The sequence below is a fragment of the Pseudomonas sp. MWU13-2862 genome (assembly GCF_023242495.1).
In the GTDB taxonomy this organism is placed as follows: domain Bacteria; phylum Pseudomonadota; class Gammaproteobacteria; order Pseudomonadales; family Pseudomonadaceae; genus Aquipseudomonas; species Aquipseudomonas gingeri_D.
This window is the reverse complement of the sequence record NZ_JALMEZ010000015.1, coordinates 57,672-115,342: the sequence shown is the minus strand read 5'-3', so window position 1 is coordinate 115,342 and position 57,671 is coordinate 57,672. Positions and strand designations below refer to the sequence as shown.

The following is a 57,671-nucleotide window of genomic DNA, read 5'->3' as shown; positions in this document are numbered from 1 at the left end:
CCGGTGCATATACCCTAAGCGCGTATAAAAATTAAATAAACTAACTTTTGGGAATATACATAGAAGGTCAGCTTCTCAGCCTCGGCAGGGTTGGGCGAGTTTGGGGAAAACCGGGCGCGGGGCCCTGATGTAATGCCGGGCGCTGCCCACCCGGAGCCGCCGCGCCGGCGCCCAACGGGAGTTGTTGCCGACCCGGTCGATCACGCAGTAGGTGAGGTCCAGGCCACTGTCTTCACCGGCTTCCTGGATCACCGCCGGCGGCACGAAGACCCTGACCGGCTTGCCGACGTCCTCGCCGGCGAGCTTGGGCAGGTCGAGGCGCACATCGCCCCAGAGCAGGGTGATTTCGTCCTCGGCGGCCATGTTCAGATACGGCGCCAGGGTCAGCGGCACGCCTCGGCGCATCTGGCTGGGGTTGACCCCGTAGCGCTGGATCGGCGCGGGAATGATCAGCGGCGCCAAGCCCTGGTTTTCCTCACCGAAGGGCTGGCCACCCGGACAGGCAAGCTTGACCGGCACCTCGAGCCGACGCGAACAGGCGCCGGCGCTGCCCACCCGCAGTACCCGATAGTGAACCCGCGCCAGCCCGTCCAGGACGAAGCTTTCCGGCACCCGCAAACTCAGCGACTGGCCCACATCATCGGCCGACACCTGCCGCGCCGTCACATAACAATCGTCCCAGAACAACTCGATCAGGTCGCCCTCATCCATGCCGACATAGGGCCGGATGACAATCGACAACTGCGCGGCGGCCAACAGGCCAATACCACGCCCATGGGCCTGGGGGACGACAGGCGGAGCCAGCCGCAGGGTTTCCTGAAAATGAGTCATGCAAAAATCCTTTTTGTAGGGTAACGAAAAGTCCAACGTGCAGGCGCAGGCCTGGGCCGCATAAACAACCGTTGTCCTTGAACCTTAATAGGCGTCCTTACCGTCGAACATTCTGGAAGGCGCACGCGCAGTCCGGCGAACAGTTGGCCGAAAGGTGCATACAGTCCTGATAACGTCGTGCAGGTTGTGAAGTGCAGCTAAGAGTTTTGCCGGGAAGGTGTCAAGCCATTAAGCCGTCAGGGCGGGGATCGCTCGGGAATTCGGACACTTCCTACTTTCGCAGTCGTTCGTGTGAAAGAAGAAGCCGGGGAAAGGCGGTAGTAAACAATTATTGCCGGATAGGCGGGAAAGCAACTTTTCGAAACCGTCGTACTCATTCCCTGAGTACGCCTTATTCAGTCAAGAAGTGTCCTACGTATTACCGAGAAACTTGCTGAGAAACTGCCGGGTGCGTTCTTCCTTGGGATTGGCAAACAGCGCCTTGGCTTCACCCTGTTCGACGATCACGCCCTTGTCGAAAAAGATCACCCGATTGGCCACATCCCGCGCAAAGCTCATTTCGTGGGTGACGATGACCATGGTGCGTTTTTCTTCGGCCAGGCCACGAATGGTTGCCAGCACTTCACCCACCAGTTCCGGATCGAGGGCCGAAGTCGGCTCGTCGAACAGGATCACCTGCGGCTCCATCGCCAGCGCCCGGGCAATGGCCACCCGTTGTTGCTGACCACCGGAAAGCCTGCGCGGATAGGCGTCTTCCTTGCCCGCCAGACCAACCTTGGCCAGCAGCTTGCGGCCCAGGACGAGGGCCTGGTCGCGCGGCATCTTCTTGACCACCAACGGGCCTTCGATGACATTCTCCAGCGCCGTGCGGTGGGGAAACAGGTTGAAGTTCTGGAACACGAAGCCGACCTGCTGGCGCAATTTACGCACCAGGCCCAACTGCTGGTTCAACGGACGACTGCCATCGATTTCGATGTCGCCGACCTTGATCCGGCCGCTGGTGGGTTCCTCGAGGAAGTTCAGGCAACGCAGGAAGGTGGTCTTGCCGGAACCGCTGGGGCCGATGATAGCGATCACCTCACCGGCCTCGACCGTCAGGTCGATACCGTTGAGCACGGTCTGCCCCTTGAATTGCTTGGTCAGTTTTTCAACCACAATCATGCTGTCAAGACTCCTGGTCATGCCGATTGACCCGCTCTTCCAGACGGTTCTGCAAGTGCGCGAGCAGGCTGGCAAGGACCCAGTAGATCAGGGCGGCGGCAAGATACATGGTGAAAATTTCAAAGGTCCGGGCGGTAATCAGCTGGGCCTGGCGGAACAGTTCCGGCACCTGGATGGTCGCGGCCAATGCCGTGTCCTTGACCAGGGAAATGAAACTGTTGCCCAACGGCGGCAAAGCCGTGCGCGCGGCTTGCGGCAGGATCGCCCGGCGCAGGGTCTGCGCCCGCGACATGCCGATGCTCGCCGCCGCTTCCCACTGGCCGCGCTCGATGGAGCTGATGGCGGCCCGCAGGATTTCACAGGCGTAGGCCGCCATGTTCAGCGAGAAACCGATCAACGCGGCGGGCAGCGGATCCAGCTCGATGCCCATCTGCGGCAGTCCGTAATAGATCACGAACAGCTGGACCAGCAGGGGTGTGCCGCGAAAGAACGACACATAGACCCTGGCGATCCAGCTCACCGTCTTGAAGCGCGACAGGCGCATCAAGGCCAGGCCGAAACCCAGCAGCAAACCGAAGAACATTCCACCCAGGCTGAGGATGACCGTGTAGTACGCGCCCTGGAGCAGAAAGGGCGCGGAGTCCAACGCAAGCTGAAAAGCTGCTTCCATTATTGAGTGACGTCAGCGTTGAAGTATTTTTCCGACAGCTTTTTCAAGGTGCCATCAGCGCGCAGTTCGTCGATGGCCTTGTTTACCGCGGCCAGCAACTCGGGTTCGCCTTTACGCAGGGCGATACCGGCTTCCTGACGGGAGAACGGCTCACCGGAAACGGCCAGGGTGCCGTTGGTTTTATTGATCAGTTCAAAGGCTGCCAGACGGTCCACCAGAATCGCGTCGATACGGCCTACGCGCAGGTCCTGGTACTTGGTCGGATCATCGTCGTAGGTCTTGATGACGGCTTTCGGCACATTGTCCTTGAGCCACTGTTCATAGTTGGTGCCCAGGCCGACACCGACCTTGTGGCCCGCCAGATCCTGGGCGGTCTTGAACTTGTCGGCGTCCTTCTTCTGCACCAGGGCCTGGATACCGGAAACGGTATAAGGCTCGGAGAAGTCATACTTCTTCTTGCGCTCTTCGGAGATGGTCACCTGGTTGATCACCGCGTCCAGGCGCTTGGACTCCAGGGCGGCGAGAATCCCGTCCCACTTGGTCGGTTGCAGCTTGACCTTCACCCCCAGTTTTTTCGCCAGGGCTTCGGAGAACTCGACCTCGAAACCGGCCAGCTTGCCGTCGGCACCGATAAAGCTGAACGGCGGGTAGGTGCCTTCCAGGCCGACGTTGATAACGCCGTCTTTCTTGATTTTGTCCAGTTGCTCACCGGCAAAGGCCTGGCCGAGCAGTCCGGCACCGAGTACCAATCCCAGGCTGCCGACCAGCAGACGCTTGCGAAATGCGGAAATATTCATGACGAGCCCCGTGTGTTTTCTTATGGGAAGGAACGCGAAACTGACGCTCTGAAGAGCAGCGTCAATCCTGCCTTAAAGCGGCGCCGGCGTCTCGCGCCAAATCGCCTGCGCCGCGACTATAGCGAGCGCTTAATATTCTATAAAATAATAAAAAACTATTTGTATATTCTATTTTATTACCCATTGGTCCCCAATTGATGCCGGGCTGCCCGCCTCTTGTAGGAGCCTGGCTTGCCAGCGATGAGGCCGATCAGGCGATGCAAGGCTCACGGGCCTCTTCGCGGGCAAGCCCTGCTCCTACAGTCTTCTGTCGTTCACCTATTTTGTGCTCGACGCAAAGCTGTAGGAGCAGGGCTTGCCCGCGAAGCTTTTAGCGGTCTCGCGGACCTCATCGCCGGCAAGCCGGACTCCTACAGGGGCCGTACTCGCCTCACGCTCAGGATCGGGTTACAGCATAGCGTTGTAGGCGAACAATGCTGGCGCCCCGCCGGTGTGCAGGAAGATGATCGGACCGTCCTCGAAGCGCTGGCGGCCGATGCCGTCGAGCAGCCCGGCCATGGCCTTGCCGGTGTAGACCGGGTCGAGCAGGATGCCTTCCTGGCTGGCCAGCAGCTTGACCGCCGCCAGGGTCCCGGCGTTCGGCTCGCCATAACGGGGAGCGAAATACTCGTCCCACAACTCGACCTTGAAACTGGCCGGCAGCGGTACACCGAGCAACTCGGCCGTACGTTCAGCCAAGCCCTGCACCTTCGGCCGCTGCGCCTCGTCGCTACGGGACACCGTCACGCCGACCACCGGCAACCCCGGCAGCGCTTCGCTCAAGGCCAGGCCCAGGCCGCTGTGGGTCCCGGCACTGCCGGAGGCCAGCACCACCGCGGCAAATTCCAGTCCGCTGTCTTCGATCTGCGCCGCCAGCTCGAAGCCGGCCCGCACATAACCCAGCGCGCCCAATGCATTGGAGCCACCGATCGGCACCAGATACGGCTTCTTGCCGTTGCTGCGCAGGCGCTCGGCCAGGGCCTGCAACTGCTCGTCGGCATTGTCCAGGTTGTCCACCAGCTCGACCCGGGCGTCGAACAGGTCGAGCAACAGGCGGTTGCCGTTGCCCAGGTAGTTGGCGTCCCTGGTGCCGATGGGGTTTTCCAACAAGGCCACGCAGCCCAACCCGAGGCGGGCCGCCAGGGCCGCGGTCTGGCGCACATGGTTGGACTGGATGGCGCCGGCGGTGATCAGCGTGTCGGCGCCGACCGCGAGGGCATCGGCGCCCAGGTATTCCAGCTTGCGCAGCTTGTTGCCGCCCAGGGCCAGGGGCGTCAGGTCATCGCGCTTGATGTAGATATCGCGGCCCACCCACGCCGACAGGCGTTCGAGCTTTTCCAGGGGAGTGGCCTGGGCCAGAAGTTCCAGGCGGTTAAAACGGGCAAGCTGTTGTTTGATCATGGGTCCGAGCTGGCTGTAGGAGATGCCTGGACTATAGGCAGCGGCTTTTCCCCAGGCAACTGTCATTCGCTTATGTCGGAAAGTTCTGAGGAAAGCACCATTCGTTCTTAATTACCGTTTGTGTCGGTGCCGTAAAGTGGAAGTCATTCAGGCGACCCGATGGGCCGGTCGTCCCGTCGGAGATTTGATCGTGAGCGAGCGTTCCAGCCATTGGCAACTACAGACCATCGTCGGCCAGTTGCGTAGCGCCCGGGATGAGTGGCGCAGCCGTAATGGCCGGGTCAGCGATGAACAGGGCGGCCGCGAGCTGCCGTCGCGCCAGGCCATGGTCGAGATTCTCGAATCGCTCTGCGGCGCGCTGTTTCCCATGCGCCTGGGGCCGGTGGACCTGCGTGAGGAAAGCGAGGACTTCTACGTCGGCCATACCCTCGATGCCGCCCTCAATGCCTTGCTGGCCCAGGCCCGCCTGGAGTTGCGTTACGTGGCGCGACATGGCGGCGAGTCGGACGCCGAGGTCCAGAGCAAAGCCGTACAACTGATCCAGGACTTCGCCATGGCCCTGCCGGAGCTGCGCCGGTTGCTCGACACCGATGTCCTCGCGGCCTACCACGGCGACCCGGCGGCGCGCAGCGTCGACGAAGTGTTGCTGTGCTACCCGGGGATTCTCGCGGTGATCCACCATCGCCTGGCCCATCACCTGTACCGCGCCGGGTTGCCGTTGCTGGCGCGAATCAGTTCGGAAATCGCCCACTCGGCCACCGGCATCGACATTCATCCCGGGGCGCAGATCGGCGGCAGTTTCTTTATCGACCATGGGACGGGCGTGGTGATCGGCGAAACCGCGATCATCGGCGAACGGGTGCGCATCTACCAGGCGGTGACCCTGGGCGCCAAGCGCTTCCCGGCGGACGAGGACGGGCAGTTGCAGAAGGGCCATCCGCGTCACCCGATTGTCGAGGACGACGTGGTGATCTATGCCGGGGCGACCATCCTCGGGCGGATCACCATCGGCCGCGGCGCCACCATCGGCGGCAATGTCTGGCTGACCCGCAGCGTGCCGGCGGGCTGCAACCTGACCCAGGCCAACCTGCAGCAGCATGAGGAAGGGACGCAGCGCTGAGATCAGGAATAATTTTGTCGTCTGTTCGGGCCTCTTCGCGGGCAAGCTCCGCTCCCACAATGTCCGCGTCGTACACAAAGGCTGTGAACGAACTGAATCCTGTGGGAGCGGAGCTTGCCCGCGAAGAGGCCCGAACGATTTCCTCATAACAAGCGTCATACATCCCGCCTAAAGCCCACGTAAGAAAAGCACCACCGAGCCCTGCGATTAGTCCTCAAAGCCCTATCCGTGTTTAACTTGACCGTTCGTTCAAGTTAAACCGGCGGTTCGCTGCCCGCTCACAACAGGAGGCTTGCCTTTGCTGAGTCCGAGATGTCCAGCCACGTTTCATATCATTGAGGTGCCCGTTTCATGAGCACTTCCCCACTCCCCACCAGCGGCCTGATCCGCATGAACCCGCCGGTGTTCTACTTCGCCGCGAGCTTTATCCTGCTGTTCGGCCTGGTGGTCATGGCCCTGCCCGAAGCGGCCGGCCAATGGCTGCTGGCGGCGCAGAACTGGGCGGCCAATACGGTCGGCTGGTACTACATGCTGGCGATGACCCTGTACCTGGTCTTCGTGGTGGTCACCGCCTTGTCCGGCTACGGCAAGATCAAGCTCGGTGCCGATCACGACGAACCCGAGTTCAGTTACCTGTCCTGGGCCGGCATGCTATTCGCCGCCGGGATCAGCATCACGCTGTTCTTCTTCTGCGTCTCCGAACCCCTGACCCACCTGCTGCAACCGCCCCAGGGCGAGGCCGGGACCCAGGCCGCCGCGCGCCAGGCCATGCAGATCCTGTTTCTGCACTGGGGCTTGCACGGCTGGGGCGTGTTCGCCTTCGTCGGCATGGCCCTGGCCTATTTCGCCTACCGGCATAACCTGCCGCTGGCCCTGCGCTCGGCGCTCTACCCGCTGATCGGCAAACGCATCAACGGGCCCATCGGTTATGCCGTGGATGGCTTCGGCATTATCGCCACGGTGTTCGGCCTCGGCGCCGACATGGGCTTTGGCGTGTTGCACCTGAACTCGGGCCTGGACTACCTGTTCCACGTGCCCCATACCCAGTGGATCCAGGTCGGGCTGATCACCCTGATGATGGGCGCGGCCATCGCCGTCGCGGTCGCCGGTGTCGACAAGGGCGTGCGGGTGATGTCCGACATCAACATGCTGCTGGCCTGCGCGCTGCTGCTGTTCGTGCTGTTCGCCGGGCCCACCCAGCACCTGCTCAACACCCTGATCCAGAACGTCGGCGACTACCTCGGGGCCCTGCCGACCAAGAGTTTCGATCTCTACGCCTATGACAAACCGAGTGACTGGCTGGGTGGCTGGACGGTGTTCTACTGGGCCTGGTGGATTGCCTGGTCGCCGTTCGTGGGCCTGTTTATCGCGCGGATTTCCCGCGGCCGGACCATTCGCGAGTTCGTCTTCGGCGTGCTGCTGATTCCGCTGGGTTTCACCCTGGCGTGGATGTCGATCTTCGGCAACAGCGCCATCGACCAGGTGCTCAACCACGGCATGAGCGCCCTCGGCCAGTCGGCCATCGACGACCCGTCGCGGACCCTGTACCTGCTGCTGGAAACCTATCCCTGGAGCAGGACCGTGATTGCGATCACGGTGTTTATCAGTTTCGTGTTCTTCGTCACCTCGGCCGACTCCGGCACCGTAGTGCTCTCGACCTTGTCCGCCCGTGGCGGCAGCGCCGACGAAGACGGGCCGAAATGGCTGCGGGTGTTCTGGGGCGCGATGACCGCGCTGATCACCAGTGCGCTGCTGTTCTCCGGCAGCATCGATGCGCTGAAGTCGGCGGTGGTGCTGACCTCGCTGCCGTTCTCGTTGATCCTGCTGTTGATGATGTGGGGATTGCACAAGGCGTTCTACCTGGAGTCGCAGAAGCAGATCGCCCAATTGCACTCCCTCGCGCCGCTGTCCAGCTCACGACGCAGCGGCTGGCGCCAACGCCTGAGCCAGGCGGTGCACTTTCCGTCGCGGGACGAGGTGTATCGCTTCCTCGACCAGACGGTGCGTCCGGCCATCGAGGAAGTCAGTGCGGTTTTTGTCGAGAAGGGCCTGAACGTGGTCACGCAGCCGGACCCGGCGAATGACAGCGTCAGCCTGGAAATCGGCCATGACGACCAGCATCCGTTCATCTACCAGGTGCAGATGCGCGGCTACTTCACGCCGTCCTTCGCCCGTGGCGGCATGGGCCCCAAGGAACTGCGCAACCGCCGCTACTACCGCGCCGAAGTGCACCTGCGCGAAGGCAGCCAGGACTATGACCTGATGGGCTACAGCAAGGAGCAGATCATCAACGACATCCTCGACCAGTACGAACGGCATATGCAGTTCCTGCATCTGGTCCGTTGAAGCCTGGGATCAGGTCTGGTCCAGCACCATGAACAAGGCCATGGCGATGGCCGGCAGGCCGAACACCGCCAGCCCGATCATCAACTCCGAAAGGAGGCTCTGGTGGGCGGTGATCACGCCGATGGCGCCGTTGACGATGGTCGCCAGCAGCCACATACCGAGAAAGCCGGCGCCGAGGATCTGCCGGCTGATGCCCAGGCGCTGACCGAAGAACAGCGTGCAGCCGAGCAGGATCAGGCCGATGGCGAGGATGATGGCGGTGTGCATGGGTTGGCCTCCGGGAGCTGTGTTGCCTGTGATTCCGCCTTCGCGGCGGTGCGGCGTCCCGACAAGCTCCGCTCCCACAGGTCCCCTGTCGTGCGCCAAGTTTGGACACGACTCGGAACCCGTGGGAGCGGAGCTTGCCCGCGAAAGCCATTTTGAACGCCACACATGACTTAATTCAGACGCTCATCCCTTACTAAACACTGTAGATCGAAACCCGCCCTCTCACTGACCACTGACCCATAACAAATCCCCTACCCCGATCGGCCATGGCATTGACCACCTCGGCGACATCCGCATCCGCCGGCTCCAGCACCACAAGGCCTTGCAGTGCCTGATGCACCACTCCTACGTAGGGCCCCTCGGTGTATTCAAGCGCACGCGCCTGACCGCCCGCGAACCGGGTGATCATTCAGAAGGTGATGTGCTGATCAGACCAGGCCACCATTGGCCCGCAGGATCTGGCCGTTGACCCAGCCAGCAGCCGGGCTGACCAGGAAGGACACCACGCTGGCGATATCTTCCGGCTGACCGAGACGCTCCAGCGGTGGCATCTTGGCGAAGGTCTGGATCTGCTCTTCGCTCTTGCCGTGGAGGAACAGTTCAGTCGCCACCGGACCCGGGGCCACCGCGTTGACGGTGATCTGGCGGCCGCGCAGCTCCTTGGAGAAAACGTGGGTCAAGGACTCCACCGCCGCCTTGCTGGCGATATACACCGCGTAACCCGGCAGGTTCAGGCCCACGGTGCTGCTGGAGAAGTTGACGATACGACCGCCGTCATTCATCCGCGTCGCGGCCTCGCGCAGGGTGTTGAAGGTGCCACGGGTGTTGATGGCGAAGGTCTGCTCGAACAGCTCGTCGCTGTGCTGGGCCAACGGCAAGACCTTGAGAATCCCGGCGTTGTTGACCAGCACATCGACCTTGCCCAGTTGCTGCTCGGTCTCATCGAACAGGCGGGCAACGTCGGCGGAGCTGGCGACATCGGCCTTGATCGCGATGGCCTGGTGGCCGGCCTGGCGCAGTTCCACCACCAGTGCCGAAGCCTCGTTGGCGCTATTGGCGTAGTTGATGGCGACGGCAAAACCTTCCGACGCGAGCTGACGGGCGATAACCGCGCCGATGCCGCGTGAAGCGCCGGTAACGATGGCCACTTTCCGAGTCTGGGTAGTCATGTCGAATCTCCTGGGGCGTGGGTTGGGTGTGGCGCCAATTTCACATGTTTACCCAGGGTGATAAATACTCGATAGTTGGCTTTACTATTCAATAATCGCCAACAATCAATCGCAACGGAGCGCCCATGGACCAGGTCAAGGCCATGAAGGCTTTTGTACGGATCTACGAGCGCAGCAGCTTCACCCTGGCCGCCGAAGACCTGAACCTGCCCCGCGCGACCCTGACCCACACCCTGAATCAGTTCGAGGCCTGGCTCGGCACCCGGCTGTTGGAGCGTAGTACCCGACGCGTGCGCCCGACCCTGGATGGCGAGGCTTATTACCGCCGTTGCGTGCAGTTGCTGGCGGAGCTGGAAGAAGCCGAACTGGCCTTCCGTTCAGTGGCGCCCAAGGGGCGTTTGCGGGTGGATTTGCAGGGGACGCTGGCCAGGTACTTCGTGGTCCCGGCGCTGCCGGCGTTTCTCGAGCGCTACCCGGATATCGAGATCTCGATGAGCGAGGCCAGCCACTTTATCGACCTGATCGCCGAGGGCGTGGACTGCGTGCTGCGTTCGGGCAATCTCGGCGACTCCTCGCTGGTCGGCCGGCGCGTTGCCAACCTGCGCCAGGTGACCTGCGCCAGCCCAGCCTACCTGCGCAAATACGGTGAACCGCAAAGTCTCTCGGACCTGAGCCAACACCAGGGCGTGAACTATGTTTCCAGGGTCACCGGCAAACTCTTCCCGTTCGAGTTCACCGAAGCCGGCGAGCTACGGGAAGTGCCCCTGGCGGGCCGGGTGTCGGTGTTCGGCGCCGAGATCTATGCCGCTTCGGCCGTCTCTGGACTGGGCCTGATCCAGGTGCCGCATTACCGGGTGGCGGAGCAGATCGGCCAGGGCTTGCTCAAGGAAGTCCTGCCGAACCATCCGCCGCCGCCCATGCCGGTGTCGGTGCTCTACCCGCAGAACCGGCATATGTCGCCACGGGTGCGGGTATTCGTCGACTGGATCAGCGAGGTTTTCGCCAAGGCCGTTTGAAGTCAGGCACTTTCCCGCTCGATCAACTGGCAGGTCAGCAGGTTCAAGCGTTGCACCTCGTCCACCGGCAACACCCCGAGGCTCTCCAACACTCGGGTCGCCGCCAGCACGCCAATCTCCGGGGCCGGCGGTTTGATGGTGCTCAGGCTCGGCAGGAGCATTTCGGCAAACGGATAGTCGCCGAAGCCCAGTACCGCGCAGTCCTCGGGGATCTTCAACCCCGCCCGCTGCCCGGCCAGCAGGCCACCGGCGGCCAGGTTGTCATTGGCGAAGATGATCGCATCCGGTTTCGACGCGCCACTCATCAGCGCCTGCATCGCCTGCTTGCCGGCCTCGAACGGTGCGAGGTCAGCATCCGGGGCAAACACCCAGGGCTCCAGCCCCAGCTCCCGAACGGTCGCTGCATAACCGTCTCGACGCTCCAGGGCGCTGAAGTCCCCCGGGGCGCTGTTCTGCACAAAGGCGATCCGTCGATAACCCTTGCCATGCAGGTAACGCGCAGCGGTCACGCCGACCTCATGGTGGGAAAAACCGATCTGCATCGGTTCGCGCTGCGGCTGGTAATCCCAGGTCTCGATCACCGGGATATCCGCCTCGGCGAGCATTTTTTCCGTGCCCGCACTATGGAAATGACTGGTCAGCACCAGGGCCGCCGGTGACCAGCCGAGAAAGGCGCGGACCGCACTCTCCTCCTGCTCCGCCGAGAAGTAGCTCGACGCCAGCAGCAACTGATAGCCATGCCGACTGAGGGTGTCGCTGAAACCCTGAATGGTATTGGCGAAAATCGGCCCGGAGATATTCGGGATCACCATCGCCACGATCCGCCCCCGCGCCGAGGCCAGGCCGCCGGCCACCAGATTCGGTACATAACCGAGGGCCGCGACCACCGCCGCGATCCGCTCACGACGCTCGGGCGAGACCTGCTCCGGGTTGTTGAAATACCGCGACACGGTGATCGCCGAGACCCCGGCCTCCTGGGCCACCGTGCTCAGGGTGACGCGTCCGGCGCCCCGACGTTTGCGGCCTGGCGATTTTTCAGCAGTCAAAGTGCGGCCCGTCTAAAAAACCAAAAGGAATATAAAAGTAATTTTTCAGTATTGGACGGTCTATGTCGACCTTTCCGATACTGGCGATGTTAGCGCTAACAAAGTGCTTTGTCTGCTACTCGCTCGAGCGAATGCCCCAAGACAAATTTCAGGCGCCGTCGACGCAGAGCGACAGCAGTTCAGGGCCATTTTTCGAGCGGGCAACACATGCACAACACACTTGGGGTTCAACGCACACTGGCGCAGTCGATTCGCGCCACCACACCACGTCGTCCACACCTGGGCTGGCTGCTCGCCGGGCTCGCCGCCCTGCCGTCATCCGCGGTGTTTGCCGCCGACACCGGCAGCGACCAGGAGCCGACACTGAAGCCCGTCACCGTCACCGCCACGCGGCGCGAGGAATCGTTGCAGAAAGTCCCGGTGGCGGTCTCGGTGGTTGAGGGCGAACAGCTGGAGCGCGACAGTCGCAACGGCGTCGCCAGCATCGTCCAGCAAGTGCCGACGCTGAACTTCCGCACCGGCGCCTCGAACAAGGACACCTCGCTGTTCATCCGTGGCGTGGGCACCATTTCCACCTCGCCGGGGGTCGAGCCCACCGTGGCCACAGTGATCGACGGCGTGGTCTACAGCCGTCCAGGCCAAGCCACCCTCGACCTGCTCGACCTCGACCGCATCGAAGTGCTGCGCGGCCCGCAAGGCACGCTGTTCGGCAAGAATGCCTCGGCCGGCGTGCTGAACATCGTCACCAAGGCCCCGACCGCCGAGACCCACGGCTATATCGACCAGTCGTACTACAGCGGCAACGAAAGCCGCACCCGTTTCGGCATCGGCGGCAGCCTGATCCCCGAGACCCTGAAAGGCTCGCTGACCACCCTGTTCGGCAGCTATGACGGCAACGTCGAGAACAAGGCCAACGGCCAGGAAGTCAACGGCTACAACCACAAGGGCGTACGCGGCAAGCTGGAGTTCACCCCCAACGAGGACGTGAAATTCACCTTCGCCGCCGACTACATGGAGTCCCACGACAACGCGCCCAACGGCGTGGTCAGCAAGTCCCTGACCCCGGCCTTCGCCAATGCGTTGAACCCGGTCCGGGCCTCCAGCGACAACCGCGATATCAACACCGATACCCGCACCGAGGTCGACGATATCAACAAGGGCCTGTCCGGCCAGCTGGACTGGAACCTGGGCGACTACACCCTGACCTCGATCACCGCCTGGCGCGGCTGGAGCAACCACCAGAACCAGGACGCCGATCGCCTGAGCACCATCACGGCCGCCTTCCCCGGCATCGCCGACCAGGGCGCGCTGGACTTCAACCAGTACTCCCAGGAACTGCGCCTGGCCTCGCCCAAGGGCCAATTCCTGGAATACGTCGGCGGCCTGTTCTACCTGCATGGCAAGGACGAAGAAACCTATCAACGCACCCTGACCGCGCCCGGCAGCGTCAATCGCGGCGTCGCCCACTACGGCACCACCAGCGACAGCTACTCGGCGTTCGGCGAAACTACCCTCAACTTCACTTCGGCATTTCGCGGCATCGCCGGCCTGCGCTGGACCCACGACGACCTGTCCTACGACCATCGTCGGGTCTCCACCTCCGCCACCACCGTCAGCGGCATCCAGCCCGCCACCAGCAGCAGCGGTTCGGTGGCCGAAGACGGTTGGTCCGGGCGTCTCGGCGTGCAGTACGACCTGAGCGATGCGGTGACCACCTACCTGACCTATTCGCGCGGCTACAAAGGCCCGGCCTACAACGTGTTCTTCAATATGCAGCCACGGGACACCGACGCGCTGAAACCGGAAACCTCCAACACCTGGGAAGCCGGGATCAAGGCCACCAGCTGGAACAATCGCCTGACCACCAACCTGGCGGTGTTCCACAGCGACTACAGCAACTACCAGGCGAACTTCTTCGACACCGTCGCCGGGCAAGTGGTGACGCGCCTGATCAACGCCGGCAGCGTCAGCACCGAAGGCGTGGAAGCCGATTACGCCTTGCAGGCCACCCGTAACCTCAAGTTCTCCGGTGCACTGGCCTACACCAAGGCGCGGATCGACGAATTCTCCTGCCCGCCGGGGGCGGCGGCCAGCTGCAACGTCAACGGCAAGCCGCTGCCGTTCAGCCCGGACTGGAAGAGCTACGTGCGCGCCGACTACAGCATCCCCCTGGACAACGGCCTGGATGTCGAACTGGGTACCGACTTCAGTTGGCAGAGCCAGGTGCAGTACGACATCAGCCAGAACCCCGACACCGTGCAAGGCGCCTATGGGATCTGGAACGCGAGCATTGCCCTGGCCGATTACAGCCAGGGCTGGCGGGTCGCTCTGCTGGGGAAAAACCTCGCCGACAAATCCTATTCACCCTTGCTGGCCAGCGGCGGCAACTACATCTACCGCGCCGTGCCACGGGATGACCAGCGCTACTTCGGCATCCAGTTGCGCAAGGATTTTTGAGCCGTTGCGTGCACCAACCCTCAATAGATCGCCAAGGACTCTGTCATGACCCACACCCCGCGCCAGCTGAAACTCGGCGCCTTCCTGATGGCCACCGGGCACCACGTCGCAGCCTGGCGCCACCCGGATGTGCCGGCCAATGCCGGGCTGGATTTCGCCCACTACAAACACCTGGCCCGCGTCGCCGAGGCAGCGAAATTCGATGCCCTGTTCGTCGCTGACAGCGTCGCCGCGCCCAGCGCTGAAATCGCCAGCCGCATGGCCCGCTCGGAACACTTCGAACCGCTGACCTTGCTGTCGGCGTTAAGCGCGGTGACCGATCACATAGGCCTGATCGCCACCGCCACCACCAGCTACAACGAGCCGTACCATGTGGCCCGCAAGTTCGCTTCGCTGGATCATCTGTCCGGCGGGCGCGCCGGCTGGAACCTGGTGACCTCGGACAACGCCGCCGAGGCCCTGAACTTCGGGCGCGCCGAACATATCGGCCACGCCGAACGCTACAGCCGGGCGCGGGAATTTCACCAGGTGGTCACAGGGCTGTGGGACAGCTGGGAAGACGACGCCTTTACCCGCGACAAATCCAGCGGCCAGTACTACGACCCGGCCCGGTTGCATGTGTTGAATCACAGCGGCGAACACTTCAAGGTCAAGGGCCCGCTGAACGTCGCCCGCTCGCCCCAGGGCCAGCCGGTGATCGTCCAGGCCGGCGCCTCGGAGCTCGGCCGTGATCTGGCGGCGCAAACCGCCGAAGTGGTGTTCACCGCGCAGACGTCGTTGAGCAAGGCCCAGGCGTTTTATGCCGATCTCAAAGGCCGCCTGGCAAAGTTCGGACGTTCGACCGACTCACTGAAAATCATGCCGGGGGTCTTTGTCGTGGTCGGCCAGAGCGAGGCCGAGGCCCAGGAAAAATATGAATCGTTTCAGCAATGGGTCGAACCCGAAGTTGGCGTCGCGCTACTTGGGCGTATGCTGGGCAACTTCGATCTGTCTGGATACCCGCTGGACGGGCCACTGCCGGAGCTGCCGTTGACCGACAGCGGCCAGCAAAGCCGTCAGCAACTGTTGACCGAACTGGCCGGCGCGGAAAACCTGACGCTGGCGCAACTGGGACGGCGCATCGCTGGCGGACGTGGGCACTACAGCCTGATCGGCACGCCGACGCAGATTGCCGACGAGCTGCAGGCCTGGTTCGAACACGGGGCGGCGGACGGCTTCAACGTGCTGGTGCCGCATCTGCCGGGCGGGCTGGAAGACTTTGCCGCTGGCGTCGTTCCGGAACTGCAACGCCGCGGGCTGTTCAGAACAGAGTACCAAGGCAAGACGCTGCGCGAGCACCTGGGGCTGGCGCGGCCGGCCAACCGATTTTTATAGCGACAACTTGTATTGACTGCCAAACGAGAGAGGATTCGATGACTTACCAAGCTGCCAAAAACCGCTACGACTCCATTCCCTACCGCCGCGTCGGACGCAGCGGGCTGGTGCTGCCGGCGCTGTCCCTGGGACTGTGGCACAACTTCGGCGACAGCACGCCGATCGACACCCAGCGCGCCCTGTTGCGCACCGCCTTCGACCTGGGCATCAACCACTTCGACCTGGCGAACAACTACGGCCCGCCCTACGGCAGCGCCGAGATCAACTTCGGCCGCCTGCTGCGCGAAGACTTCAAGCAGTACCGCGACGAGCTGATCATCTCCAGCAAAGCCGGCTGGGACATGTGGCCCGGCCCTTACGGCCAGGGTGGCGGCTCGCGCAAATACGTACTCGCCAGCCTCGACCAGAGCCTGCAACGCCTGGGCCTGGACTATGTGGATATCTTCTATTCGCACCGCTTCGACCCGGACACCCCGCTGGAAGAAACCGCCAGCGCACTGGCTACCGCCGTGCAGCAGGGCAAGGCGCTGTATATCGGCATCTCGTCGTATTCCGGGGTGAAAACCCGCGAGATCGCCGCGCTGCTGAAAGAATGGAAAGTCCCGCTGCTGATTCACCAACCGGCCTATAACCTGCTCAATCGCTGGGTGGAAAAGGACCTGCTGGACACCGTCGACGAGCTGGGTACAGGGGTGATTGCTTTTACCCCATTGGCGCAAGGTCTGCTGACCGATAAATACCTCAATGGCGTGCCGAAGGATGCGCGGGTCAACCGTCCGGGCGGTGGTTCGTTGCAGGCCTCGCACTTGTCCGAGGCGAATATCGCCCACGTGCGGGCGTTGAACGAGATCGCCCAGCGTCGTGGCCAGAGCCTGGCGCAATTGGCCTTGGCCTGGACCTTGCGCGATCCACGGGTGACCTCGGCCCTGATCGGCGCCAGCCGGCCGGAGCAGATCATCGAGAACGTCGGTGCGCTGAAGAACCTGAGTTTCACCCAGGAAGAACTGGCGGAGATCGATCGCTTTGCCCAGGAAGGCGGGATCAATTTGTGGGAGAAGCCGTCGACGGCGGAGTGATCACTGGCCCCTTCGCGGGCAAGCTCCGCTCCCACAATGTTCGAGTCGTACTCAAATCTTGAGTACGGCGCAAAACCTGTGGGAGCCGGCTTGCTGGCGATGGCGTCCGGTCAGGCGATGCAAGGCTCACTGGCCTTATCGCCAGCAAGCCGGCTCCTACAGGGATATCGGGACATACCCGAAAAAACGTTTCTACCGGACCTCCTGCTCCGGCTCCCGAATCCTGTACCACGCCACATACAGCGCCGGCAGGAACATCAGCGTCAGCACCGTCGCCACCACGATCCCACCGATCATCGCGTAGGCCATCGGGCCCCAGAATACTTCCCGGGCAATCGGGATCATCCCCAGGCTCGCCGCCGCCGCCGTCAGCAAAATCGGTCGACGTCGATGCTCCGTCGCCTCCACCACCGCATCCCACGGCGCATAACCATTGCTCTCGTACTCGTTGATCTGGGTCACCAGGATCACCGAGTTGCGGATGATGATGCCGATCAGCGCGAGGATCCCGAGGATCGCCACAAAGCCCATCGGCGTGCCCGTCGGCACCAGCGCCAGGACCACGCCGATCAGGCCCAGCGGTGCGACACTGGCCACCAGGAACATCTTCTGCACACTGTGCAGCTGGATCATCAGGAAGGTCGCCATCAGGAACAGCATCAGTGGTACCACCTTGGCAATCGGCCCCTGGGCCTTGCCGCTCTCCTCCACCGTACCGCCGGTGACCACCTTGTAACCCGGTGGCAAGCCGGCGGCGAACTGGTCGATATCGGGCTTCAACTGCTTGACCAGATCGGTCGGCTGCAAGTTGCCACGCACCCCGGCCTTGAGGGTGATGGTCGGCAAGCGATCACGGCGCCAGACCAGCGGCTGCTCCAGTTCATAACGCACCGTGGCGAACGCCAGCAACGGAATCGACACCCCGTTGGGCGTGACGATCTGCAGGTTCTGCAAGGTTTCCGGCGTGCCCCGCTCACTGTCCACCGCCCGCCCGACCACGTTGATCAGGTAGATATCGTCCTTGACCTGGGTCACCGGCGAACCGCTGACAATGCTGTTCATCAGCCTCGCCACATCCTCGGATGACAAACCGAACTGCCGCGCCTTGTCCTGGGCGATATCGATGCGCAGCACCTTGCCCGGCTCGTTCCAGTCGTAGATGGTTTCGCCGACATTGGGGTTCTTGTCGAGGATGGTTGCCAGCTCGATAGCATGCTTGCGCACCTGGTCGATGTCCTTGCCACTGACCCGGTACTGCAACGGCCGCCCCACCGGCGGGCCCATTTCCAGGGTCTGGACAAAGCTGCCGATGCCGACGAAATCCTCCCGCAGGCGCTTGTTCAGCCGCTCGATCAACGCGGCGCGCTGCTCCAGGCCTTTGCTGACGATGATCAACTGCGCGTAGTAGGGGTTCTGCAATTGCTGATCGAGGGGCAAGTAGAAACGGACCGCGCCCTCGCCGATATAGCTGCTCCAGCGCAGGATATCCGGGTCGTCCTTGAGGCTCGCCTCAAGCCGGTCCACCGCCTTGCGCGTTTCGTTGATCGAGGCGTTTTGCGGCAGGTTGAGGTCAACGAGGACTTCCGGGCGGTCCGAGGACGGAAAGAACTGGTTCTGCACAAAACGCATGCAGAACACCGACAAGGCAAACACCAGCACCGTCAGGCCGATGGCCCACCAGCGATTGCGCATCGACCAGAGCAAACCGGCGTTGAACACCCGGGCAACACGTCCCGGTTCGCCACCATGGACCTTCACGTTCTCACTGAGGATATGCACGGCGATCACCGGCGCGAACAGCACCGCGACCACCCACGACACCAGCATCGCCACGGCAATCACCGCGAACAGGGTGAAGGTGTATTCCCCGGCGGAACTGGCATTGAGGCCGATGGGCACGAAGCCCGCCACGGTCACCAGGGTACCGGTCAGCATCGGAAAGGCCGTCGAGGTGTAGGCGAACGTCGCCGCCTGTTCCTTGCTGTCGCCCTTCTCCAGCCGCGTAACCATCATCTCCACGGTGATCATCGCATCGTCCACCAGCAGGCCGAGGGCGATGATCAAGGCGCCGAGGGAGATCCGCTGCATGGTGATGCCGCTGTATTCCATAAATACGAAGACCATCGCCAGCACCAGCGGGATCGAGCAGGCCACCACCAGCCCGGCACGCATGCCGAGGGCGATAAAGCTCACCACCAGCACGATGATCACCGCTTCGAACAAGGCGCTGGTGAAACCGCCGACGGCCTTCTCCACCACCTCGGCCTGGTCAGAGACCTTGTGCACGCCGACGCCCACCGGCAGTTCGGCGGTCAGGCTGTCCATGCGCGCATGCAGGCTCTTGCCGAAGTCCTGGATATTGCCGCCCTTCTTCATGGCGATGGCCAGGCCGATGGCGGCCTGGCCGTTGTAGCGAAACAGCGGGGTCGGCGGGTCGACATAACCGCGGCTGATCTCGGCGATATCGGCCAGACGGTAGAAACGGTCATTGAGCTTGAGGTTGACCGCCTCCAGGTCTTTCTCCGAGGCGTATTGCCCGGAAGCCCGCACCGAGATCCGCTCCGGCCCGGCCTCGATCACCCCGGCCGGGGTCACCGCGTTCTGCGATTGCAGGCTCTGCACCACCTGGCGCTGGTCGATGCCCAGGGCGGCCAGCTTGCGGGTGGAGAAGTTCAGGTAGAGGACTTCGTCCTGCGCGCCGATCATCTGGATCTTGCCCAGGCCCGGCACATCGCGAATCTGCGCCCGCACCTGTTCCACGTAGTCGCGCAGTTGACGCATGCTCAGGCCGTCGCTGGTAAAGGCGTAGACCGAACCGAATACATCGCCGAACTCGTCGTTGAACCCCGGTCCCTGGATACCCTGGGGGAAGTCACCGCGGATATCGTCGATCTTCTTGCGTACCTGGTACCAGATCTCCGGGATGTCCTTGCCGCTGGTGGTGTCACGCAGAAACACGAACACCGTCGACTCGCCCGGCCGGGTGTAACTCTTCACATAGTCCAGGGAGTCGAGTTCTTCGAGTTTTTTCTCGATGCGGTCGGTGACCTGTTCCAGGGTGTCATCCACCGTGGCGCCGGGCCATTTGGTCTGGATGATCATGGTCTTGATGGTGAAGGACGGATCTTCCTCGCGCCCCAGGTTTATGTAGGAAAACACCCCCATCAACAGCGCGACGAACATCAGGTACCAGACGAACGACTGGTGTTTGAGGGCCCACTCGGACAGGTTGAAGGACCCTTTCATTGGGCTTTTTCCTCAGCGACTTTGACTTTCTGCCCCGGTTTCAGGCTGTTCACTCCGGCACTCACCACCCGTTCGCCGGGTTTGACGCCGGAAGCCAGCAGCACGCCGTCGGCATCGCGACTGAGCACCCGGACCTCACGCAATGCGACTGTCTGGCTCTGCGGGTCGATGATCCAGACCCGGGTCTGGCCCTCGCTTTCCAGCAGGGCCGAAAGGGGCAGGCGGGTCCGTGGCGCAATGGCCGAGCTGAGGGTGACGCTGATGGAGCTGCCCAGGCGAAATGCCGCCGGGGTCTCGGCCAGGGTCAGCCGGGCACGTTGGGTGCGGGTGGCGCTGTCGGCCTGGGGCTCGATTTCTCGCAGTCGGGCGGTGGTGTTGACGGAAGGATCAAGTTGGCTGGCGACAAGGAACTCGACGCCCTCGCTCAGCTGATCAGCCAAGGCGGCCGGCAGATCGATGACCGCTTCCTTGATATCGGGACGCGCCAGGGTCACCACCTGCTGGCCGGCGCTGACCACCTGGCCGGCCTCGGCTTTCCAGGCGGTGACCACCGCCGCGTGGTCGCTGTGCAGTTCGCTGTAGCCGAGCTGGTCGCGGGCCTGGCTGACCGAGGCCTTGGCCTGCTCCAGGGAAGCTCCGGTGGTTTTCAGGTCAGTCTGGGCAACGTCCAGTTGCGCCTGGGCGCCGACGCCACGGTCGAACAGCTCCTGCTGGCGTCGGGCATTGGCCTGGGCGTTGATCCACTGCGCCTGGACCCGCGCCAGATCGCCTTCGGCGGCGCGCAACTGGTTCTGTTGATCGGTGGGATCGAGGCTGGCGAGCAAGGCGCCCTGCGCCACCTCGCTGCCGACATCCACATAACGCCGGGCAATGCGTCCCGAGACGCGAAAACCCAGGGTGCTTTCATAACGTGCCTGGATGCTCCCGGCGAAACGCCCGAGGCTCTGTTCCAGGGCCGGCGTGACCTCGACGAACAGCACCGGGCGTACCGGTTCGGGGGCAGGCTCCTGTTTCGAGCAGGCGCCCAGCAAGGCACCACTCAGCAACACCAGCGACAGGCGCTTCATGGCTGGGCTCCCTTGGCCGGTTGCGCGGCGATCTCCACCAGCATGTCCGGATGGAGCAACTGCCCACCGGCGATCACCACCTTTTCACCGCCCTGGAGGCCGTCGCTGATGATCACGTGGCCGGTCAGGTAGCGTCCGACCTTGACCCGGTGCAGGCTGACCTTCCCACTATCGTCCACCAGCCACACGGCCGGCTCGCTGATGTCCTTGGTCAGGGCCGACCAGGGCAGCTCGATACTGGCTTTGCCGGGAGCGGTGACGGTGGCGCTGACCACCGAGCCCAGGTCCATGCCGGCCGGCAGCGCGCCGAGGGCGACCTTGACCTGCACGGTACCGCTCTGGGCCGAGACCGCCGGGGTCACTTCACGGACCTTGCCGGTGGCCTGGATAGCCGGGTTGTCGAGCAGGGTCACGGTAATGCTCTGGTCGCCGGGCGGCTCCACCAGCAGCGACTCGTAGACGTTGAACACCGCGTCGCGCGCGCCGTCACGGGCCAGGCTGAAGATCGGCATGGTCGCCTGCACCACCTGCCCGACCTCGGCCTGGCGGGCGGTGATCACCCCGGGCGCCTCGGCGATCAGCGAGGTGTAACTCAGCTGTTCACGGGCATTGGCCAACTGTGCCTGGGCCGCCGTGAGCGCGCTCTTGCTGCTCAGCAAGGCGGCCTGGGCCGAGTCGTATTCGCTGCGACTGGTATACCCCTTGGGCAGGAGCTTCTGCTGGCGGACGAAAGCCGCGCTGGTCTGTTGCACCCGCGCCTGCTGGGCATTGACCTCGGCCTGGGCGGTGTCGACATGGGTTTGCAGGTCCTTGGGGTCGAGCTTGGCGAGCACCTGTTTGGCGGAGATCCGCGCGCCGACGTCGACAGAGCGCTGGATGATCTTGCCACCGACACGGAACGACAGGTCGGTCTGGACCCGGGCCTGGACATCGCCGGTCAGGGTCACGGCGGCGCCGAAATCCTTGCGTTGCACCTGCTCGACGAAGACCCGCGGCCGCTCGGGCTGCGGCGGTTTGTCATGACCGCATCCACTCAAGAGCGCTGCCAGGCCGAGGGCGACCATCCACTGTGTTCGATGCCCCTTCATGCACGCTCCTTTGCGTAATACAGTTTCGCCAGTGCGGTTACGACTGTTAGCGTAGAACAGGGTTCCCTCACTGCACACCAACAACTCAACTCACCCCGCAGGACGCTTTTCATGCTCAAGACCCTGGCGGTCGCCAACTACCGCTCGATCAACCAACTGGTGGTGCCGCTGGGTCGACTGAACCTGATCACCGGGCCCAATGGCAGCGGCAAATCCAACCTCTATCGCGCCCTGCGCCTGCTGGCGGAAACCGCCCAGGGCGGGGTGGTCAACGCACTGGCGCGTGAAGGCGGGCTGGATTCGACCTTCTGGGCGGGGCCGGAGACCATCAGCCGGCGCATGCGCAACGGTGAAGTGGCCGTTGAAGGCCAGGTCCGCAAGGGGGCGAAGCGCCTGCGCCTGGGGTTTGCCGGTGAGGACTTCAGCTACGCCATTTCCCTCGGCTTGCCGGAGCCGAGCAGTTCGTATTTTTCCCTGGACCCGGAGATCAAGCGCGAATGCATCTGGGCCGGTGCCCTGTATCGCCCGGCCAGCCTGCTGGTGGGACGTTCCGGGCCCATGGTCAAGGCCCGCGAAGGGCGTGGCTGGGAGGTGCTGGCGCAACATACGCCAAGCTTCGACAGCCTGTTCGATCAGGTCGGCAATCTGCGCGGTTCGCCGGAAGTACTGTTACTGCGTGAGAGCATTCGCGGCTGGCGTTTTTACGATCACTTTCGCAGCGATGCCGACGCGCCTGTACGCCAGCCCCAGTTGGGTACACGCACGCCGGTGCTGCATCACGACGGTCGCGACCTGGCGGCGGCGTTGCGGACCATTATCGAAGTCGGCGACGCCGAAGCCCTGCACGCGGCCATCAGCGATGCCTTTCCTGGCTCACGACTGGAGATCGCGCCGTTGCAGGGTGCGCGCTTTGCCATCGAGTTCTATCAGGAAGGGTTGCTGCGACCGCTGTCGGCTGCCGAGCTGTCGGACGGGACCTTGCGTTATCTGCTGCTGGTGGCGGCGTTGCTGACGCCCCGGCCACCGACCCTGATGGTGCTGAACGAACCGGAAACCAGCCTGCACCCGGACCTGCTGCCGGCCTTGGCGCGCCTGATCGTACAGGCTTCGGAGCACTGTCAGGTGTGGGTGGTCTCCCATGCCAGCCGCCTGATAGCGGCGTTGCAGCAGGACCCGGCGTGCAACGCCATCGTCCTGGAAAAAATCCTCGGACAGACCGGGGTTGTCGGCCAGGACAGGCTCGATGAGCCGGCCTGGAACTGGCCGGACTGACCCTGGGTTAAAACCCGCCCGACGGATTTGCCGGATAGTCAGCGGGCGGCTACTTTCCTTTGCACCGCAATACGGATCTTTTTACCCAATGGGCGCTCCAAGCACGGACGAACATGGCCCGCTCAATGGCCAGCCCATAACAAGGAAGACTATATGGTTCAGGCAAAAGCGCCGGAAAAGCTCGATCCACAAGACATCGTGAAGCTGTTGATGGCATTGCGCCGAGCAGTGAGAAAACAACCGAGCGGGCAATAAAAAACGCCGACGCTGGTTGCTCGTCGGCGTTCAAACCTTGGAAGGGGTTCTTCGCGAATCAGAACGCCGGCAATACCGCGCCTTTGTACTTCTCGGCGATGAAGGCTTTCACTTCCGGGCTGGTCAGGGCCTTGGCCAGTTTCTGGATCGCGTCGCTGTCCTTGTTGTCCGGACGAGCTACCAGGAAATTCACGTAAGGCGAATCGGCACCTTCGATCACCAGTGCGTCTTTGGCCGGGTTCAAGCCCGCTTCCAGCGCGTAGTTGGTGTTGATCATGTCCAGGTCGACCTGGTCCAGAACCCGTGGCAGCAGGGCCGATTCCAGTTCCTTGAACTTCAGGTGCTTGTCGTTCTTGACGATGTCTTTGGGCGTCGACAGGGCGTTGGTCGGGTCTTTCAGGGTGATCAGGCCGGATTTCTGCAGGAGCAGCAGGGCACGGCCGCTGTTGCTGCCTTCGTTCGGAATGGCCACGGTGGCGCCGTCTTTCAGCTCAGCCAGGCTTTTGACTTTCTTCGAGTAACCACCGAAAGGCTCGACGTGCACGCCGATCACGGTGACCAGGTTGGTGCCCTTGCCTTTATTGAAGCCATCCAGGTACGGCTTGGTCTGGAAGTAGTTGGCGTCCAGGTGTTTCTCGGCCACCTGGGTGTTCGGTTGTACGTAGTCGGTGAAGACCTTGATTTCCAGGTCCACGCCTTCTTTGGCCAGGGTCGGCTTGATCAGCTCGAGGATCTCGGCATGGGGGATCGGCGTTGCCGCCACGACCAGTTTCTCGCCGGCCTGGGCCAGACCTGCCGCCAGAGCGGCCGCCAATGCGGTAAACAACAGAACCTTTTTCATGCAGTGTCCTTATCGAAGATCACGGTCGTCATCGACGACAGCCTTGAGAGAGAGGTGCCAGTAAAGTGATATCGCTGGCGTGGGGCAGAAGATACCGATATTTTTTATTCCAGAACAATATCTTTTATTCATCTTCATATTCCATTTTGTTCATACAGCACTATCCAGCAGGCGCTTGAGTGCCGCCAGTTCCTCAGGGGAACTGCTACCGATAAATTGCTCGATCAAGGTCAGGGGTGCCGGCAGGTTCAAGTGCTCCGGCAGAATCTCGTCGCCACTGCTGACCAGCAAGGCAAAGTGAATGACATTCTCCAGCTCGCGGGTATTGCCCGGCCAGCTGTGACGCTCCAGAGCACGCTGGGCACTTTCGCTGACCAGTGGCACCGGCAGGCTCAGGCGCTGACTGTAGATACCGAGAAAATACTCGGCCAGGGGCAGGATATCGCCGACCCGCTCGCGCAATGCCGGCAACTCCAGCCGGCCTTCGCTGAGGTAGTGATACAGGCGCTCATGGAATTTACCGACCGCCACCGCCTGGGCCAGGTCGATGCTGGTGGCCGCCACCAGGCGTACATCCACCGGACTCGGCTGCGGCGCGCCGACCCGGGTGACTTCATGATTTTCCAGGGCGGCGAGCAACTTCACCTGGATCGGCAACGGCAGGTCGCCAATCTCGTCCAGGTACAAGGTGCCGCCATTGGCCGAGCCGAACCAGCCGGCGCGACTGCTGGCCGAACCGCTGTAGGCCCCCGCCGCATAACCGAACAGTTCGGCATCGGCGTAGGTCGGGCTGATGGCGCCGCAGTTCACCGAAACAAACAACCCGGGGCGGTCGCTGGCGCGGTGGATATGCCGGGCGAGCAACTCCTTGCCGGTCCCGGTCTCGCCACGGATCAATACCGGCACCGACTTGGGCGCCAGGGTTTCGAGTTCTTCACGCAGTTGCCGCGAACGCGGGTCGACGAACACCAGCGCCTTGGCGCGAATGCTCAGTGGGCTTTTTTCCGAATCGGGAAAGGTCAGCAGCGGCTGACCGAAGGTTTCATGCAGGCTCATGGCAGGCTCCCGCCCCAAACCACCAATGGCAGTGGGCGTTCAAGCAAAAGAAAGAATTCAGGCGCGACGCAGGGAATGCTGTTCCATTCGGGTCTGCAGGCGGTACAGGTAGGCAAAACCCTGTTCCCAACGCTGGTGACCGGACTTCACATTGATATGCCCGGCACCGCTGAGGATGCTCGCTTGCGCGCCCCAGTCGCGGGCCAGTTCCAGGGTCCGCGGGGCGCTGACGGCGGCGTCGTTGTCGGAGGCGACGATCTGGCTCGGAAACGGCAGCAGGTCGCTCGGAATCGGCGCAAAGTTACGCAAGGCCGGGGCGCAGGCGGGACGCTCGACATCGGCCGGGGCCACCAGCAATGCACCACGGACCTGGCGCAGCAGGTGCAACGGCGCTGTTTGCGCCCAGTGGGCAACGGTGATGCAACCCAGGCTGTGGGCAATCAAGATCACCGGCGTATCGTCCGCGGCAATGGCTTCGGCCAGGGCCGCGACCCAGTCTTCGCGGCGCGGCGTCAGCCAGTCGGCCTGCTCCACCCGCGCACTGTTGGGCAGGCTGTTCTGCCAGTGGGTTTGCCAATGATCTTCTGGCGATCCTTGCCAGCCCGGCACGATCAGATAACGAATCGACTCGTTGCGCATGGGGTACACCTCCTCCAGCGTTTGCGTTCCCGATCGAGTATAGGGAGGAGAGTTATATTCGTTAAGGAATAAGAAGCTATTTATTAAGACCATAAAGAAATATAAGGACCTGCGAATCACTCCTTGTCGACGCGAATCCTTTGTAGGAGCAGGCTTGCCGGCGATGAGGCCCGTAAGTCCTGCATCGACTATCCAGCCGCCATCGCCGGCAAGCCGGCTCACAGGTTCTGCATTTGCCAGTTGCTCCGTGGAAATAAAAAAGGGCCGCACCCTGCCAAGGAGACGGCCCAAGAAACTCGAGGATCTGTTGCGTTCAGCGCGCGGTAATCACCGAAAGTTTGGTGATCCCGGCCCGCTCGATGGAGGCCATGGCCCGCGCCACTTCGCCGTAGTTCACGCCGTTGTCGGCCTGCAATTGCACCCGCAGGTCCGGATCCTTGGCCTTGGCCGCCTGGAGGTTGAACTCCAGCAGCTCGGGCTTGATTTCATCCTTGTTGAGGAACAGCTTGCCGCTGCCATCAATGCTCACCACCAGCGGGTCCTTCTGCTCCACCGGCGCCACGGCTTCGGTCTTCGGCAAGTTGATCGGAATCGCATTGGTCAGCAGCGGCGCGGTGACGATAAACACCACCAGCAGCACCAGCATCACGTCCACCAGCGGCGTGACGTTGATCTCGCTCAATACCTCATCGCTGTCCTGGGTCGAGAAGGCCATATCAGGACGCCTCCTTCACTTTCTGCGCACCGCCCTGGGCGGCGGTTTTGTTCGCCGTCGGGTGGATCAGCACGCGGAACGAACTCTTCTGCGCCAGGCTGTAGAAGTCATGGGCGAAGTCATCGAGGTCGGCGGCGGTGAGCTTCAGACGACGCAGGAAATAGTTGTAAACCAGCACCGCCGGCACCGCGACGGCGATCCCGACACCGGTGGCCACCAGCGCGGCACCGATCGGACCGGCAACGGTTTCCAGGCTCGCGGACCCGGCGGCGCTGATGCCTTTCAAGGCTTCCATGATCCCCCACACGGTGCCGAACAGACCAATGAACGGCGAGGTGCTGCCGATACTGGCGACTACCGCCAGGCCGGTTTCCAGGGAGCGTCGTTCCCGCACGATCTGTTGGCGCAGGGCACGTTCGAGACGGTCCTGATGATTGATCGCCTGGCTCAGATCCGCCGCGTGGGGCGCATCGCCGACCTGGATCGCGGCATAACCGGCCTGGGCCACGCGAGCGGCTGCGCCCGGTTGGGTTTCGCTGAGCTCGGCGGCCGAGTCGAGGCTGGAAGCGGCCCAGAACTGTTTGTGGAACTTGCGATCCTGGGCCTTGAGGCGGCCGAACTGCACGCCCTTGAGCAGGGCCAGGCCCCAGGTGGCGACGGAGAAAACCACCAGCAGCCAGATCACCGCGCTTTCGATGGATTGGAGTGGAGATGCCAGTAACGTCATGATGTGTTCCCTCTGTGGAAGCGTTTAGCGCGTTGGGTGCCGATCAGTGGATCTTGAAGTCGATGGGTACGCTGACCCAGCCGACCTGGGCGACATCGCCCTGCTTGGCCGGGACAAAGCTCCAACGCTTGACCGCTGCCAGCGCGGCGTCGTCGAGTTGCTGGCGACCACTGGTTTTCTGAATCTGGATCTCGCCCGGTTTGCCGCTGGCCAGGACCTGCACCCGCAACAAGACCGTGCCTTCCCAACCGCGACGCTGAGCCAGCTGCGGATATTCCGGCGCCGGGTTCTTCAGGTACGCGGCGCTGGCCGAAGCCGGGGTCACCGGTGCCGGCGTCGGCGGTGCCGGTGGCGCTACCGGAGCCGCTGGCTTTGGCGGCGCGGGCGGTTGCTCGACCGGCTTGGGCAGGGGCTTCGGCTCAGGCTTGGGCACCGGCTTGACCTTGGGTTTGGGCACCGGCTTGGGCGGCGGCGGTTTGACCGCCAGCTCATCGACCACTGGCGGCGGCGGCTCGACCACCGGTGGGGGCGGCGGAGGCGGAGGGGGTGGAGGCGGCGGTTCAACCACGGGCGGAGCCGGTTGGGAGAACTCGATGGTCATCGGTGGGATTTCCGGCGGCACCACCGGCAGCACCGGGGTTTCCTTCTGGCTCAGCCAGTAGATCACCGCGCCATGCAGCACCAGCGCGAACACACCGAGCAAGATCGCCTCGCGTCGGCTGAGGATGCCCTTGGGCACTTTCTGCAGACGCAACTGCCCCAGCGGCGCGCGATGGGGCCGGCCGAGGTCAACCAACTCGCCACCCGGTGCCGGGTGCCTGCGCACCTCATGTGCACTGGCAGCGGTCTGGACATTGCCCATTGAATAACTCCTGCGGTCTTCAGCAAAAAATCGTCGAAACGCGCTTGGCGACGTCGAGGTGCCGATGATCCACGGAGGCTGCTTAGGCCTTAAAGTAATCTTTAAAGTTATACATAGAACAAAAATGAATATCGATTTCCGCTGATCCGCTCAAGACCGCGTGTTTCAAGGGCTGCAGCCCATCGTTCGAAAAGCCATGCCTTTCAGGCATCGAAAATATTCGCTCAGGGCATGCCTTCAAGGCCCGAAACCGCCACTTGCCTGTCGAATTTCAAACACGCAGCGGCGATCAGCGCACTGATAACTGCGCAGATGACCCGGCAACAAGAAGAAGGATTTGACCGTAAGAAAGAGGGAAGTTTAAACAATAAAAGTGCGTATTTGATCATTAACAAACACGACAAAACATACCGCCAGTACTTCGAGCGGATGAGCAGTTTCAGCCACTCACCCGTTCGTTGGCCTGGCAGTATATTGTGTTGCCTTTATTACTGTTTGACGAACTCGCCACCCAGACCGACCACTTGGCCGTCAAAGGTGCTGCGTGAGCCGCTCGCTCTCAGTCGCCCGTAATTGTGGTCGGGCGAGAAGGCGGCGAAGGTGACATAGCCGTGACCATCATTGTAGCCAGTGAAGGCAATGATCGTGGGCTGGCCGGTGCTGTTCTGGAAGTGGTAGTGGCCGGTCACGTTGTAGTTCACACCGGCCTGGGTGATCTGCCCGCTGAAGGAACCGTTCGAGTCGTTACCGTCGGTCACGACCAGTCTGGCGTCAGAGTTGGCGTTTACATAAGTTCCATTGATGCTCGACATGATGCGTTCTCCTTATGTCGTTAATACACTCTTCCACTGAAAGTGAGGTTCTCCTGAAACTCACGACACCCAGCATGGTTGGACTTGTAACGCCTGTCCAATTGCACCACCGGTTATTTCTCAATTGATTGGCTATATGAACCATGAGCATTGTGAATAACTTACTCTTTTGACCCTGCCCTTATAACCCGCTCTTTTGGGTATGTAACCAACTCGCCTAGGTTCGAGACAGGCTAAGGCTCACACCGTTGAGAATAGAGCGGCGCATAACAACGCTCTATGAATATTCTAAATAGATCTAAGAAACACAATAACTATCCATTGACGGAATAACAGTCGCCATTTAAAACCTCAAGCCCCACTCGTCGCCAATGCCTACGGGTCATTTTCCGGATGCAGGGAAAGCTTATGGATCTTCGCCAGCTGCGCTACTTCATCGCCCTCAACGAACACCGCAGTTTTGTTCGAGCGGCGGACGCCATGGGCATCACCCAACCAGCCTTCAGCCGCAGTATCCAGGGCTTGGAGCAGGAGTTCGGTTGTGTGCTGGTGGAGCGTGGCCACAAGGACCTGCGCCCGACGCCCGAAGGCCAGGTGGTGCTGCAACATGCCCTGACCCTGGTGCAGGGCGCCGCCCTGTTGAGTGCCGAAGTGATCCAGATGACCAAGCTCGATGCCGGCGAGCTGCGCTTCGGTTGCGACACCGCCTCGGCGGTGAAACTGGTCCCCGAAGCCACGGCCCGATTTATCGATGCCTATCCGAAAGTGCGTACCGGTTTCCAAGTGGAGAATTGGGAAAAACTCAGCCGTAGCCTGGGTCGCGAGGAGATCGAGTTCTTTATCGCCGATATCCGCCATTTCGAGGCCGATCCGGATTTCCAGACCCGGGCGCTGACACCCCGTCGTGGGGTGTTTTTCTGCCGCCCTGGGCATCCATTGCTGGCCAAGGAAAGCCTGTCGACCAACGACCTGTTCGATTACCCGCTGGCAAGTGCCCTGATAGCCCCCGGCGTACGTAAATTGCTGGCGAACCTGAGCGGTCGCAAGGACTTCTCATCGAGTATCGAGACCGAACATTACCCGGCGCTGGTGAAGATCGTCCGCCAGTCCGATGCCATTGGCATGGGCACCGAAGAGGCCTTTATCGAGGACATGGAACAGGGCTCGCTGGTACGGCTGCACTGGCGCAACCTGCCCCATAACATCGAAAGCCTGCATAGCCGTTGCGGCATCGTCAGCCGCACCGGGTTTCGCCTGTCACCGGCGGCGCGGGCGATGATCGAGACCCTGGTCGCGGTCGATACACAAAAGATCTGAGCCGCCGCGAGCCTTCTTACCCCCGCGCCGGTTGCACCGCCTGCACGCCCGCACGCTCCGGCCGGACAAACCGGTTGGCCCGCCCGAAGGTGCCGAAATCATTGAAGCGCACGCCCATCTCGGCCATCACCTCGTGCGCCACCGACGCGGTCATCTGGCGGATATAGAACGGTTCCTTGACCACGAAATGATGAATCCCGTGGGTACTGCCGAAGTTGAAACAGAACGCCTGCAACGGCCACAGCCACCAGGGATTGAGCACCTGGGTCTGCTGGATCACATTGCCCGCCTCGAGATCCCCGTAGTAGTGCATGTTCGAACTGACGAAATGCAGGCAGAAGGTCCGCAGTACATTCGGCCCGATGATCACCACCACCGCGATATCGATCACCTGCATCACCGCCAGGGTATGGGCCGACCAGTCGATGGAGCTGCCCAGCAGACCGGCGATCCCGTTGGCCGCGTGGAACCCGAGAAACACGTACCACGCGCCCCAGTGCAGCAACGCCAGTGGCGCATAGACCCTCAGTGTGCGCTTGAGGATGCTGAAACTGTGGGTCCAGGTCTTGGCCCGCAGCATGCGGATCAGCGAAGACATGACGTTGTCGCCGACCATCAGCAGGCGGGCAATCCCCCACGGCTCGCCATTGGTGATGGCGCGCTCTTCCATGTCCGCCTCGGTACCGGAAACCTTGTGATGATTGAGGTGCAGATGGCGCCGAATCCAGGGGTTGATGGTGCTCGGCCGGGCCAGCCAGACCAGCGCCAGCATCAGGTTGTGCGGCACCCGCTGCTTGCGGAAATACATGCTGTGGATCAGGTCGTGTTCCAGCTCGTGGGTCAGCGAGGCAAAAAAAGCATTCAGTAACAAACACGCCCATCCGGCCAGATAACCGTCCACATAAAGCACCGCCGAACCAATCATGCCGGCCAGGGCAAACGCCAGAATGCCCGTGCCCAGGGCGTCCTGATGGTTCAACAGCGGGTAACGCCGGCGCAACTCGACGCCGCGGGCCATGACCTTTTCACGAATATAGGCGGATCGTTGTTGTGCATTCATGCGTTCGGGACTTGCGCAAACACCATCCATGATTCCATCCTCTGGTTATTGATGTTCGTATCCTGCGCCGTTGCAGCATCAGAGGTCGTAGCCGCGAACGCCAACCCGTTGACCGGATACGCCAACATGCCTGAACCGACCTCGCTCTCCAGCTGGACCCGCGCCCTGCGCAAGCAGCTCGACGCCCTGGGCCTCGACAGCGCCGCCCTGTGCCACCAAGCCGGGCTCGACCCGCAATTGATGGATGACCCCAACGCCCGCTACCCACTGTCGGCCACCACCCGCCTGTGGGAGTTGGCCGTGGCCAGCAGCGGCGACCCGGCCATCGGCTTGCGGGTCTCGCGTTTTGTCAGTCCGACCACCTTCCACGCCCTCGGCTACGCACTGGTGGCCAGCGGCAGCCTGCGCGAGGTGTTCGAACGGATCGTGCGGTATCACCAAGTGGTCAGCGATGCCCTGGGATTGGAGCTCAGCCGCGAGGGCGAACGTTATCGTTTTCGCCTGCAAGTGCCGAAGGACAGCCCGGCACCGGCACCCGAAGCCATTGATGCCTTTGTTTCGATCTATGTGCGCACCTGCCGCAACCGCCTGGGCCGCGACTACGCACCGTTGGCGGTGTATCTGCGACGCCCGGAACCGGCCGATCCGACGCCCTGGCACACGGTATTCCGCGCGCCAGTGTTCTTCGCCGCCGAGGAGGACCGGTTGGAGTTCGCCTGCAGCGATTTCGACAGTCACCTGGACGACGCCAACCCGGAACTGGCCGAGCACAACGAGACGGTGCTCAACCGGACCCTGGCGCAATTGAAGCCGTTGACCTGGGAACGCCGCGTGCGTGAAGCCATCGAGGCCCAGTTGCCGGAAGGCGAACCGTCGGCGGAACGCATCGCCCAGACGCTGCACCTGAGCCTGCGCAGCCTGCAACGGCACCTGGCCGATGAAGGCGCACGCTACGACACCCTGCTCAACGAATGTCGGGAGAACCTCGCGCTGCTGCACCTGCGTGATCCGCAGTGTTCGCTGAGTGAGGTCAGCTATCTGCTGGGTTTTGCCGACACCAGCAGCTTCAGCCGGGCGTTCAAGCGCTGGACCGGGATCACCCCGGGGCAGTTTCGCGACGGGCTGCGCTGAGCCCCCTCGATGCTAGATCACCACAGGAATCTCGCTCAGCCTGGACTAACGGGGCCGTTCAGGCGCTGGCCGTAGCCCGCAGCCCTTCCAGATCGAGGATCTCGATCCCGCCATAGCTGGTGCGCAGAATCCCCTGCTGCTGGAAATCCTGGAGGATCTGGTTGGTGGTCTGGCGCGACAGCGACAACATCGCCGCCAACTGCTCCTGGGACACCTCGAGCAATTGCCGTGAACGGTTCAATTCCCCATAGCCTTCGGCAATCAATAACAGCCGATGCGCCAGGCGCGCCGGTGCCGGCATCAGGCTCAACTGTTCCAGGCCGATAAAGGTCAGGCGCAGTTTCTGACTCATCAGCAGGGCGAACTGCCGCCAGTATTCCGGGTGTTCGTCGAGCAACTTGAGCAACACGTCCTGGGGCACCTGCAACAGGATGGTATGTCCAACGGCATAAGCGTCGTGGGTCCGCGGCAGGCCATCGAACAGGGAAATCTCGCCGAACCAGTAAGGCAGCTCCATCACCCCGAGCAAGGCTTCCTTGCCCTTCTCGCTGACGGCACCGACCCTGACCGACCCCTCCAGCACCGCGTACAGCCCGCACGGCGGATCGCCGCGCTGGAACAGGCGCTGGCCAGGCGTCAGGCGTCGGCCCTTGGCGGCGGCGAGCAGGCTATCCTGCAAGTGAGCGGGCAGATGGTTGAACCAGTGTCCGGTCAGCAGGCGCGAGCGCCAGGCAGATACATCCATGAGAACTCCGAGACAATTGTCGTGTAGCTGACAGAGTAAAAATTTCACGCAGGGCATGATCCCATCACCCTACAGGAGGAATAACAATGAAAAACCTCGTCGAGCATCTCAGTCAATACGCGGACTATCACCGTGACCCGCGCAATATCGCCAGCCACTTCATCGGCATTCCCCTGATCGTGGTCGCCGTGGCGGTGTTGCTGTCACGGCCGCAATGGCCGGTGGCCGGGCTCGGGATCAGTCCCGCGGTGCTTCTGGCGGTGGTCTCGGCGGTGTTTTATCTGCGCCTGGAACTGGCCCTCGGACTGCTGATGACGGTGCTGCTCAGCCTATCCGTTTGGGTGGGCCAAATCCTTGCGGCGCAGGGCACGCTGGCGTGGTTGGCGAGCGGAATCGGCCTGTTCGTGATCGGCTGGGCGATCCAGTTTGTCGGGCATTACTACGAAGGGCGCAAGCCGGCGTTTGTCGACGATCTCAGCGGGCTGATCGTCGGGCCGTTGTTCGTGGTGGCGGAGCTGTTGTTTTTGCTCGGGCTGCGGCAAGGCCTCAAGCATGAGATCGAGGCGCGGGTGGGGGCGGTGCGGTTGCGGGAGAAGCGGACGGCCGTTTGAAATAGCCGGCGCCTGTAAAGGCCTCTTCGCGGGCAAGCCCTGCTCCTACAGTCTTCTGTCGTTCACTCATTTTGTGTACGACACGACACTGTAGGAGCAGGGCTTGCCCGCGAAAGGGCCCTCAAGACCACCAAAAGCTGCGCTGGTAAGCCAGGCGCCTACGGGGTCCGTCGTGCCCTTAGAGACTCGCCTGCTTCTGCCAGACCTTGGGCTTGAAGAACAAGGTCTCCCCCCTCGCCAGGCCGATCAGGCTGTCGTGGTCCTTCACCACTTCGGCTTCGATCAGTTCGCTCTGGCCTTCAACCTTCAAGGTCACCCGGGTCGTCGCGCCCAGCGGACGGATATCACGTACCTCGGCCGCATGGTGGTCTTCCAGTTCATGGCGCGACAGCGACACTTCATGGGGCCGGAACAGCACATGCTGGTCGTCCCCCAGGTGCAGGCGGTTGGAATCACCGAGGAAGTGATAAACGAAATCGCTGGCCGGATTCTCATACACCTCGCCCGGAGAGCCGATCTGCTCGATCACACCCTTGTTCATCACCACGATACGGTCGGCGACTTCCATCGCTTCTTCCTGGTCGTGGGTCACGAACACCGAGGTCAGGTTGATGTCTTCGTGCAGCCGCGCCAACCAGCGCCGCAGCTCCTTGCGGACCTTGGCATCCAGCGCGCCGAAAGGCTCATCCAGCAGCAGCACCTTGGGCTCCACCGCCAAGGCCCGAGCCAGGGCGATCCGCTGGCGCTGGCCACCGGACAACTGCTCCGGGTAACGGTCGGACAGCCAGTCGAGCTGCACCATATTCAGCAGTTCATGGACCTTGACCGCGATCTGGCTTTCATTCGGACGCTGGTTCTTCGGCTTCATACGCAGGCCGAAGGCGACGTTGTCGAACACCGTCATATGACGGAACAGCGCGTAGTGCTGGAACACGAAACCGACGTTGCGATCCCGCACATCATGGCCGGAGACGTCTTCGCCATGGAACACGATGCTGCCTTCGTCCGGGGTTTCCAGCCCGGCGATGATCCGCAACAGGGTGGTCTTGCCGCAACCGGACGGGCCGAGCAGCGCCACCAGCTCACCGCTGTGGATATCCAGGTTGATGCGGTCCAGGGCCTTGAAGGCGTTGAAGTTCTTGCTGACATTACGGACTTCGATCGACATGACTTATTCCTCCGCCGCAGCGGCGCGCAGGCGGTTGATTCGGTTTTCGCTCCACTGCTTGAGCAGCAGGATGAAGAGCGCCAGGATCAGCAACAGGCTCGCCACGGCGAACGCGGCCACGTGGTTGTATTCGTTGTAGAGGATCTCGACGTGCAGCGGCAGGGTATTGGTCACCCCGCGAATGTGCCCGGAGACCACCGACACCGCACCGAACTCGCCCATGGCCCGGGCGGTACAGAGCACCACGCCGTAGATCAGGCCCCACTTGATGTTCGGCACGGTGACATGCCAGAACATCTGCCAGCCGTTGGCGCCCAGCAGGCGCGCGGCCTCTTCTTCCTGGGTGCCCTGCTCCTGCATCAGCGGGATCAGCTCACGGGCGACGAACGGCACGGTGACGAAGATGGTCGCCAGGACGATGCCCGGAAGAGCAAAGACAATCTGGATATCGTGATCCGCCAGCCATGGGCCAAAGAAGCCCTGGGCGCCGAACATCAATACATAGACCAGACCGGCGATCACCGGCGAGACCGAGAACGGCAGGTCGATCAGCGTCACCAGGATGCTTTTGCCGCGGAACGAGTACTTGCTCACGCACCAGGCGGCGCTGACCCCGAACACCACGTTGAGCGGCACCGAAATCACCACGGCGATCACCGTGAGCTTCAACGCCGACAACGCATCGGGCTCAAGGATCGCGCTGAAGAACGCGCCGAGGCCATTCTTCAAGCCCTGGGACACCACGATAAACAGCGGCAGCAGCAGAAACAGGAAGAACACCAGCCAGCCAAGGCTGATCAGGATACGTCGCGACACGGCGCTGCCACGACGGGCGGCGTTGGCCGAGGACGCGGCGGAAATAGACGATTGGGACATGTTCCGCGCCTCCTTATGGGTGTTCGATGCGCCGCTGCAGCAAGTTGATCAGCAGCAGCAGGACAAAGGAAACCACCAGCATCATCACGCCGATGGCGGTGGCGCCGGTGTAGTCGTACTGGTCGAGCTTGACCATGATCAGCAGCGGCAGGATCTCGGTCTTCATCGGCATGTTGCCGGCGATGAAAATCACCGAGCCGTACTCACCGACACCCCGGGCAAAGGCCAGGGCAAAACCGGTCAGCCAGGCGGGCAGCAGCGCCGGCACCAGGATGTAGCGGAACACTTGCAAGGGCTTGGCCCCCAGGCAGGCAGCGGCTTCTTCGATTTCCCGGGGGATATCGGCCAGCACCGGCTGCACGGTACGCACCACGAACGGCAGCGTGACGAAGGTCAGCGCCAGGGTGATGCCCAAAGGGGTGTAGGCGATCTTGAAACCGAGGTCGGCGGCGAACTGCCCCACCAGGCCTGTCGGCGTGTATAGCGCGGTCAGCGCGATACCGGCCACGGCGGTGGGCAGGGCAAACGGCAGGTCGATCATCGCATCGATGATCTTGCGGCCGGGGAAGGTATAGCGCACCAGCACCCAGGCCAGCAGCGTACCGATGATGCCGTTGATGATCGCGGCGTACAGCGCGGTACCGAAACTCAGCTTCAGCGCTGCAACAACCCGTGGTGCCGAGATGATCGCCCAGAACTGATCCCAGGTGAGTTGGGCGGCATGCACGAACATCGCCGCCAGGGGGATGAGCACAATCAGGCTGAGGTACACCAAGGTGTAGCCCAGCGTCAGCCCGAAGCCGGGTATGACGGGGGAGATACGACGTGACATAAAAGTCCTTGGTTAACGGAACTGACACGCAAAGCCCGCAGGTGAATGCGGGCTTTGTGCTGGCTGCTTAATTCACGGTTTATTGCGCCGTGTAGATCTGGTCGAACACGCCACCGTCATTGAAGAACTTCGGTTGGGCAGTTTTCCAGCCGCCGAAGTCTTTGTCGATAGTCACCAGGTCCAGTTTCGGGAACTGCTGTGCGTATTTGGCGGCGATCTTCTCGTCACGTGGACGATAGAAGTTCTTCGCCGCGATCTCCTGGCCAGCCGGGCTGTACAGGTGCTTGAGGTAGGCGGTGGCTATCTCGGTGTTGCCCTTTTTCTCGGCGTTCTTGTCGACCACGGCCACGGGTGGCTCGGCGAGGATCGACAGGGACGGCACGACGATATCGAACTTGTCGGCGCCGCCGTCTTCCTTCAGGGCCAGGAAGGCTTCGTTTTCCCAGGCCAGCAGCACGTCACCCTGACCGTTGTTGACAAAGGTGATGGTCGAGCCGCGAGCGCCTGTGTCGAGGACTGGCACGTGCTTGAACAGCTCTTTCACGTATTCCTGGGCCTTGGCTTCGCTGCCGCCGGCTTTCAGGCCGTAGGCCCAGGCGGCGAGGAAGTTCCAGCGCGCACCGCCGCTGGTTTTCGGGTTCGGGGTGATCACCGAGACGTCTTTCTTGACCAGGTCGCCCCAGTCCTTGATGCCTTTGGGATTGCCCTTGCGCACCAGGAAGACGATGGTCGAGGTGTAGGGGGTGCTGGCGTCCGGCAGGCGTTTTTGCCAGTCCGCGGGCAGGGTCTTGCCGAGCTTGGCGATTTCGTCGATGTCGCCGGCCAGGGCCAGGGTCACCACGTCGGCGCGCAGGCCGTCGATCACGGCACGGCCTTGCTTGCCCGAACCGCCATGGGATTGCTGGATCTTCACGTTGTCGCCGGGGTGGGCCTGCTTCCAGAAGCTGGTGAATTCGGCGTTGTAGTCCTGGTACAGCTCACGGGTCGGGTCGTAGGACACGTTGAGCAGCTCGTAATCCTTGGCAACGGCGGAACCGGCAAACACGGCACTGGCGAGCGCAGCCAGGGCGTAACGGCGAATCGACGACATGGTGAAGCTCCCGAAAATTTTGGTGTATTGGCTTTTTCTTATGGCGCTTGCGGCCCGCATTCGGGCTCGAACGCTCTGGTTTTGACTGGGGGTCATGAATGAGATGACGCCCGCAGGTGAACAGTCGGGCCTCTGAACGATCAGAGGAAGACGCGGGGGTCAGCTGGGTTTGGTGCCCGGATTTTGCAGACGGAATTTTTCCTTGCGTTCGATCTGGACCACTTGCGCGTTGTGGACCGTGATCTCGACGGCACCGAAACGCAGATCGCGCAAGGCGCTCTGGATCTCACGCAGAATGGTTGCTTCGTCCTGGCCGTCAACGCTACGCAGAGATGCGCTCATGGTCGTGCTCCTGAAATGAGAGTTGCCCCGGCAGTGGGGCACTGCTTGTGGCGTGAGGGCAATCTTAGACAGGCGAAGTTATTCTTAAAAATACTATTTAAGAATTTTAATATAACCAAATGCCATTATCAGGAGTGGCGCGGGCTGTAGCGGGTGTACGCCTTGGCGCAGACGCGAGATGAACCTCTTGTGGCAAGCCCGCTCGCCACAAGACTGCGTTCGACCTGAAGCCCGAGTGCGTCAGGGGATGGCAGGCGCACGCTGCCAATCGAGCTGATCCGCCGGCATCGGCCGTCCGAACCAGTAGCCCTGCCCCAGGTCGCAGGACTGATCGAGCAGGAAACGTGCCTGATCGGCCTGCTCGATGCCCTCGGCCTGGACCTGCATGCCCATGCTCTGCGCCAGGGCGATGACCACCCGGACAATCGCCGCATCGTCTTCGTCCCACGGCAAACCGGCGACAAAACCCTGGTCGATCTTGAGTTTCTGCACCGGCAGCCGCTTGAGCCGCAGCAGCGAGGAATACCCGGTGCCGAAATCATCGATCGCCAGGCTCACGCCCAACTCGCGCAAACGATGCAGTTGTTCCAACGCCACCTCGGGGTCGTCCATCACCGCGCTTTCGGTCACTTCCAGTTCCAGCAGCGCCGGGTCCAGCCCGGTGTCATCCAGCACCTTCGCCACCTGCTGGTACAACTCGCGACGGGCAAACAGACGACTGGAGACGTTCACCGCGATAAACGACAGCTCCACACCCTCCTGCAACCACTGGCACATCTGCCGACAGGACTGCTCCATGACCCAGGCATCGATCTCGGCGATCAGCCCGGTGCGCTCGGCAATCGGAATGAATTCGCCAGGCGACACCAGCCCACGCTGCGGATGCTCCCAGCGCACCAGGGCCTCGACCCCGATCAGCCGGCTGTTGCTCAGGTCATGCACCGGCTGGTAATAGACCCGCAACTCGTCCTGCTCCAGCGCCCGGCGCAACTCACCGGCCATTTCCACCCGATGCTGGGCGTGGGCGGTCAGTTCTTCGGTATACAAAGCATAACCTTCGCGCCCCGCGCTCTTGGCCTTGAACAAGGCCGAGTCGGCATTGCGCAGCAATTGCTCGGCATTCAGCGAATCGCTGGGGAACAGGCTGATACCGATACTGGCGCTGATGAACAATTGATGCCCGTCGAGCTGGAACGGCTCCTTCAAACCCTCGATCACCCGCTGCGCCAGGGCCGCCGCCTGCACCACCTGCGGGCAGTTCTCCGCCAGCACGGCGAACTCGTCACCGCCCAGGCGGGCCAGGCTGATCCCGCTGCCAAAGAGGTGCTGCAGGCGCTCGCCGACCGCCTTGAGCAACTGGTCGCCAACATTGTGGCCGAGGCTGTCGTTGATGATCTTGAAGTGATCCAGGTCGATCAGCAGCAAGGCACAACCGCGCTTGTGCACCTGCGCCGAGGCCAGTGCCTGGGAGGCGCGGTCGGTGAACAGCAGGCGATTGGGCAGGCCGGTCAGGGGGTCGTAGTTGGCCAGTTGCGCCAACTCGTGCTGCGAGTCCTTGATCGCACTGATATCGGAAAACACCGCGACATACTGGCTGAGCTGGCCAAAATCGTCGCGAATCGCGCGGATCGTCTGCCATTGCGGGTAGATTTCGCCGCTCTTGCGCCGGTTCCAGATCTCGCCGCTCCACTCGCCGGTGGCGTCCAGCGTCTGATAGACCTTCTGGTAAAACTCCGCCGAATGCCGACCGGACTTGAACAGGTTCGGCCGCTCTCCCAGCACCTCGGCTTCCTGATAACCGGTAATGGCGACAAAGGCGCGGTTGACGTGGACGATCAAGCCGTCCTTGTCGGTGACCAGCACGCCCTCGCGGGTGCAATCGAACACCGCGGCCGCCTGTCGCAAGCGCTCGCGATCCTCGGACCCGGGCTTCAAGTCCGGGACGGCCTGGCCGAAACGCTGGTAACGGGCATGAATCAGGAAAATCAGCACGGCGCTGACACTCACCCACAGGTAACCGCGAACGATCTGCCACTGCACCAACTGTTCAGGGTCATCGAAAAAGCTGCTCAACAGGCGTTGGCTGAGCTGGATCCAGAGGACCGACAGCAACAGGTACAACAGGCCTGACCTCAGAGCATTACGAGTTGAAATCGACATAAACAGTGCTAAATCCCTCTAGAAACGCCAAATTGCCCTACAAACTGGCCGGAATTATAGAGTAAGAAACATCCCGCCACTCTTATCTGAAACAGCGACTGGTTTTCTCTGTGGGCTCGGTGATAATGCACGGGCTGTTCTTTACTTTTTCGAGGGCCATACAGCCTATGTGGTACAACGGTTTTCTTGACCTGTCAGCCTGGCAAACAGTGGCGGTCACCCTGTTGATGACCCACGTGACCATTGTCGGCGTCACGGTCTATCTGCACCGCTATTCGGCCCACCGCTCCCTGGAGCTCAATGCTGGCCTGAAACACTTCTTCCGTTTCTGGCTGTGGCTGACCACGGCACAGAATACTCGCGAGTGGACGGCTATCCACCGTAAACATCACGCAAAATGTGAAACCGTCGACGATCCCCACAGTCCGGTGATCCTCGGCCTGTCCACGGTCCTGCGTACCGGTGCCGAACTGTACCGGGCCGAGGCCAGCAATCCCGAGACTTTGCGCATCTACGGCAAGAACTGCCCGGACGACTGGCTCGAGAACAACCTCTACTCGCGCTACAAGCTGCTCGGCATCGCCATCATGGCGGTGATCGACCTGCTGCTGTTCGGCGCCATCGGCATCACCGTCTGGGCCATCCAGATGATGTGGATTCCGTTCTGGGCCGCCGGCGTGATCAACGGCCTGGGCCATGCGATCGGCTACCGCAACTTCGAATGCCGTGATGCCGCCACCAACCTGGTGCCCTGGGGCATCCTGATCGGCGGCGAAGAGCTGCATAATAACCACCATACCTATCCCAACTCGGCCAAGCTGTCGGTCAAGAAGTGGGAATTCGACCTGGGCTGGGCCTGGATCAAGGTCTTCAGCTTCCTGGGCCTGGCCAAGGTACAGCGGGTCGCCCCCATCGCCCACCGGGTCGAAGGCAAGGGTCACCTGGACATGGACACCGCCATGGCGATCCTCAACAACCGCTTCCAGATCATGGCCCAGTACCGCAAGCTGGTGATCGCACCGCTGGTGCAGCAGGAGCTGGCCAAGGTCGATCATTCGGTCCGCCACCAGTTCCACCGCGCCAAGCGCTTGCTGTCGCGGGAAACCAGCCTGCTCAGCGAAAATCACCAGGTGCGCATCGAAACCATGCTCGCCCACAGCCAGGCACTCAAGGTAATTTACGAGAAACGCCTGGCCCTGCAACAGATCTGGGTCAAGACCAGCTCAAATGGCCATGACATGCTCGCCGCGATCAAGGATTGGGTCCACGAAGCCGAAGCCAGCGGCATCCAGTCGTTGCGTGACTTTGCCGACCAGTTGAAAACCTACTCGCTACGTCCCTCGGTCGCCTGACACCGTTGATCGGCGCGCCCTCCCGCCAGGGCGCGCCGAACGGAACTTAGCGGCCCTGGCCCTATCTCAAAAGCACGTCGCCATCCCGGCGGGCCGTAGCGTGGCCGTGCCGCCATAACGGTCGGCACGCCCTGTGAGATGAGTGCCGATGGTCAACAAGAACTCAAAACCGCCTTCCCTCCCACAGTGGCCAAAAGCCGCTGAAACCCTGTTGGCCCTGATGCACGCCCAGGCCGAAGTCGCACGCCTGGGCGAACGCGAACAACTCTTCAGCTCGCTGCTGGTCAGCGTCAATGCGGTGCTCTGGGCCCTGGACTGGAACAGCCAGCAGATGCTCTACGTCAGTCCCGCCTACGAGCGGATCTTTGGCCGCTCGGCCGGCCTGCTGCTGGCCGACTACAGCGAATGGCGCAACAGCATCTACCCCGACGATCTCGACTACGCCGAACGCAGCCTGGCCCAAGTGCTGGAAAAGGGTTCGGTGGAAGACCGCGAGTACCGCATCATCAGCGCTGACGGACAGATCCGCTGGCTCAGCGACAAATGCTTTATCAGTCGCCACGCCGAGCCGGGCCAGCGGGTGATCGTGGTCGGTATCGCCGAGGACATCACCGAGAAGAAAGCCCTGGAAGACGAGTTGCAGCGCCTGGCCACCACCGATGTGCTGACCGGCAGTAGCAACCGCCGGCACTTCTTCGACAGTGCCCATCGCGCCTTCGAAGAAGCCCGCTTGCAGGACTCGCCCCTGGCGTTCCTGCTGCTGGACATCGATGACTTCAAGCAGATCAACGACACCTACGGTCATCCCGAAGGCGACGTGGTGTTGCAACGGATCGCCGAGACCGGGCGCGGGGCCTTGCGGATGGGCGATCTGTTCGGACGCATTGGCGGTGAGGAGTTCGCCGCACTGCTGCCCGGTTGCGCACCGGAGATGGCCCTGCAGATCGCCGAGCGCTTGCAACGGGAGATCCAGCGCCTGAGCTTCAACCACGACGGCAAGGGCTTCGGCGTCACCGTCAGCCAGGGCCTGACCAACCTGACGCCGCAGGACGAAACCCTCGACCCGCTGTTCGCCCGGGCGGACAGCGCCATGTACCAGGCCAAGCGCCAGGGCAAGAACCAGATCGTATTGGCGTAGAGACGATCAGTTCTTGCGCAAACGCATCAGCTCCGGCAAGCCGACCTTGAGCAAACGCGCCGTGCGGCTCTTGGCGATTTCTTCGACGCCCTCGTGGGGCGTCAGCCGTGCCATCTGCGCCGCCAGGCTCATCACCAGGGCCTCGCGCGAGTAAACCCCGCCACCGAGCTGGTAGACCGCCGCAATCAGCTCCCGCAGCTCCAGCGGCAGGCGCCAGCGCGTGCGCAGCGCCGAACCGAAGGCAGCCCCAAAGGCATAGAGCGATTCACCGATCAGTTCATCATCCAGCTCACCACCGGCGCTCAACCATTCCTGCAGACAACGCAGCAAAGCCAGGTCACCCAGGCGATGCAACAGGCCCGCGCAGTAACAACGCTCGTGATCCAGATCGAGCAAGCGCGCCAGGGAGTGGCCGTATTCGGCCGTGTGCAGCGACAGATTCCAGTAGCGTTCGGCGTAGTCGCCCAGGGCCGCATCACTGAGCCGGGCGCTGCGCTTGAGGGTCAGGCCGAGGATCAGGTTCATGCTCTGCGCCGCGCCAAGCCGCTGCAATGCCTGGGCCAGGGTCTGCACCCCGCTGCCGTGATGCTGGGCCGCACTGTTGGCGGCGGCGATCAGCACAGCCGTGATTTGTGGGTCGGTGCGAATTTCCTGCTCCAACACCTTCAAGTCGAGGCCACCGGGATTGAGGCTGCGATTGACCGCCACCTGCACGTCGGCCATCAACGGCGCGCCGTCCGACTCCTCGCGGCGTCGTTCGAGAAACTTCGCCACGGTCATGCCCGGCGCCAGGGCCGGAATTTCGCACGAGACCGCCTGCCCGGCGTCCAGCAGCAGATCCTGCAGGCGCTGGGTCAGGCTTTCCATATTCAGGGGTTTGGTCAGGTAGGCCGTCGGTTGCAGCGGAAGGATTTCCCGCACGCTGGCCACGTCATTGCGCGAGCCCACCAGAATGAACGGCAGTAGTGGCGTGCGCTTTTTCTGGCGCAGACCGCGCAGCAGGCTCAGGCCATCGACACCCGGCAACTCCCAGTCGGCGATCACCAGGTCGAACGCCCGTTCGCTGAGCAACTCGAGCGCGTGGTGACCGTCGGCACAAATTTCCAGTCGAGCATCACAACGCACGTTCAACAGCACCTGCTTGAGCAGGTCCCGTGACCAAGGCTCCGCCTCGGCAATCAACACACGGGGTACAGCGGGTAGATCCACAGCGGTCATCAAGCACTCTCCGAGAGCAATCCTGACACATTAGTCAATACGCACAGGCAGATACAGCCAAAAGCCACTCTTGCGATCTCATAAAACAAAAAAACCCGCCGGAGCGGGTCTTTTTGTCTATCGCGTCACAACTCAGGCGAGTTCGGCGAAGCACTCTTCGATGATTGCCAGGCCTTTGTCCAACTGCTCGTCCGGCGAGGTCAGTGGAACCAGTACGCGCAATACGTTGCCGTAGGTACCGCAGGACAGCAGGATCAGACCCTTGTCACGGGCCTTGGCCACGACCTGGGCCACAGCCGCTGCGTTCGGCTTGTGGCTGTCGCCGCCTTCGAACAGCTCGACCGCGATCATCGCGCCCAGGGCACGCACTTCACCGATCACCGGGTACTTGGCCTGAATCGCTTTCAGACCGGTCACCAGGCGCTCGCCGACCGCTTTGCAGCGATCCAGCAGGTGCTCTTCCTCGAACACTTCCATCACGGCCAGGGCCGCGGCGCAAGCAATCGGGCTACCGGCGTAGGTGCCGCCCAGGCCGCCGGGAGCGATGGCGTCCATGTATTCGGCCTTGCCGCAGACACCGGCCAGCGGGAAGCCGCCAGCGATGGATTTGGCGAAGGTGGTCAGGTCGGCGGCAACGCCCATCTGTTCCATGGCGAAGAAGGTACCGGTACGACCGGCGCCGGTTTGCACTTCGTCGGCGATCAGCAGGATGCCGTGCTGGTCGCACAGGGCACGCAGGCGCTTCATGAATTCTTTTGGCGCGACGTAGAAACCGCCTTCGCCCTGGACCGGCTCGATGATGATTGCAGCGATATCACGGGGCTCGGCATCGTTCTTGAAGATGCGTTCGATGCTGGCGATGGAGTCGTCGATGCTCACGCCATGCAGTTCGTTCGGGTACAGCGCGCGGAAGATGCCACCAGGCATCAGGCCCATGCCGGCCGAGTAAGGCACGACTTTACCGGTCAGGCCCAGGGTCATCATGGTGCGACCGTGGTAGGCACCGGTAAAGGCGATCACGCCGGCGCGGCCAGTGGCGGCACGGGCGATTTTCACGGCGTTTTCCACGGCTTCGGAACCGGTGGTGACCAGCAGGGTTTTCTTGGCGAAATCACCCGGGACCTTGGCGTTGATTTTTTCGCACAGCTCTACGTAGGGTTCGTAGGCCAGGACCTGGAAGCAGGTGTGAGTCAGCTTGTTCAACTGCTCGGTCACGGCGGCGATGATTTTCGGGTGCAGGTGACCGGTGTTCAGCACGGCGATACCGCCGGCGAAGTCGATGAACTCACGACCTTCAACGTCGGTCACGGTGGCGTTCTTCGCGTGGTCGGCGAAGATCGGATGGATCTGGCCGACGCCGCGGGGTACAGCGGCTTCGCGGCGTTTCATCAGGGATGCGTTGGTCTTGCTCATGGTGTCCTCATTCACCGCTCATCGGGCGGCGTGGTTCAAGGATGACGCGGCAGGGAGGCACTGCACCAGCATACGATGATCGACTGGTACAGCGTTCCGGCCACACTGAAGTGTCGTTTGAAACGCGACAGGAGCAGCGCTCTCGTGCCCCTCTCGCTGAACCACCTGACCGGGTTAGATGCCCAGGCAGAGATATTTGATTTCCAGGTAGTCTTCGATGCCGTACTTGGAGCCTTCACGGCCCAGGCCCGAGGCCTTGATACCGCCGAACGGCGCGACTTCGTTGGAGATCAGCCCGGTGTTGACACCGACCATGCCGTATTCCAGGGCCTCGGCCACACGGAACACACGGCCCAGGTCACGGGCGTAGAAGTAGGAAGCCAGGCCGAACTCGGTGTCGTTGGACATCGCGATCACTTCGGCTTCGTCCTTGAAGCGGAACAGCGGCGCCAATGGACCGAAGGTTTCTTCCTTGGCCACGGCGGCGTCCTTGGAGACGTTGACCAGGATGGTCGGCTCGAAGAAGTTGCCTTCGATGGACTTGCCGCCGGCCAGCAGGGTCGCGCCTTTGCTCAGGGCGTCGGCGATGTGTTCCTGGACCTTGGCCACCGCCTTCTCGTCGATCAGCGGGCCGGTGGTGGTGCCTTCGTCCAGACCGTTGCCGATCTTGAGTTTGGCGACCGCCACTTTCAGCTTCTCGGCGAACGCGTCGTAGACCGAATCCTGGATGTACAAGCGGTTGGCGCAGACGCAGGTCTGGCCGTTGTTGCGGTACTTGGAAATGATCGCGCCTTCGACGGCCTTATCCAGGTCCGCGTCGTCGAACACGATAAATGGCGCGTTGCCGCCCAGTTCCAGGGAAACCTTCTTGATGTCCTTGGCGCATTCGGCCATCAGTTGGCGACCGATCTCGGTCGAGCCGGTGAAGGACAGTTTGCGCACGATCGGGTTGCTGGTCAGCTCGCTGCCGATATCGCCGGCACTGCCGGACACCACGCTGAACACGCCTTTCGGGATACCGGCACGCTGGGCCAGTTCGGCCAGGGCGAAGGCCGAGAACGGGGTTTGCGAAGCGGGCTTGAGCACCATGGTGCAACCGGCGGCCAGGGCCGGGCCGGCTTTACGGGTGATCATCGCGGCCGGGAAGTTCCACGGGGTGATGGCGGCGGTGACACCGATCGGCTGCTTGATCACGATCAGGCGCTTGTCCGGCTGGTGGCCGGGAATCACATCACCGTAGATGCGCTTGGCTTCTTCGGCGAACCATTCGATGAAGGAAGCGGCGTAGACGATTTCGCCCTTGGCTTCGGCCAATGGCTTGCCTTGTTCGAGGGTCATCAGGCGGGCCAGGTCGTCCTGGTTCTCGATGATCAGCTCGTACCAGCGACGCAGTTTGTTCGCACGCTCTTTGGCGGTCAGGGCACGCCAGGCCGGCAGGGCCTTGTCAGCGGCTTCGATGGCGCGACGGGTTTCGGCGGCGCCCATCTTCGGCACGGTCCCCAGGATTTCGCCCGTAGCCGGGTTGTTGACCTTGATCGTCTGACCATTGTCCGCATCGACCCAAGCCCCATCGATATAGGCTTGCTGGCGGAACAACTGGGTGTCTTTGAGCTGCATGTAGGCTTTCCTTAACAGCACCGCGCTGATGCGCAGCGAATTATTGATTGTAGAAAGGCGCCTTGGAGGCTGCCGTCAGGAAATTCATTCACCGGGCCGAAGCACATAAATAGCGCACATGAGATTGCCGTGCGGTTCAGCACCCAGACAAGAGCGTTTGAAATCTCAAACGAATCCTAGGATCAATGGGGGTAAAGGACAATAGTCTGTTCGAAAAAAAGAACGAAAATGGCGCTTTTGCCGGGTTTTTCTGATCAACGTGAAGTCAGGGCCTTCGCGATGTCCCTGGAAATCGCGAAGGCGGCGATTACCAGGCGGACGGCTCGAACCGAGGCGGGCCGGGGCCATGAGCACGGAAAACCGAAGAAGAGAATTTCCCGACAAAACCTGAATGGACGCCCCGAGCCGACATGGGTATGATGTCGCCCGCATAAGCACCAGTAGCTCAGCTGGATAGAGTACTGCCCTCCGAAGGCAGGGGTCGTGGGTTCGAATCCCGCCTGGTGCACCATCTGCAAACAAAAATGCCTCGAATCGTTGATTCGGGGCATTTTTGTTTGCAGGTCCGGTTCTGACCGAGGCAGCCACTAAATCAGGCCCTCCGATATCGCACCGAAGCACAGTCGGAAATCAAACCTTACTGATAGTCCGCCGCAGGCCCGCTCCCTCGGGCTGTTCGTCTAAAGACATACCTTCCGGTCAAATGAGCGCTTTTTCCCAGCTCCCTGAATCTACTGGGTTTTAAGGCTTTCCTCGGTGACTCTGGGCACTTCAGTCAAATGGCCGTCAAATGACTTCCCAAGCTTGTCCCACCTCGAACTTAACCTGGAGGGTATGGGGGTCGACCACTACTGGCAGCGGCATGCCGGTAAGCAGAAAAATCCAGGCAATAAAAAACCCCTGAGCAGTCTCAGCACCAAAGCGCATCAACCGAGAGGGGCCGTGTTAAGGACGATTATAAAGGCTAAAGCCCTCCCGGCAACAACCATGGCCGCAGCCCTCTGACCCCCTAGACCACCCGAGTAAAATACACCGTGACCTGCCCGGTATCCCCCGAGCGCTGCAGCCCCGCGATCAGCTTCACCAGGCGCCCCTGCTCCATGGCCTCCTTGACCGGCTTGAGCAGCGCGCGCTGACCCAGCGGCCTCAAATCGAAATGTCGGTTGAACCAGCCATCCGTCAACTGTCGGGGGCCCCCTTGGTAGCGGGTCATGGGTATCGAACGCTTGTCGGTCCATTTGAGCATGATGTAGTAGAGATGCTCCGAGTTCGGGTGAGTACAGAACAGGTTGACCGTATTGAAGGACTGGGATTTCGGGACCTCGGTCACGACAAAGCCATGACGATGCAAGATGTCGATCACGGCGTTCTCGCTGTTCGAGGCCAACTCGGCAATACGGGCCGCCCCCCTGGCGTCGAAAAGCCGGGGATTAACGGCCTGGGGCGGATCGAAGTCCAACCGGGAAAAGCCCCCTGTATCGGCCGCACCACCGATGCGCAGGTAAGTCTGTCCCAGGGGCCGGGCATCGAGTTCGCGCAGCAGCACATCCATGCGCACGCCCCGCGAGCTCCAGGCTTCCTGCGTGCGTTTGAGCGCGACCATCCGGGTCGCCGTGGCCGACGAATACTCCATATCGGTTCGCTCGATCAACCGACGGGCCGTCTTGCGCAGGCTCACCGGCGTCATGCCCGCCAGGGGTTGCGCCAGGGACTGCTCCAGAGGCTCGTTGAACAAGGCGGAACGTACTGTCCAGCTCTGGCTGCGCGGATCAAAAGTAGCCGGCACCGGCTGTTCGTCCAGGCGCGTCCACCAAAGGTTGAAGTCGGCCTCGGCATGGGCAGACAACGGAACGGGACGTTTCAGAAAAACGATATCGGGGTGAACCCCGGAACCATCGGGAAGCAGTTCGAAATAACGATCATCGATCTTCAGCAGTCGAACGTGTTCAGCCCCCCGCCGTGCATACAGCCCCCGGCTCGCCGACAACTCCACGACCTGGTCGCTTTCCAGGACCAATCCCCGAGTCCTCCAATCCGCGGGCAACACGGCCGGCCGGCGGGTCATCCATTCCAGTTGCAGCACGGGCGCACCGGCGGACTCCGGCAACGCAGGCCGCGTCCAGGGTTGCCACATCGCGCGACTGGGACCCGGCTGCGGCTCGGGCGCATCGGCGCGCAACAGGTGTTCGCCCGGCTCGCGGATATACAGAATCAGCTCATTGTCCTGTACGGTGGTTTTCTTCAAGCGCAAGGCACTCTCGCCCTTCGGCCGGTAGACCTCGTAGCTGGTGCTACCGTCGGTGATGAACTGCACGCCGTTTTTCGCGTAGCTGCCGGCATTGGCCGGACCGTGCAGGGCCACCGCATCGTCGGGGGTCATCTTCGCGTCATAGCCGGGGAGCAGGGGTTTGGGTTTTGGGGCAACCTTCGTTTTCAGGGCTATCGCGCCTTTGTGAAACAGGCTCTGCCGACGATCAAGGGTCCGTAAGGCCGCACGCGACCAGCCCCCATGACCGACCCGTAACGGCCGGGAAGCCACGCCGGCGCCCTTGCTCAACGGGTAGAAGGTCAGCACGGCGTCGACCAACGTCATATGGGCCGCCTTGAAAAGCTCGAGGGCATCGCGCGGATCACCGCTGCGGTGAAATCGACGCAACGCCACGGCCGTCTCCCGGACATTGACCCCAATACTGACGACGGGCACCACCGACAACACCCTGAGCCAGTAGGCCGAGCGCTGTTCGCGTTCATGCAACTCGCGCAGCTGGGATAATTGTCGAGCCGAGTTCGAGACTGTCCGGGCCCGTTGCTGCGCCCGCAGGACAAAGGAATGCGCCAGCACCAACGACAGGTCCCAGCGTTGGCTTTTCCTGAGCCGCAACCAGCGTCCGGGATTTTCGGCGATTTCGCGCCTGACCTCCTTTTCCAACGCCGCGGAATCCGGCACGGGTTGCTCCGGCTCGCTCGTCCACCAGCTCTTGATGGCCTTGAACAGCAAAGTGGGTTTGACCATGGCAATCGGACCTGCCCCCAAAGGCGTCAGGCCGATTGGCCGCCGATCATCGCGCGCAGGCGCCAGGAGCCTTGAGCGCAGCGCCTCCGGGTCTTGCTCGGTGGGATAAACCTCGATGACTTCTGCCTCCCAACCGGCCGCCAGCCTTTGCACAATATCCGCCACCCGCTGCGGCGCCCGCTCGATATTGACCAGTGCCCGTTGCGCCGTCGCCAGGTCGGTGTGCTCGGTCAGTACCTGCTCATGGGGAGCGCCCGGCAAATAGATGAGCGTTCTTGCAGAAACCTTGTCGTGGATGGCCACGGCATTGCCCACATGCCGAGCCCAGGCAAAACCCCGGCCGGCGAAGGTGACAAAGTACAATTCGAGTTCAAGGCGCTCGGTGCGCAGGTCGGCGGCAGACTCCGCATTCAGGGCCCTCTCGAAAGTCTCGGCGGCCCAGTCGCTGAGCCCCTGTTGCCGAGCGCTGAACAATTCCATTCGGGCCCGCTGCCTGACCAGCCGATACAACAGCACCTGATCGAACGCCCGTAGCGGCTCGAGCCTAGGATCATCGACGCCGTAAAAAGCCCGTTGGATCAGGCCGTCGTAGTGGCCGCCAAGATCGAGTGCCGAAATCGTCGCCATCAGATAATCCGGCGTCAGTCGCTGTTGCCAAGTGCGATCCAGTATTCGTCCATGCTGCAACCGACGTTTGGTCGCGGGCGCTTGCGGATCGAGGTTTTCCAGGGCCAGGCGCAAGAAGCTGTAGGTCGTGCGCCCCTCGCTGACCACCGTCTTCGGGCCCGCCTCGCCCACCGTGCGTTCAGGATGCCCGGCCCACACCCGCTCGACGCTGTCGGGAAGGTCGAACAGCGGCTTGTCGATATCCAGTTCCGGGTAAAAACCATCGCGCTTGAGCTGCTCGATAATGCTCTCCCGGGCAAAGTCGTCCAGGTCCGGTAGCTGGCGTTTCAGCTTGAGCTCCAGGGCATGCATATTTCTCTGATAGCGGGCCAACAGTCGCGCGTACTGCTGGCGGACCGGGCGGGCTGCCGTCGGCAGCCAGTCGGGAAGACCCTGTGCCTGCACCGCACCGAGCCGTAGCAGCGCAATATTGTCCAGCGCGCGCTCGCGGGCATCGTGATCCGGAACGCCCAGGTTCTCCTCCAATTCATGGGCCAGCAGTTGCAGGGAACTGTGGGCGTCGCCAATTTCAGAGAACGGCCGCAAACCGCTCTCGACCAACCGGCAGACCCGCAGGTGATCCTGGATCTGTTGCTGGAGTCCCTGTTGCAGGGCATCCCCTTCAATCGCTTGATAGTGGATGGGAATCCGCTCACCGCCGGGCCTCCCTCGCACCCAGCGACGTGCCTCGCCACGCCGGTCCCGGGCAATCAACGGCCAGAGACTTTCGCACTCCGGACTGCGCAAGCTGACGTCCAACTGTTGCGAAAGACTGTCGAGGGTCAGGAAGCGTTGCAGTCCGCCCAGCCGCCCCGGCACAAACAGCAGTGCCGATACGCTCGAGCGCGGATCGGCCAGCGCAGCTCGGGTACCGATGACGCAAGCGCCCGTCAGCGACCACCCTGAGTCAAGCGGCCCCAGGCTGATCGCGACGACTTCTGTCTCATTGCCCATACGCACGTCCGCCAACGCCTGTGGCAGCACATCAAGCACCCGCGCCAGTTCCTCCTGATCAATCATCCCGAGCTGATGCTGCATCTTCGCCTCGTGCAACAGTCCCTGCCAGCGCCCCTTGAGCAACTTGTCTGGAAGATCGTCCCCCGCCCGATCCCGGGTGTTCCAGAATTCGGACTGGCCGTATCGGTCCCTGCCCTGAAGCAGGCCCTGGACATAAACCAGCTGTTGTCGCCAAAGGGCGTGGCGTGTCAACAACTCGCTATAGGCCAGCGTGTCGCGTCCGGGGTCCTGTTCATCGAGCAGCTTGAGGAGACCAAGCTCCTGCTGCCGAACCTTGCCCTGGCGCAGGCGCACGGGAAGATCAGCGTCCAGGCTGCCGAAGCTGATTTCCAGCCTCCGACGACGCTCATCATGTCGAAGCCTTTGTGCAAGCATCGTCCTCAGGGGCGGCAAGCCAGTCAGCGCCGTGCGCGACTCCTGCATGGCGTCCACCGCCTGCAGCGGCGTCAGGCGCCCGACATCGACCACCCCATCGGGCAGCATATACGCCCTGTTGAGCAACAACGCGGCGGCCCACTCGTTGGCCAACTGGGTATCCAGCCGGCTCAGGGCGCTGTGGGCCAGGGCATCGCCGCCGAGCTCGGTTCCCCCCTGGAAACGGTAGGCCAGGGCTGGGCCATCCGGTTGGGAGAACAGTTGATGGCGCTCCTGCAACGCGAGCAACTGCCAAGGCCGATAATTGCCCGGCGCGTTGAACAGCTCCTCAAGCCCGCGCTGCATCTCAGCGTGGCTGTCAAACTCGAAAAACTCCTCAGCCCCCCCAGGCACGAAGATCACCTGCCGCCCCCGCTCGGCACTACCGGAACCCCGCAGGTGCAAAGCACCGCTCAAGGCCACCGTCGCCGAATCCTTGCCGGGCCAGACCAGCTCCGACACCCTGAGTCGCCCCCAGCGGCCGCCGGCAAGCGCCCGCGCTTGCGGGGTCGGCGCATCCAGCAGGCCCATCAGCATGCTGAACCCAGCGGCGGACAAGGCATCGGTGCCATAGGCCAACAGGGCCTTGTCGTGAAACAGCAGCTTGTGCAGCTCGACCAGGCGCTCGCGCCGTGAGAGAGGGCTATCACAAGCCGGTTCATGCCAATAACCACGCAGGGCCGTGTCGAACCTGGACGACAGCCCCAAGCGCTTCAGACGTGCCAACACCTGCTCCGGGTCCAGCGCCAAAAGCCGCTCCGGCTCGCCGGCCAGACTCAGGCGCACGGCATGACCCGGCACCAGGGAGAGGAACGGATTGCGCAACAGCGACATCGCCACCTGCGCAAGGGTCTGAGCCGTTTGCCCGTCGCCGGAACGCAATGGCGGGGTGAACAACAGCTGGTGCGGATCGTGCCCAAAGACTTCGGTCAGAATCTGCTTGAGCAGCACACTGATACACGGCGCTTGCGCGAAGAGCTTCCTGAGTTGGTGCTGGCTATCGAGCCCACGCACCAGCGCCGCCTGGAACCGGTTGAGCAACAGGCTGGGGCGCTCCGCGGCCGCAATACGTTCGCCGAGTTTCTCAGCGAGACGCTCCAGGGCGGCGCCACGGGGATCGGGTAAAACCGCTGCCGATTCGACGGCCTCCCCGGGAGGGTCCGCTACGGAGGTTTTCATGGGATTTCCCTTGTTCCATGGAAAAAGGGAAAAGCGTAGAACGCGGCACCGCGTGCTCGTGCACTAGATAGTTAAGGCACGGACCGGCGCTACAGCGCCGGGCGGTTGCCGTCATCCTCCGACGGCAGCTGGATGACCTGGGGCGCGGACAGCGGCGGCTCCTGCGGTTCAACGCGATACAGCGGCGTAATCACTTCAAGCACCCCGCCATGCTCATCGTGGTGCACGATCATCGTCGCCGACTGGCGCATCCGCGCGAAGTTGTCCTCGCTGAGCTTGAAACTGCGGCTCAAGCCCTCATCCCCGACCACCGGCGCGGGCAAACGGCGCCGACTGAAACCACGGCTCTTGCGCTGCTGATAACGCGCCCAGGCAATCAATACCGCCGCATTCAACAGGCCGACCCACAGATAAACCTCCAGGGTATTGAGGGCGTCGAAGAACGAGATATCGATCCGCGGCCCCGTATGCCCGTCGAACAATGGCAGCAACCCCTGGATAAGCAGATACCACAAACCGATCCAGGCCAGTATGGTCAGGACCACATCGACTACCCGCATGAGCGGCCGCTGACGGGTTCTGATGATTTTCATGAGCGCACCTTCTGCTTGTCGTCATTGACGGGCTTGATCCCCCGATCCGGACTGACCCAACGCGCCCGCTTGCGACTCTGGCCGAACAGCACCCGGGGAAAGCTGACCAGGGTGGTGACGAAGCTCATCAGCCAGAACGCCAGCGGGTACCAGACCACCCAGAACATGATTTTCCAGAGGTCTTTTTCGTAGCGACGGTCGATCAGTACGCTGACCGCGAACTGCCCCAGGCAGACCATCGCCAGCAGCAACCCGGTAAAGGCTGGCGGCACGATGCGGTGCACGGCAATCGAAGGCGGCAACTCGACGAACAGGCCCACGCCGTAGAAGAGAATCGACAACAGGAAAGTGAACGCCCAGCCGGTCGACAGGCAGTACTCGAACAACAACGGCCACAGGTAACGATGGTTCCACTGCCAGATGCCGCGGATGTTCTTGAACAACACTTCGGCGCCGCCCTGGGCCCAGCGCAACCGCTGTTTCCACAGCCCACGCAGGGTCTCCGGCATCAGTATCCAACAGAGTGCCCGTGGCTCGTAGAAAATGCTCCAGTGATCCAGTTGCAGCTTCCAGCTGATATCGATGTCTTCGGTGATCATGTCCGGGCTCCAGTAGCCCACCCGGTCCAGCGCCGTACGGCGGAAGGCGCAGATCACCCCGGAGATGGTGAAAATCCGCCCGAAGACCCGCTGCGTGCGCTTGATCAAACCGATGATCGAAGAAAATTCACCGACCTGGACCCGCCCGACCAGGGTCGAGCGGGTGCGGATCCGCGGGTTGCCGGTCACGGCACCCAGGCGGGCGTTCTCCAGCATCGGCGCCACCAGGTAGGCCGCCGTGTGCGGTGCCAGCAAGGCGTCGCCATCAATGCACACCAGATACTCGCTGCGGGCCGCCACGGCGCCCATGCGCAGGGCCACCGCCTTGCCCTGGTTCTGTGCCAGGTGAATCACCCGCAAGCGCGGGTCGAGCAGCGCCAGGCCATCGAGCAACTGACCGGTGTTGTCCTTGGAGCCGTCATTGATGGCGATCACTTCGATGTTCGGGTAATGCTGGGCCAATGCAGCCTCGATGGTTTCGCCGACATTCGCCCCTTCGTTGAAGCAAGGGATCAGGATCGAGATCAGCGGCTCACCCGCCAGTGCCGGCGGCAGGGTATCGGCTTCCCAGGGCCAGCGACGTTCCCAGTGCAACCAGAAGTACAGGCCGCCGGCCATCCACAACCCCGACATGAACAACGGGTAGAAAAACACGAAGTCCATCAGGAATTGCCCGGTCACCAGGAAAATCACGCCGAGGGGAACCCCCAGGACGAGCGCCAGGACGATCAGTGCCAGGATTCGATCCATCATGATCTAAGGATTCCACTTGTTGGAAAGTGCCGGGCGCACGGCCTGCACAGCCGGGCGGCCATCCAGGAAGTTGTCCGGGTAATAACCAAAACTGCTGGCGCCCTGGCGCTTGAGTCGTCCCATCCAGTCAGCCAGCAGTTCACCGTCGAGGTCCGTCGCCGGCTTCTGCCGCCAGTCCCGGGCCTGCAACTCGAACACCGTGCGATCCAGCGCGCCCGGGCGTTGCTTGACCTTGCCGACCAGGCCCTCCAGCCAGTCGCCCGCCTGTTTCTCGCTCTGCCCTTCCATCAGCGGCATGGCCATGGGCACGGTCCAGTCGTAGCTGGCGAGGAAGTCGTCGAGGTTCTGGGCGAACCAGGTTTCACTCTGAGGATCGATCACCGGCTCTGTGAACAGGTTGCGCGCTGTCTGTACCTGCGGGCCGCGAATGGCGCGGACCCTCGCGGTGAGTTCGGCGGTGAAATCGATCAGGTAGCGGCTCTTGAACCGCGTCCAGCGTTGCAGTGTCGCCGGATCACCGCGCAGGGCACCGAGGGTGCCCGGCAGGCCATTGGCGGCGTAGGTCCGTAGTGCCTGCGGGCTGGCATCCTCGAAGTCGGACAGCACGGCATCGTCGTGGTAGAGAATGCCGTCGACCGAGGTCAGCCGGGCCACGTCTTCGTAGATCTCACCAATGATCCGCCGTACGTTCGGGTCGAACGGCGACAGGCGCTTGTATTGTTTCGGGTCCACCGAGGCCTGCCCGCTGGCCGGGTCCCAACGCGTCACCCGGGGCAGTTTTTCATCCAGGGCAAAACTCAGCACCGGCATCCAGGCGAAGACCTTGACGTGGGCCCGGGTGTGCAGTTGCCAGGCAACGCGATTGAACAGGTCGGCGCGCATCGGCAGATGGCGGTTGGGGAAGTACAGCGAACGCGCCAGGCCGTCCCCCGCCGGATCGGCGAACGCTTGCAGGAACACGGTATTGGCGCCCATATCCGCCACGTGCTGGACCAGCATGCCGAGGTTGGCTTCCTGCTGGGCCGGGTTCGGGTCGTAGACATTATCCAGGTCGACATGCACCACGCGCATTGGCAAACGGTTCTGCACCGCGACAACAGCGCTGGCGTAGTGCGCCCCATCCGGATCCGCCGCCACCAGCAGGCGCGGGCTGTTCATCAGTTGGTCGAGGCTGTCGATACCGTCGTCCAGGGTCAGCGCGATCTGGTAGCCCTGCTCCTTGATGACTTTCAACGCAGTGCCATCGGCGGTGCCGTAAGGCCAGATCCAGACCCGCGGCGAATAACCGGTGGCCGCACGAATCTTCGCCGAGATGGCCAGCACATCCGCGCGCGTGCGAGCCTCGAAATCGGCCTCGCTTTCATAACGACCGGTCGCCGTATCGTAACGCCGGGTCGCCGCCGCCGGTTGCAGGTTGCCCTGGGGATTGGCGAGCATGCCGTGGTGGTTGGCGTTGGTGTGCGCAACGATTTCCACCAGTCCCGAGGATGCTACTTCCTTGATCTGCGCCCAGTTCAGAAACATGGTGCGCGGGCGCATGTCACCGGCAAAATCCACCGGTTTATCCGCCGGGGTATCCATCCAGACGCCGACCGGGGCCAGCAAGGCCGGCCATTGATAGCTCCTGAGCAGCGGCATCACGCGGGTGTAGAAACTCGCGTAACCGTCATCGAAGGTCAGCAGAATCGCCCTTGGCGGTAACTCGGGCCCACCCTTGCGCGCCGCCAGGATCTGGTCCACGGTCACCGGCCGATAGCCATTCTCCCTGAGCCACGCCAGTTGCTCGAGCAAGCGTTCGGTGCGCACGGCAACCACCGCCTGGTCCGGGTCGCGGTCCTCAATGTCATGGTAGGTCAGGCTGAGAAAATGATTTTTCGGCCAGGGCGCTTCATTGATCGGCACGCTACGCTGCGCGGGCGCGACAAATTCGACCGGCTTCTGGGCACAGGCACCGATCAGCAAGGCTCCCAGCAACAGGATGCAACGCGTGATCCAAGGCATCATCATCCCCTTCTAG

At 62.3% G+C, this 57,671-nt stretch carries 46 protein-coding genes and 1 tRNA gene (1 of these 47 only partly in view); 13 read left to right on the top strand and 34 right to left on the bottom strand.

What is annotated here, in order from left to right:
• Positions 1–75: 75 nt before the first annotated feature.
• From M5C56_RS25060 to M5C56_RS25040, 5 genes are all read right to left on the bottom strand, one after another.
• The gene (locus M5C56_RS25060) at positions 76–831 is read right to left on the bottom strand and encodes a hypothetical protein (RefSeq protein ID WP_103498506.1); all 756 of its coding nucleotides are present in this window, start codon (positions 829–831) and stop codon (positions 76–78) included.
• 411 nt (positions 832–1,242) lie between these two features.
• Complete coding sequence (gene tcyN / locus M5C56_RS25055) at positions 1,243–1,992, bottom strand: L-cystine ABC transporter ATP-binding protein TcyN (protein WP_103498505.1); 750 nt, start codon at positions 1,990–1,992, stop codon at positions 1,243–1,245.
• 4 nt (positions 1,993–1,996) lie between these two features.
• Entirely contained in the window at positions 1,997–2,662 is a 666-nt protein-coding gene (gene tcyL / locus M5C56_RS25050; RefSeq protein ID WP_103498504.1) for a cystine ABC transporter permease, read from the bottom strand.
• Positions 2,662–3,459 (bottom strand): cystine ABC transporter substrate-binding protein, encoded by a 798-nt coding sequence (gene tcyJ, locus M5C56_RS25045; protein ID WP_103498503.1) that lies wholly within the window; start codon positions 3,457–3,459, stop codon positions 2,662–2,664. Before tcyJ ends, tcyL begins: the two co-directional genes overlap by 1 nt.
• 447 nt (positions 3,460–3,906) lie before the next feature.
• Positions 3,907–4,899: a D-cysteine desulfhydrase gene (locus M5C56_RS25040; RefSeq protein ID WP_103499055.1), complete on the bottom strand. Its 993-nt coding sequence runs from the start codon at positions 4,897–4,899 to the stop codon at positions 3,907–3,909.
• A 190-nt stretch (positions 4,900–5,089) separates the two neighbouring features.
• On the opposite strand from M5C56_RS25040, the gene epsC reads away from it, so the two are divergent.
• Complete coding sequence (gene epsC / locus M5C56_RS25035) at positions 5,090–6,019, top strand: serine O-acetyltransferase EpsC (RefSeq protein ID WP_103499054.1); 930 nt, start codon at positions 5,090–5,092, stop codon at positions 6,017–6,019.
• A gap of 390 nt (positions 6,020–6,409) precedes the next feature.
• Positions 6,410–8,365: a choline transporter BetT gene (gene betT, locus M5C56_RS25030; RefSeq protein WP_178129987.1), complete on the top strand. Its 1,956-nt coding sequence runs from the start codon at positions 6,410–6,412 to the stop codon at positions 8,363–8,365.
• A 9-nt stretch (positions 8,366–8,374) separates the two neighbouring features.
• Here the strand turns inward: betT and M5C56_RS25025 are convergent, their stop codons facing one another.
• Both M5C56_RS25025 and M5C56_RS25020 read right to left on the bottom strand, forming a co-directional pair.
• Positions 8,375–8,632: a hypothetical protein gene (locus tag M5C56_RS25025; protein WP_103499052.1), complete on the bottom strand. Its 258-nt coding sequence runs from the start codon at positions 8,630–8,632 to the stop codon at positions 8,375–8,377.
• A gap of 428 nt (positions 8,633–9,060) precedes the next feature.
• Positions 9,061–9,801, bottom strand: coding sequence for an SDR family oxidoreductase (locus tag M5C56_RS25020; protein ID WP_103499051.1), 741 nt, complete (start codon positions 9,799–9,801; stop codon positions 9,061–9,063).
• Between the two features lie 125 nt (positions 9,802–9,926).
• Here M5C56_RS25020 and M5C56_RS25015 point away from each other — a divergent pair, with 125 nt between their 5' ends.
• The gene (locus M5C56_RS25015) at positions 9,927–10,817 is read left to right on the top strand and encodes a LysR family transcriptional regulator (protein ID WP_103499050.1); all 891 of its coding nucleotides are present in this window, start codon (positions 9,927–9,929) and stop codon (positions 10,815–10,817) included.
• A 2-nt stretch (positions 10,818–10,819) separates the two neighbouring features.
• On the opposite strand, the gene M5C56_RS25010 is transcribed toward M5C56_RS25015, so the two are convergent.
• Positions 10,820–11,863, bottom strand: a complete 1,044-nt coding sequence (locus M5C56_RS25010) for a LacI family DNA-binding transcriptional regulator (RefSeq protein WP_103499049.1) — start codon at positions 11,861–11,863, stop codon at positions 10,820–10,822.
• Positions 11,864–12,070: 207 nt separating this feature from the next.
• Here M5C56_RS25010 and M5C56_RS25005 point away from each other — a divergent pair, with 207 nt between their 5' ends.
• Genes M5C56_RS25005 through mgrA form a run of 3 tightly spaced genes read left to right on the top strand, consistent with a single transcriptional unit; the run spans position 12,071 to position 16,770 of the window.
• Positions 12,071–14,320: a TonB-dependent receptor gene (locus M5C56_RS25005; RefSeq protein ID WP_103499048.1), complete on the top strand. Its 2,250-nt coding sequence runs from the start codon at positions 12,071–12,073 to the stop codon at positions 14,318–14,320.
• Between the two features lie 45 nt (positions 14,321–14,365).
• Positions 14,366–15,694 carry an LLM class flavin-dependent oxidoreductase gene (locus M5C56_RS25000; RefSeq protein ID WP_103499047.1) on the top strand — a complete coding sequence of 443 codons (1,329 nt, stop codon included), beginning with the start codon at positions 14,366–14,368 and terminating at the stop codon, positions 15,692–15,694.
• A 38-nt stretch (positions 15,695–15,732) separates the two neighbouring features.
• Positions 15,733–16,770 carry an L-glyceraldehyde 3-phosphate reductase gene (gene mgrA, locus M5C56_RS24995; RefSeq protein WP_103499046.1) on the top strand — a complete coding sequence of 346 codons (1,038 nt, stop codon included), beginning with the start codon at positions 15,733–15,735 and terminating at the stop codon, positions 16,768–16,770.
• Positions 16,771–16,962: 192 nt separating this feature from the next.
• On the opposite strand, the gene M5C56_RS24990 is transcribed toward mgrA, so the two are convergent.
• The 3 genes from M5C56_RS24990 to M5C56_RS24980 are packed head-to-tail and all read right to left on the bottom strand — an operon-like array spanning position 16,963 to position 22,171.
• A complete protein-coding gene (locus M5C56_RS24990; protein WP_103499045.1) occupies positions 16,963–20,016 on the bottom strand; it encodes an efflux RND transporter permease subunit in 3,054 nt (1,017 codons plus the stop codon).
• A complete protein-coding gene (locus M5C56_RS24985; protein ID WP_103499044.1) occupies positions 20,013–21,083 on the bottom strand; it encodes an efflux RND transporter periplasmic adaptor subunit in 1,071 nt (356 codons plus the stop codon). The genes M5C56_RS24990 and M5C56_RS24985 overlap by 4 nt, the downstream gene beginning before the upstream one ends.
• Positions 21,080–22,171, bottom strand: a complete 1,092-nt coding sequence (locus tag M5C56_RS24980) for an efflux RND transporter periplasmic adaptor subunit (protein WP_103499043.1) — start codon at positions 22,169–22,171, stop codon at positions 21,080–21,082. Before M5C56_RS24980 ends, M5C56_RS24985 begins: the two co-directional genes overlap by 4 nt.
• 111 nt (positions 22,172–22,282) lie before the next feature.
• On the opposite strand from M5C56_RS24980, the gene M5C56_RS24975 reads away from it, so the two are divergent.
• Positions 22,283–23,443, top strand: coding sequence for an AAA family ATPase (locus M5C56_RS24975; protein ID WP_103499042.1), 1,161 nt, complete (start codon positions 22,283–22,285; stop codon positions 23,441–23,443).
• A gap of 313 nt (positions 23,444–23,756) precedes the next feature.
• Here the strand turns inward: M5C56_RS24975 and M5C56_RS24970 are convergent, their stop codons facing one another.
• The 7 genes from M5C56_RS24970 to M5C56_RS24940 form a co-directional block, all read right to left on the bottom strand.
• Positions 23,757–24,539, bottom strand: coding sequence for a MetQ/NlpA family ABC transporter substrate-binding protein (locus M5C56_RS24970; RefSeq protein ID WP_103499041.1), 783 nt, complete (start codon positions 24,537–24,539; stop codon positions 23,757–23,759).
• A gap of 150 nt (positions 24,540–24,689) precedes the next feature.
• Positions 24,690–25,595: a sigma-54 dependent transcriptional regulator gene (locus tag M5C56_RS24965; RefSeq protein WP_103499040.1), complete on the bottom strand. Its 906-nt coding sequence runs from the start codon at positions 25,593–25,595 to the stop codon at positions 24,690–24,692.
• Between the two features lie 57 nt (positions 25,596–25,652).
• The gene (locus M5C56_RS24960) at positions 25,653–26,234 is read right to left on the bottom strand and encodes an alpha/beta hydrolase (RefSeq protein WP_103499039.1); all 582 of its coding nucleotides are present in this window, start codon (positions 26,232–26,234) and stop codon (positions 25,653–25,655) included.
• 313 nt (positions 26,235–26,547) lie between these two features.
• Positions 26,548–26,949, bottom strand: coding sequence for a biopolymer transporter ExbD (locus M5C56_RS24955; protein ID WP_100942624.1), 402 nt, complete (start codon positions 26,947–26,949; stop codon positions 26,548–26,550).
• 1 nt (position 26,950) lies between these two features.
• Complete coding sequence (locus M5C56_RS24950) at positions 26,951–27,676, bottom strand: MotA/TolQ/ExbB proton channel family protein (protein WP_103499038.1); 726 nt, start codon at positions 27,674–27,676, stop codon at positions 26,951–26,953.
• A gap of 43 nt (positions 27,677–27,719) precedes the next feature.
• Entirely contained in the window at positions 27,720–28,538 is an 819-nt protein-coding gene (locus M5C56_RS24945; protein WP_103499037.1) for an energy transducer TonB, read from the bottom strand.
• A gap of 488 nt (positions 28,539–29,026) precedes the next feature.
• On the bottom strand, positions 29,027–29,350 hold the full coding sequence (locus M5C56_RS24940; RefSeq protein WP_103499036.1) for a hypothetical protein: 324 nt from the start codon (positions 29,348–29,350) through the stop codon (positions 29,027–29,029).
• 408 nt (positions 29,351–29,758) lie between these two features.
• Here M5C56_RS24940 and M5C56_RS24935 point away from each other — a divergent pair, with 408 nt between their 5' ends.
• Positions 29,759–30,667, top strand: a complete 909-nt coding sequence (locus M5C56_RS24935) for a LysR family transcriptional regulator (protein WP_103499035.1) — start codon at positions 29,759–29,761, stop codon at positions 30,665–30,667.
• Between the two features lie 16 nt (positions 30,668–30,683).
• Here the strand turns inward: M5C56_RS24935 and M5C56_RS24930 are convergent, their stop codons facing one another.
• On the bottom strand, positions 30,684–31,757 hold the full coding sequence (locus tag M5C56_RS24930; protein ID WP_103499034.1) for a fatty acid desaturase: 1,074 nt from the start codon (positions 31,755–31,757) through the stop codon (positions 30,684–30,686).
• 96 nt (positions 31,758–31,853) lie between these two features.
• On the opposite strand from M5C56_RS24930, the gene M5C56_RS24925 reads away from it, so the two are divergent.
• Positions 31,854–32,858, top strand: a complete 1,005-nt coding sequence (locus tag M5C56_RS24925; RefSeq protein ID WP_103499033.1) for an AraC family transcriptional regulator — start codon at positions 31,854–31,856, stop codon at positions 32,856–32,858.
• Between the two features lie 58 nt (positions 32,859–32,916).
• On the opposite strand, the gene M5C56_RS24920 is transcribed toward M5C56_RS24925, so the two are convergent.
• Positions 32,917–33,603 carry a Crp/Fnr family transcriptional regulator gene (locus M5C56_RS24920; protein WP_103499032.1) on the bottom strand — a complete coding sequence of 229 codons (687 nt, stop codon included), beginning with the start codon at positions 33,601–33,603 and terminating at the stop codon, positions 32,917–32,919.
• 86 nt (positions 33,604–33,689) lie between these two features.
• On the opposite strand from M5C56_RS24920, the gene M5C56_RS24915 reads away from it, so the two are divergent.
• A complete protein-coding gene (locus tag M5C56_RS24915) occupies positions 33,690–34,214 on the top strand; it encodes an Mpo1-like protein (protein WP_103499031.1) in 525 nt (174 codons plus the stop codon).
• A gap of 178 nt (positions 34,215–34,392) precedes the next feature.
• Here the strand turns inward: M5C56_RS24915 and M5C56_RS24910 are convergent, their stop codons facing one another.
• The 6 genes from M5C56_RS24910 to dibA all read right to left on the bottom strand — a co-directional run bounded on the left by M5C56_RS24910 (position 34,393) and on the right by dibA (position 40,682).
• Positions 34,393–35,382, bottom strand: coding sequence for a sulfate ABC transporter ATP-binding protein (locus tag M5C56_RS24910; RefSeq protein ID WP_103496011.1), 990 nt, complete (start codon positions 35,380–35,382; stop codon positions 34,393–34,395).
• Between the two features lie 3 nt (positions 35,383–35,385).
• The gene (cysW, locus tag M5C56_RS24905; protein WP_103496012.1) at positions 35,386–36,258 is read right to left on the bottom strand and encodes a sulfate ABC transporter permease subunit CysW; all 873 of its coding nucleotides are present in this window, start codon (positions 36,256–36,258) and stop codon (positions 35,386–35,388) included.
• A 13-nt stretch (positions 36,259–36,271) separates the two neighbouring features.
• Positions 36,272–37,090: a sulfate ABC transporter permease subunit CysT gene (gene cysT / locus M5C56_RS24900; protein WP_103496013.1), complete on the bottom strand. Its 819-nt coding sequence runs from the start codon at positions 37,088–37,090 to the stop codon at positions 36,272–36,274.
• 79 nt (positions 37,091–37,169) lie between these two features.
• On the bottom strand, positions 37,170–38,180 hold the full coding sequence (locus M5C56_RS24895) for a sulfate ABC transporter substrate-binding protein (protein ID WP_103496014.1): 1,011 nt from the start codon (positions 38,178–38,180) through the stop codon (positions 37,170–37,172).
• A 159-nt stretch (positions 38,181–38,339) separates the two neighbouring features.
• Complete coding sequence (gene oscA / locus M5C56_RS24890; RefSeq protein ID WP_094469701.1) at positions 38,340–38,522, bottom strand: sulfur starvation response protein OscA; 183 nt, start codon at positions 38,520–38,522, stop codon at positions 38,340–38,342.
• A 240-nt stretch (positions 38,523–38,762) separates the two neighbouring features.
• Positions 38,763–40,682, bottom strand: coding sequence for a phosphodiesterase DibA (gene dibA, locus M5C56_RS24885; RefSeq protein WP_103496015.1), 1,920 nt, complete (start codon positions 40,680–40,682; stop codon positions 38,763–38,765).
• A gap of 167 nt (positions 40,683–40,849) precedes the next feature.
• Between dibA and desA the strand changes: the two genes are divergently transcribed.
• The gene (gene desA / locus M5C56_RS24880; protein ID WP_103496016.1) at positions 40,850–42,034 is read left to right on the top strand and encodes a delta-9 fatty acid desaturase DesA; all 1,185 of its coding nucleotides are present in this window, start codon (positions 40,850–40,852) and stop codon (positions 42,032–42,034) included.
• A gap of 148 nt (positions 42,035–42,182) precedes the next feature.
• Positions 42,183–43,172, top strand: a complete 990-nt coding sequence (locus M5C56_RS24875) for a sensor domain-containing diguanylate cyclase (protein ID WP_103496017.1) — start codon at positions 42,183–42,185, stop codon at positions 43,170–43,172.
• Positions 43,173–43,178: 6 nt separating this feature from the next.
• Here the strand turns inward: M5C56_RS24875 and M5C56_RS24870 are convergent, their stop codons facing one another.
• The 3 genes from M5C56_RS24870 to gabD form a co-directional block, all read right to left on the bottom strand.
• Entirely contained in the window at positions 43,179–44,390 is a 1,212-nt protein-coding gene (locus M5C56_RS24870) for an HDOD domain-containing protein (protein WP_103496018.1), read from the bottom strand.
• Between the two features lie 132 nt (positions 44,391–44,522).
• Positions 44,523–45,803, bottom strand: coding sequence for a 4-aminobutyrate--2-oxoglutarate transaminase (gabT, locus tag M5C56_RS24865; protein ID WP_100942647.1), 1,281 nt, complete (start codon positions 45,801–45,803; stop codon positions 44,523–44,525).
• Positions 45,804–45,977: 174 nt separating this feature from the next.
• The gene (gabD, locus tag M5C56_RS24860; protein ID WP_100942648.1) at positions 45,978–47,420 is read right to left on the bottom strand and encodes an NADP-dependent succinate-semialdehyde dehydrogenase; all 1,443 of its coding nucleotides are present in this window, start codon (positions 47,418–47,420) and stop codon (positions 45,978–45,980) included.
• A gap of 434 nt (positions 47,421–47,854) precedes the next feature.
• Between gabD and M5C56_RS24855 the strand changes: the two genes are divergently transcribed.
• Positions 47,855–47,931: transfer RNA gene (locus M5C56_RS24855), tRNA-Arg, on the top strand.
• Between the two features lie 498 nt (positions 47,932–48,429).
• Here the strand turns inward: M5C56_RS24855 and M5C56_RS24850 are convergent.
• The 5 genes from M5C56_RS24850 to pgaA all read right to left on the bottom strand — a co-directional run.
• Complete coding sequence (locus M5C56_RS24850) at positions 48,430–53,709, bottom strand: DUF6543 domain-containing protein (RefSeq protein ID WP_103496020.1); 5,280 nt, start codon at positions 53,707–53,709, stop codon at positions 48,430–48,432.
• A gap of 89 nt (positions 53,710–53,798) precedes the next feature.
• Positions 53,799–54,302: a poly-beta-1,6-N-acetyl-D-glucosamine biosynthesis protein PgaD gene (gene pgaD, locus M5C56_RS24845; protein WP_103496021.1), complete on the bottom strand. Its 504-nt coding sequence runs from the start codon at positions 54,300–54,302 to the stop codon at positions 53,799–53,801.
• Complete coding sequence (pgaC, locus tag M5C56_RS24840) at positions 54,299–55,654, bottom strand: poly-beta-1,6-N-acetyl-D-glucosamine synthase (RefSeq protein WP_103496022.1); 1,356 nt, start codon at positions 55,652–55,654, stop codon at positions 54,299–54,301. The genes pgaD and pgaC overlap by 4 nt, the downstream gene beginning before the upstream one ends.
• A 3-nt stretch (positions 55,655–55,657) precedes the next feature.
• The gene (gene pgaB / locus M5C56_RS24835; protein WP_103496040.1) at positions 55,658–57,655 is read right to left on the bottom strand and encodes a poly-beta-1,6-N-acetyl-D-glucosamine N-deacetylase PgaB; all 1,998 of its coding nucleotides are present in this window, start codon (positions 57,653–57,655) and stop codon (positions 55,658–55,660) included.
• A 12-nt stretch (positions 57,656–57,667) separates the two neighbouring features.
• Positions 57,668–57,671, bottom strand: partial view of a poly-beta-1,6 N-acetyl-D-glucosamine export porin PgaA gene (pgaA, locus tag M5C56_RS24830; RefSeq protein WP_103496041.1) — the end only. Its footprint extends 2,477 nt past the window's final position; only the last 4 of its 2,481 coding nucleotides appear in the window; its start codon lies beyond the right edge, outside the window; its stop codon occupies positions 57,668–57,670.

What these genes read in the sequence shown, in the direction of transcription:
- M5C56_RS25025 (WP_103499052.1), bottom strand. Translation starts at nt 8,632, where the DNA reads ATGCACACCGCCATCATCCTCGCCATCGGCCTGATCCTGCTCGGCTGC.
- tcyJ (WP_103498503.1), bottom strand. Translation starts at nt 3,459, where the DNA reads ATGAATATTTCCGCATTTCGCAAGCGTCTGCTGGTCGGCAGCCTGGGA.
- M5C56_RS24970 (WP_103499041.1), bottom strand. Translation starts at nt 24,539, where the DNA reads ATGAAAAAGGTTCTGTTGTTTACCGCATTGGCGGCCGCTCTGGCGGCA.
- M5C56_RS24935 (WP_103499035.1), top strand. Translation starts at nt 29,759, where the DNA reads ATGGATCTTCGCCAGCTGCGCTACTTCATCGCCCTCAACGAACACCGC.
- M5C56_RS24875 (WP_103496017.1), top strand. Translation starts at nt 42,183, where the DNA reads ATGGTCAACAAGAACTCAAAACCGCCTTCCCTCCCACAGTGGCCAAAA.
- M5C56_RS24930 (WP_103499034.1), bottom strand. Translation starts at nt 31,757, where the DNA reads ATGGATGGTGTTTGCGCAAGTCCCGAACGCATGAATGCACAACAACGA.
- betT (WP_178129987.1), top strand. Translation starts at nt 6,410, where the DNA reads ATGAACCCGCCGGTGTTCTACTTCGCCGCGAGCTTTATCCTGCTGTTC.
- M5C56_RS24920 (WP_103499032.1), bottom strand. Translation starts at nt 33,603, where the DNA reads ATGGATGTATCTGCCTGGCGCTCGCGCCTGCTGACCGGACACTGGTTC.
- M5C56_RS24895 (WP_103496014.1), bottom strand. Translation starts at nt 38,180, where the DNA reads ATGTCGTCGATTCGCCGTTACGCCCTGGCTGCGCTCGCCAGTGCCGTG.
- M5C56_RS24950 (WP_103499038.1), bottom strand. Translation starts at nt 27,676, where the DNA reads ATGACGTTACTGGCATCTCCACTCCAATCCATCGAAAGCGCGGTGATC.
- M5C56_RS24850 (WP_103496020.1), bottom strand. Translation starts at nt 53,709, where the DNA reads ATGAAAACCTCCGTAGCGGACCCTCCCGGGGAGGCCGTCGAATCGGCA.
- M5C56_RS24925 (WP_103499033.1), top strand. Translation starts at nt 31,854, where the DNA reads ATGCCTGAACCGACCTCGCTCTCCAGCTGGACCCGCGCCCTGCGCAAG.
- M5C56_RS24960 (WP_103499039.1), bottom strand. Translation starts at nt 26,234, where the DNA reads ATGCGCAACGAGTCGATTCGTTATCTGATCGTGCCGGGCTGGCAAGGA.
- pgaB (WP_103496040.1), bottom strand. Translation starts at nt 57,655, where the DNA reads ATGCCTTGGATCACGCGTTGCATCCTGTTGCTGGGAGCCTTGCTGATC.
- M5C56_RS24915 (WP_103499031.1), top strand. Translation starts at nt 33,690, where the DNA reads ATGAAAAACCTCGTCGAGCATCTCAGTCAATACGCGGACTATCACCGT.
- gabT (WP_100942647.1), bottom strand. Translation starts at nt 45,803, where the DNA reads ATGAGCAAGACCAACGCATCCCTGATGAAACGCCGCGAAGCCGCTGTA.
- mgrA (WP_103499046.1), top strand. Translation starts at nt 15,733, where the DNA reads ATGACTTACCAAGCTGCCAAAAACCGCTACGACTCCATTCCCTACCGC.
- M5C56_RS24985 (WP_103499044.1), bottom strand. Translation starts at nt 21,083, where the DNA reads ATGAAGCGCCTGTCGCTGGTGTTGCTGAGTGGTGCCTTGCTGGGCGCC.
- M5C56_RS25000 (WP_103499047.1), top strand. Translation starts at nt 14,366, where the DNA reads ATGACCCACACCCCGCGCCAGCTGAAACTCGGCGCCTTCCTGATGGCC.
- cysT (WP_103496013.1), bottom strand. Translation starts at nt 37,090, where the DNA reads ATGTCACGTCGTATCTCCCCCGTCATACCCGGCTTCGGGCTGACGCTG.
- M5C56_RS25020 (WP_103499051.1), bottom strand. Translation starts at nt 9,801, where the DNA reads ATGACTACCCAGACTCGGAAAGTGGCCATCGTTACCGGCGCTTCACGC.
- M5C56_RS24975 (WP_103499042.1), top strand. Translation starts at nt 22,283, where the DNA reads ATGCTCAAGACCCTGGCGGTCGCCAACTACCGCTCGATCAACCAACTG.
- M5C56_RS25015 (WP_103499050.1), top strand. Translation starts at nt 9,927, where the DNA reads ATGGACCAGGTCAAGGCCATGAAGGCTTTTGTACGGATCTACGAGCGC.
- dibA (WP_103496015.1), bottom strand. Translation starts at nt 40,682, where the DNA reads ATGTCGATTTCAACTCGTAATGCTCTGAGGTCAGGCCTGTTGTACCTG.
- pgaC (WP_103496022.1), bottom strand. Translation starts at nt 55,654, where the DNA reads ATGATGGATCGAATCCTGGCACTGATCGTCCTGGCGCTCGTCCTGGGG.
- M5C56_RS24940 (WP_103499036.1), bottom strand. Translation starts at nt 29,350, where the DNA reads ATGTCGAGCATCAATGGAACTTATGTAAACGCCAACTCTGACGCCAGA.
- tcyL (WP_103498504.1), bottom strand. Translation starts at nt 2,662, where the DNA reads ATGGAAGCAGCTTTTCAGCTTGCGTTGGACTCCGCGCCCTTTCTGCTC.
- M5C56_RS25060 (WP_103498506.1), bottom strand. Translation starts at nt 831, where the DNA reads ATGACTCATTTTCAGGAAACCCTGCGGCTGGCTCCGCCTGTCGTCCCC.
- M5C56_RS25040 (WP_103499055.1), bottom strand. Translation starts at nt 4,899, where the DNA reads ATGATCAAACAACAGCTTGCCCGTTTTAACCGCCTGGAACTTCTGGCC.
- M5C56_RS25005 (WP_103499048.1), top strand. Translation starts at nt 12,071, where the DNA reads ATGCACAACACACTTGGGGTTCAACGCACACTGGCGCAGTCGATTCGC.
- M5C56_RS24965 (WP_103499040.1), bottom strand. Translation starts at nt 25,595, where the DNA reads ATGAGCCTGCATGAAACCTTCGGTCAGCCGCTGCTGACCTTTCCCGAT.
- M5C56_RS24980 (WP_103499043.1), bottom strand. Translation starts at nt 22,171, where the DNA reads ATGAAGGGGCATCGAACACAGTGGATGGTCGCCCTCGGCCTGGCAGCG.
- pgaD (WP_103496021.1), bottom strand. Translation starts at nt 54,302, where the DNA reads ATGAAAATCATCAGAACCCGTCAGCGGCCGCTCATGCGGGTAGTCGAT.
- cysW (WP_103496012.1), bottom strand. Translation starts at nt 36,258, where the DNA reads ATGTCCCAATCGTCTATTTCCGCCGCGTCCTCGGCCAACGCCGCCCGT.
- M5C56_RS24990 (WP_103499045.1), bottom strand. Translation starts at nt 20,016, where the DNA reads ATGAAAGGGTCCTTCAACCTGTCCGAGTGGGCCCTCAAACACCAGTCG.
- M5C56_RS24955 (WP_100942624.1), bottom strand. Translation starts at nt 26,949, where the DNA reads ATGGCCTTCTCGACCCAGGACAGCGATGAGGTATTGAGCGAGATCAAC.
- desA (WP_103496016.1), top strand. Translation starts at nt 40,850, where the DNA reads ATGTGGTACAACGGTTTTCTTGACCTGTCAGCCTGGCAAACAGTGGCG.
- M5C56_RS24910 (WP_103496011.1), bottom strand. Translation starts at nt 35,382, where the DNA reads ATGTCGATCGAAGTCCGTAATGTCAGCAAGAACTTCAACGCCTTCAAG.
- tcyN (WP_103498505.1), bottom strand. Translation starts at nt 1,992, where the DNA reads ATGATTGTGGTTGAAAAACTGACCAAGCAATTCAAGGGGCAGACCGTG.
- gabD (WP_100942648.1), bottom strand. Translation starts at nt 47,420, where the DNA reads ATGCAGCTCAAAGACACCCAGTTGTTCCGCCAGCAAGCCTATATCGAT.
- M5C56_RS24870 (WP_103496018.1), bottom strand. Translation starts at nt 44,390, where the DNA reads ATGACCGCTGTGGATCTACCCGCTGTACCCCGTGTGTTGATTGCCGAG.
- M5C56_RS24945 (WP_103499037.1), bottom strand. Translation starts at nt 28,538, where the DNA reads ATGGGCAATGTCCAGACCGCTGCCAGTGCACATGAGGTGCGCAGGCAC.
- oscA (WP_094469701.1), bottom strand. Translation starts at nt 38,522, where the DNA reads ATGAGCGCATCTCTGCGTAGCGTTGACGGCCAGGACGAAGCAACCATT.